Here is a 55,737-nt window from a genome sequence, read left to right as displayed (position 1 = left end):
CCCCGGCTCGACCCGCCCACAGCGCCCCTTGCGCTGGTTGGCACTGGCCTGGGAAATGGCTTCGATGGGCAGGCGCTGGACCTTGGCCCGATAGCTGTAGCGGCTGATGCGCGCGGTTCCGCTGTCGATCACGTAGCGGATGCCCGGCACGGTCAGCGAGGTCTCGGCGACGTTGGTCGCCAGCACCACGCGACGGCCCGGGTGGGACTGGAAGATCCGCTGCTGCTCAGCCGGTGACAGTCGCGCATACAGCGGCAGGATCTCGGTGTGCTTGAGCTGGGCCTTGCGCAGCATCTCCGCGGCGTCGCGAATCTCCCGCTCGCCCGGCAGGAACACCAGCACGTCCCCAGGGCTGCGGCGCTCGCTGCGCTCGTAGGCGGCGATTTCATCAAGGGTGGCGAGGATCGCCTGGTCGACAGTCAAGTCATCCTCGACCCGGTTGCCCTCTTCGTCCTGCTCCAGGGTCAGCGGGCGATACCAGGTTTCCACCGGGAAGGTGCGGCCCGAGACTTCCACGATCGGCGCATCATCGAAATGCTTGGAGAAGCGCTCCAGGTCAATGGTCGCCGAGGTAATGATGACTTTCAGGTCCGGGCGGCGTGGCAGCAGGGTCTTGAGGTAGCCGAGCAGGAAATCGATGTTCAGGCTGCGCTCGTGGGCTTCGTCGACGATGATCGTGTCGTAGCGCTCGAGGTAGCGATCGTTCTGGGTCTCGGCCAGCAGGATGCCGTCGGTCATCAGCTTGATCAGGGTGTTGGCGTCGCTCTGGTCCTCGAAGCGCACCTGATAACCCACCAGCGCCCCCAACGGCGTAGCCAGTTCTTCGGCGACACGGCTTGCGACGCTGCGGGCGGCGATCCGGCGCGGTTGGGTGTGGCCGATCAAACCGTGCTGGCCGCGACCGATTTCCAGGCAGATCTTGGGCAACTGCGTGGTTTTCCCCGAACCGGTTTCGCCGGCAATGATCAGCACCTGGTGCTTGAGCAGCGCGTCCTTGATTTCGTCACGCTTGGCGGCAATCGGCAAATTATCATCGTAGCGGATCACCGGCAGACTCGCCTTGCGCGCCAGCACCTGATCGCACGACGCCTGCATGCGCGCCACCCACTGGGCCAGCTTGGCCTCGTCGGGTTTCTTGCGCAACTCGAGCAACTGGCGCCGCAACCGGTGACGGTCGGCGAGCATGGCGTGGTCGAGGTTTTTCAGCAGCTTGTCGATAGCGGGGGCTTGGTCAGTCATCAGGTACGCAAGGGTCGTCGGTTTATGCAGGGGCGGATTGTCGCAGATTTTTCGCATGGGACTACGAATACCACCACTTTTGTGGCGAGGGGATTTATCCCCGTTTGGGCGCGCCGCGGCCACAAAGATAGCTAGGCCGTATCAGATGAATTTCATTGCCCTGCAGTGGGCTGCTTCGCAGCCCAGCGGGGATAAATCCCCTCGCCACAGGTAACCATGTCCCCGGTCCAAACAGGGTCTTGGTTTACCTGCCGGGTTATTCGCTGTCCAGGTCCTTGCGCCGATACGGGAACACGTCGATCACCTTCCCCGCCCGGATTGCCTCTTGCAGGCCTTTCCAATAGTCGGCGTTGTACAACTCGCCGTGCAACTGGTCGAACAGCTTGCGCTGCCCCGCGTCGGCGAACAGGAAGGGTGGGAACTCCTCGGGAAACACGTCCAGCGGCCCGATGGAATACCAGGGCTCGGAGGCCATTTCGTCTTCCGGTGTACGGGGCTGGGGAATGTGGCGGAAGTTGGCTTCGGTCAGGAAGCAGATTTCATCGTAGTCGTAGAACACCACGCGGCCGTGGCGGGTCACGCCGAAGTTCTTGAGCAGCATGTCGCCGGGAAAGATATTGGCCGCCGCCAGTTGCTTGATGGCCAGGCCATAGTCTTCCAGTGCCTCGCGCACCTGGTCCTGGTTGGCGTTTTCCAAATACAGGTTCAGCGGTGTCATGCGGCGCTCGGTCCAGCAGTGACGAATCAGCACCGTGTCGCCTTCCACCGATACCGTGGACGGCGCCACCTCCAACAGTTCCTCCAGGCACGCCGGCTCGAACTTGCCCAGGGGAAAACGGAAATCGGCGAACTCTTGGGTATCGGCCATGCGCCCGACCCGGTCGACGCTCTTCACCAAGCGGTACTTCTCGATCACCGTGGCCCGGTCAACGTTTTTCGACGGCGAGAAGCGGTCCTTGATGATCTTGAATACGGTGTTGAAGCCCGGCAGGGTGAACACGCTCATGACCATGCCACGCACACCCGGGGCCATGATGAACTGGTCGTCGGTGTTCGCCAGATGGTTGATCAACGCTCGGTAGAACTCGGACTTGCCGTGCTTGTAGAAACCGATGGAGGTGTACAACTCGGCGATGTGCTTGCCCGGCAGGATGCGCTTGAGAAAGCCGATGAATTCCGCCGGCACCGGCACGTCCACCATGAAGTACGAGCGGGTGAACGAGAAGATGATCGACACCTGCGCCTCGTCGGTAATCAACGCATCGATCTGGATACCCCGGCCCTCGCGGTGCAGTAGCGGGATCACCAGCGGCCATTGGTCATCGCGGGTGAAGATCCGACCCACCAGGTAGGCACCCTTGTTGCGGTAAAGCACCGAGGAAAACAACTCCACCGTCAGCTCCGGGTCCTTGCAGACCCAGTCCGGCAGGTTCTCGCGCAACTGCGCTTCGAGGCGCTGCAGGTCGCCTGTTAGATCGGCGTAGTCCTCGCTGAAACGGTAATCGGCGAACACGCTCGCCAGCATCCGGTCCAACTGCCCCTGGGGTTTGTAGGTGCGGGTCTGGGCGGCACGGGCGCGGCGCAGGCTGGGCCGGGTGGTGTGGATGAACATGGTGCCATCACTGATCAGGTCGTGGCTGAACAGCCCGCAAAAGATCGAGTTGTACCAGGTTTCCGACAGCTCATCGTCGAAGCGCAGGTCGATCAGGCTGATGTAGGCGCTCTTGACCAGCGGCCAGCAGCTCACGTCCATCAGGGTTTCGTCATCGAAGGCCTTGTGCAGCTTGGCAACGGTTTCGAAGACTTTTTCTTCATACAAGTTGATGCGCGCCGCCGAAGCCGCTTGCGCCTCCAGCCACAGCGCCTGCTCGAACCGGGCGCGGGCGCCGTCGGTGATCTGCCGGAAATGCTCACGATAATCGTCGAAGCCGTCGAGGATCGAACGGGCGATTTCGATGGCGGGCCATGGCTGCGGCATAGGGTAAACCTCGGCGGGTCATGCTTGTTATTGGCGACTGAGCTTAGAGGCCAATCACGCGGCAACGCAACCATTGCCATCGCTATTCAGGGCGGCGACACTTGCCGCCCAATCAAGGAAGGAATGACTCGTGAACCTCGTCGATATCCTGCGTTTACTGTCACTGGCCGCTATCTGGGGCGCCAGTTTCCTGTTCATGCGCATTATCGCCCCTGTCATTGGCACAATCCCCACTGCCTTTTTTCGCGTGTCCATCGCCTTCGTCGGGCTGCTGGTGATCCTGGCCCTGATGCGCATCGACTGGAATTTTCGCGGCAAGCTCAAAGTCGTGATGGGGCTGGGCCTGATCAACTCGGGCATTCCGGCCACCTTCTATTCGTTGGCCGCCCAGGTGCTGCCGGCCGGTTATTCGGCGATCTTCAACGCCACCACGCCGTTGATGGGGGTGCTGATCGGCGGCTTGTTCTTCAGCGAAAAACTCACCCCAGCCAAGGTCAGCGGTGTCTGCCTGGGGTTGTTCGGCGTCGGCATCCTGACCCGCGCCGGCCCGGTGGCGTTCGACCTGCAATTGCTGATGGGCGCCCTCGCCTGCCTGCTGGCCACGACCTGCTATGGCTTTGCCGGTTTCCTCACCCGTCGCTGGCTCGATCAGCAAGGTGGCTTGGACAGCCGTCTCTCGGCCCTGGGCAGCATGTTCGGCGCCACGGTGTTCTTGCTGCCGCTGTTTGGCTACAGCGTCATCAGCCAACCACCGGCCAGCTGGGGTGGCTGGAGCGTCTGGTTGTCACTGTTGGGGCTGGGCCTGGTGTGTACCGCGCTGGCGTACATCCTTTATTTCCGCCTGCTCAGTTCCATCGGCCCGGTCAAATCCATGACCGTGACCTTCCTGATCCCGCCGTTCGGCGTGTTGTGGGGGGCGTTGCTGCTGGATGAGCCGTTGGGGATGGCGCATTTGTATGGCGGGGTGTTGATTGCGGCGGCGTTGTGGTTGGTGCTCAAGCCTGGGGTGGTGAAACCGGCTGAGGTGTCTGCCCGGTAGTTCATCGGCGCGGCCAAAAACGCCATCGCGAGCAAGCTCGCTCCCACAAGGCCTGTACATAACCTGTGGGAGCGGGCTTGCCCGCGAAAGCAATGGTGCAGTCACTAAATATCTAAGGGCTAACGGCTTTTACGAAACACAAACACCAACCCCACGATGATCAGCACCATCCCCAACAAGCTCAACAACGCCAGCCGGTTGCCAAACACCAGGTAGTCCATGATCGCCGTCACCGCCGGCACCAGGTAGAACAGGCTGGTGACATTCACCAGATTGCCCCGGGCGATCAGTCGGTACAGCAGCAACGTCGCCAGCACCGACACCACCAGCCCCATCCACAACACTGGTAAGAAGAACCCTGTGCTGTACTCGAAGTGAAACGGCTGAAACGGCACGAACACCGCGCACAGTACGAGCCCGGCGAGGTACTGCACCGGCAGCGTGCCCAGTGGGTTGTCGGTGATGCGCTTCTGCATGATGGAACCGGCCGTCATGCTCACCAGCGCCAGCAAACCGCAAAGCATCCCGGCCAGGGACATGCCGGCCAGGCCGATGCCCTGGTACACCACCATGACCAACCCGACCAACCCCAGCGCCAGGCCGAACAGCCGCGACCAGGAACGCTGGCGCTCCATGAGCACCACGGTCAGGATCGGTTGCACACCCATGAGCGTCGCCATCACCCCGGGGGTGACGTTCATTTGCAGCGCCAGCAGATAAAAAATCTGATAGGCGCCCAGCAGCACGAGCCCGGTGGTCGCCGCGTATAGCATCGGCTTGCCGGTCTTGGGCAGCTTGAACTTGAGCAACGGAATCAACAGCACCAGCGCCGACAGGGCGATGGCAAAACGGATCAGCAAAAAGGCGAAGGGGGAAGCATGGGCCAGGCCCAGCTTGGAAAAGATCGCCCCACTGCTCCACAGCAAAACGAACAGGCTCGTGGAAGCCGCTGCCAACAAGGCGTTTTTGGAAAGGGAAAACATGAATACCACCTGTAGTCAGGCAAAAAGCCAACTCAGCCGAAGCTGAAATCCAGTAGTTTTTTCAGGCGGGCACAGGGGATGGCAACCGTTGCCGATCAGCCCTGAACGCCAACACCCGGCGGTGATACGACGGCGTACACCGGTGGGCTACTGACAGGTGGAGGGTATTGACCGATCTGCGCAGGCTGCTGACTCCCACACGGCACGACGCCAGCGTTGAACGCTGGAACCACGACCGCGATGACAGGGGATGCAGGCATGAGCCGATCTCTTGAAGGGTGGGTTCGAAAACCCGAAGAGCGCTGACTATAACCAGCGCTCGATGGACTGCGCAATGTTTAAACGAACAACCAGTAGCCAAGCGCCGTCAGCACCACCACTGCCAACACGGGCCGCATCACCCGGTAGGCCTTGGGATGCTTGCGCTTGAATTGCTTGACCCGGCCACTGATGCCGTCGCTGAACGATTTGCTCCAGGCATAGGCCCGGTTGATGCCGCCGACGTGTTCATCCTCCAGGTTCTGCGGCGCGGTGGCGCGGCCGAGAAACGCGCTGATGCTGCGGTTGAGGCGGGTCATCAGCCGGCTTTTCAGGGGCCGCTCGACATCGCAGAACAGGATTACGCGGGTCTGTGGGGTTTCGTTCTTGACCCAGTGCACATAGGTTTCATCGAACATGACGTCTTCGCCGTCGCGCCAGGCGTAGATCTGACCGTCGACGAAAATCCGGCAGTCGTCGGAATTGGGGGTGGACAAGCCCAGGTGATAACGCAACGAACCGGCGAAAGGGTCTCGGTGGGGATTGAGATGGCTGTCACCCGGCAGCAGGGCAAACATCGCGCCCCGGACATTGGGAATCTGGCTGACCAGCGCGACCGTCCTGGGGCACAACAGCTCAGCCGACGGCAGCGGCTTGTCGTACCACTTGAGGTAAAAACGCTTCCAGCCCTTTTTGAAGAACGAGCCGAAACCCGCGTCGTTGTTCTTCTCGGCAGCGCGAATGTAGCCCTCGTCGAACAGGTGCATGGCCTCGTCGCGGATGACTTGCCAATTGTCCTTGAGCACATCCAGTTCGGGGAACTTGCTGCGGTCCAGGTAAGGTCTCGAGGGCACGCCGGAGAACAGGTACATCAAGGTGTTATAAGGGGCGAACAGCGCCGAGTGGTTGACGAACTGGCGCAATACCGGCAAACGCGCCTTACCACGCAGGTGCACGTACAGCGTGCTGCCCAGGAACAGCAGCAACACCGAGGCCTTGGCGACAAACGAAACGGTCATTTATAACTCCTTGTCCAAAACAACTACGCAACGCCATCAGCCCGACGCAGCGGCCGGCCATGTTATAGATCGCTGCCGGACTCGAAAACTGCCCGGCGCAACATTCACTGTTGAGGATTACGCAACAATGCCCTTCTTAACATGCGTGGCCTGAACCCTGGCTGACGCTGATCAACTTCCTGTTCCCCCTGTGGCGAGGGGATTTATCCCCGTTGGACTGCGCAGCAGTCCCCAACAACTCGCCCGGCTCGATGGGCTGGGCCGTCAGGCCTCAGGGTCGCTTCGCAACCCAACGGGGATAAATCCCCTCGCCACAACAAGGCCCCTCTACCATCAAGGTCTCTCCAACCTCGCAGTCCACTCACCGTTACTGCTGAATCTCCTGCTCGGTAAACAAATCACTGAACAACATGCTCGACAAGTACCGCTCGCCCGAATCCGGCAGGATCACGACGATAGTCTTGCCCTGCATCTCCGGTTTTTCCGCCAGGCGCACGGCCACGGCCATCGCCGCGCCACAAGAGATCCCGCAGAGGATGCCCTCCTCCTGCATCAAGCGCAGGGCCATGGCCTTGGACTCGTCGTCAGATACCCGCTCGACCAGGTCAACGATCGACAGGTCAAGGTTCTTCGGCACGAACCCGGCGCCGATCCCCTGGATCTTGTGGGGGCTGGGCTTGATCTCCTGGCCCGCCATCGCCTGGGTAATCACCGGCGAAACCTCGGGCTCGACCGCCACCGACAAAATCGGTTTGCCGCAGGTGTTCTTGATGTACCGCGAAACGCCGGTGATGGTCCCGCCGGTGCCCACACCCGCCACCAGCACGTCCACAGCGCCGTCGGTGTCGTTCCAGATTTCCGGGCCGGTGGTTTTTTCGTGAATCGCCGGGTTCGCCGGATTATCGAACTGCTGCGGCATGAAGTACTTGGCTGGATCGCCGGCCATGATCTCGGCGGCTTTGTCGATGGCCCCTTTCATGCCCTTCGCCGGTTCTGTGAGCACCAGTTCCGCGCCGAGGGCCTTGAGCACCTTGCGGCGCTCGATACTCATGGAGGCCGGCATGGTCAGCATCAGCTTGTAGCCACGAGCGGCGGCGACGAACGCCAGGCCGATCCCGGTGTTGCCCGAAGTCGGTTCGACGATGGTCATGCCCGGCTTGAGTCTGCCCGAGCTTTCAGCGTCCCAGATCATGTTCGCGCCGATCCGACACTTGACCGAATACCCTGGGTTACGCCCCTCGATCTTGGCCAGGATAGTCACACCGCGCGGCGCAATGCGGTTGATCTGCACCAGTGGCGTATTGCCGATGGAATGGGCGTTGTCAGCGAATATACGGCTCATGGCTGGGTCCTTGATGCGGCGAGAATTTAAGCCTTTAAAGGTATGCCTGTTGCCCACGGGCGTCCAGTTGCACCGAACGTTCCCATTGTTGCGACAGTCAATGGCATTAGGAGGCGCTCCCCCAACAAACGCTGGAGACTGACTGACATGAAGCGTCGATATCGCTGGCCACTGTGGGTGTTCGCCACCCTCGTCGCGGTGCTGGTGGCCCTGCATTTCGCCCTGCCTTACCTGGTACGCGACTACCTGAACGACAAACTGGCCAACATGGGCGATTATCGCGGCCAGATCACCGACGTGGACCTGGCCCTGTGGCGCGGTGCCTACCGGATCAACGGCCTGGAAATCGTCAAGGTCGACGGCAAGGTCCCGGTGCCGTTCGTCACCGCACCGCGGGTGGACCTATCTGTGAGCTGGCACTCGCTGTGGTATGACCATGCGGTGGTCTCCGAGGTGGAATTCGCCCGCCCGGAAGTGAACTTCGTCGACGGCGGCGCCAACCGCCAGAACTCCCAGACCGGCCGGGGCACCAACTGGCGCGAGCAACTGAGCAAACTGCTGCCCATCACCTTCAACGAAGTGCGCATCCGCGATGGCAAGGTCACCTTCCGCAATTTCAACTCCAAGCCACCGGTCAACCTGCGGGCCACCGACGTCAACGCCAACTTCTATAACCTGACCAACGTGGTCGACACCAAAGGCAAGCGCGACGCCCGTTTCGAGGGCAAGGCCCTGGTGGCCGAACACGCGCCATTGGAAATGCAGGCCACCTTCGACCCGTTGAGCAAGTTCGAGGATTTCGATTTCCGCCTGCGGGCCAGGAACATCGAGCTCAAGCGCCTGAACGATTTCGCCGCCGCTTATGGCAAATTCGATTTCAATGCCGGTCACGGCGACCTGGTGATCGAGGCCGAAGCCGACAACGCCAAGCTCAGCGGCTACATCAAGCCATTGCTGCGCGATGTCGATGTGTTCGACTGGCAGCAGGACGTGGAAAACCAGGACAAGAACATCTTCCGCTCGGTCTGGGAAGCGCTGGTCGGCACGGGCGAAACGGCCCTCAAGAACCAGCGCAAGAATCAGTTCGCCACCCGAGTGGAACTCAGCGGCAATGTCCACCAGCAGGATATCAGCGCCTTCGAGGCCTTCCTGCAGATCCTGCGCAACGGTTTCGTTCAGGCCTTCAACGCCCGTTATGAACAGCCACCGCCTTCGACCGACTAGGCCTGTGGCGAGGGGATTTATCCCCGCTGGGCTGCGAAGCAGCCCTAAAACAGTGAATTCAATCTTCCTGGCACACCGAGTTGCCTTGTTGGGGCTGCTGCGCAGCCCAGCGGGGATAAATCCCCTCGCCACAAGAGTGGGTAGTCCCCATCGAAATACGCCGAGACTGAGTCAACATGTGACGCTCCATTCAGAGACTGAATACAGCGTCTGCGTTCACAGTCGGCGGGGCCTCGCGGTATAGTCGGGCACGCTATTTATTTTCGCGCGCCCCGCCTCGCCAGGCCGGCGACATCGTTCGAGGAATTGCAGATGAAGTTCGAAGGCACCAGCGCCTACGTGGCCACCGATGACCTGAAACTGGCCGTGAACGCCGCCATCACCCTGGAGCGGCCGCTGCTGGTCAAGGGCGAACCGGGCACCGGCAAGACCATGCTCGCCGAGCAACTGGCCGAGTCCTTCGGCGCGCGCTTGATCACCTGGCACATCAAGTCCACCACCAAGGCCCACCAGGGCCTGTACGAGTACGATGCGGTCAGCCGCCTGCGGGACTCGCAATTGGGCGTGGACAAGGTCCATGACGTGCGCAACTACCTGAAGAAGGGCAAGCTCTGGGAAGCGTTCGAATCCGAGGAGCGGGTGATCCTGCTGATCGACGAAATCGACAAGGCCGACATCGAGTTCCCCAACGACCTGTTGCAGGAACTCGACAAGATGGAGTTCTACGTCTACGAGACCGACGAAACCATCAAGGCCAAGCAACGGCCGATCATCATCATTACCTCCAACAACGAAAAGGAACTGCCGGACGCGTTCCTGCGCCGCTGTTTCTTCCACTACATCGCCTTCCCCGACCGCGTCACCCTGCAGAAAATCGTCGACGTGCATTACCCGGACATCAAGAAAGACCTGGTCAGCGAAGCGCTGGACGTATTCTTCGATGTGCGCAAGGTGCCGGGGCTGAAGAAAAAGCCTTCCACTTCCGAACTGGTGGACTGGCTCAAGCTGCTGATGGCCGACAACATCGGCGAAGCGGTACTGCGCGAACGTGATCCGACCAAGGCCATCCCGCCGCTGGCCGGCGCCCTGGTCAAGAACGAACAGGACGTGCAATTGCTCGAGCGCCTGGCGTTCATGAGCCGTCGCGGCACCCGCTGATCCTCTTCGTCCAACAAGAGCGAGGGCGATTGCCATGCTGCTTAACCTGTTCAATGAGATGCGCGCCGCCAAAGTGCCCGTGTCGGTGCGCGAACTGCTGGACCTGATCAACGCGTTGAAACAGCGGGTGATCTTCGCCGACATGGACGAGTTCTATTACCTGTCACGGGCGATCCTGGTGAAGGACGAACGGCATTTCGACAAGTTCGACCGGGCGTTCGCTGCCTACTTCAACGGCCTGGAAAAACTCGACGATCACCTCCAGGCGCTGATTCCCGAGGACTGGCTGCGCAAGGAATTCGAGCGTTCGCTGACCGACGAAGAGCGGGCGCAGATCCAGTCCCTGGGAGGCCTGGACAAGCTGATCGAAGAATTCAAGAAACGCCTGGAAGAACAGAAGGAACGCCATGCCGGCGGCAACAAGTGGATCGGCACCGGCGGTACCAGCCCGTTCGGCTCCGGCGGCTTCAACCCCGAAGGCATCCGGGTCGGCGACGCCGGCAAGCGCCAGGGCAAGGCTGTGAAGGTCTGGGACCAGCGCGAGTACAAGAACCTCGACGACCAGGTGGAACTGGGCACCCGCAACATCAAGATCGCCCTGCGCCGGCTGCGCAAGTTTGCCCGCCAGGGTGCGGCCGAAGAGCTGGACATCGACGGCACCATCGACCACACCGCCCGGGACGCCGGCCTCTTGAACATCCAGATGCGCCCGGAGCGACGCAACACCGTCAAGTTGTTGCTGCTGTTCGACATCGGCGGCTCGATGGATGCCCACGTGAAGATCTGCGAAGAACTGTTCTCGGCCTGCAAGACCGAGTTCAAGCACCTGGAATACTTCTACTTCCACAACTTCGTCTACGAGTCGGTGTGGAAAAACAACCTGCGTCGCACTTCCGAGCGCACCTCGACCCAGGATTTGCTGCATAAGTACGGCGCCGACTACAAAGTGATCTTCATCGGTGATGCCGCCATGGCGCCCTATGAAATCACCCAGGCCGGCGGCAGCGTCGAACACTGGAACGAAGAAGCCGGTTATGTGTGGATGCAGCGCTTCATGGAGAAGTACAAGAAGCTCATCTGGATCAATCCGTACCCCAAGGACACCTGGGGCTATACCGCCTCGACCAACATCGTACGCGAGTTGGTGGAAGACCGGATGTATCCGCTGACCTTGCGGGGGTTGGAGGAAGGGATGCGGTTTCTGTCCAAGTAAGATTTTTGGTTGCCTGTACAGGCCTCATCGCGAGCGAGCTCCCACACTGGATCCTCGTCGTACAAAGATCCCTGTGCGAGCTTGCTCGCGATGCTTCTAGCCTTTCAAAAACACCTGCAGACACTCCACCTGCTGGCGATGCGCAACCTCCTGCACCACCGGTCGCAACCGTACCTGCGCCCCCGGCAGGCATTGCGCCAACCGGGCCAGGGACAACGGCGTCAAGGCCCCCAGGCGTGGATAGCCACCGATGGTTTGCCGGTCGTTGAGCAGCACAATCGGTTGGCCATCCGGCGGCACCTGCACGGCACCGAGCGCAATGCCCTCGGAAATCATCGCCGGCCCCTGATACGCCAACGCCGTGCCCAGCAAGCGGATGCCCATGCGGTCGGCGCGACTGTCCAGTGTCCACGGGGTGTTGAACGCGTCGAACAGACTCTGCCCGCTAAATGCGCCATTCTGCGCCCCCAGGATCAGGTCCAGCGGCTGCGTTTGCTGGAAATCCGGAATCCGCGTGTGTGGCATGGGCCGAGGCGTCGCCGCGCCTGAATAGCTCAGGCGCTCGCCACGACTCAGCGCTCGCCCTCGCCCGTCCAGGCCACCCAGTTCCTCGCGCACTACCGTCGCCCGGCTGCCCAGTACCGCGGGCGCATTGAAACCGCCTGGGGCCGCCAGATAGGCCCGGGCACCGAGCACGGGCTGGGTGAGCGCCAGCACCTGGCCCTTGCGCAGACTGAAGAAACGCCACGATGCCACGCCCTGGCCGTCTATTCGCGCGCCCAGGTCCGCCCCGGCCAGCGCCAGCACGCAATCCTCCTCGGCCACCACGGTAAAGCCGCCGAGGGTAATCTCCACCACCGCCGCGTCCAGGCCATTGCCGAGCATCCAATTGGCCCAGGCCATCGACAGCCAGTCCGCCGCCCCGCCCTGGGTCACACCCAGGTGCCTCACGCCGAAACGACCGGTGTCCTGCAACAGGCACAGCGGGGTGCTGGCCTCGATCAACAAGCGGCTCATGCCTGGGTCTCCAGCGGTGTGTCGTCGCCACCCAGCGCGATGAATTCGGCATGGTCCACGGGGGCGAAACGCACCGTGTCCCCCGGCTGCATCAGGCTGTAGCCATCGCGCTCGCGATCAAACAGTTTGGTCGGAGTGCGACCGATCAGGTTCCAGCCACCGGGCGACACCACCGGATACGCCGCGGTCTGGCGCTCGGCGATCCCGACACTGCCTGCCGCCACGCGCTTGCGCGGCGTGTCGAGGCGCGGTGAAGCCAATTCTTCATCCACCAGCCCCATGAAGGCGAAACCGGGAGCGAAGCCCAAGGCAAACACCTGGTACTCGCGTTCACTGTGGCGACGGATCACCTGGGCGACCGTCAGCCCGCTGCGGCTCGCCAGCCGCTCCAGCTCCGGCCCGACACTGAGGTCGTACCACACCGGCAGCACGTGGCATTGGCCGGCGGACCGGGCATCCGGTGAAAGGTTGTTCAACGCCTCATCGATCAATTCACGAGCCTGCACCGGGTTCAGGGCGAGCAAATCGTAGTGCACCATCAACGTGGTATAGGACGGCACCAAGTCAATCAGGTGCTCGGCAAACACCGCTCGCAGGCGCTCGCTGGCGGCGAGCATCCAGGGCATGTTGGCCTCGGCGATCTCATCGAACAGGCGCACCATCAAGCAGTCCACCGCCACCACTTCCAAGCGTGGTCTCATGGTGCACTCTGCCGGTCCAGGGCTTCGCGGATGCGTTGCACGGCCGCCACGGAGCTGGCGTTGTCGCCGTGTACGCACAAGGTGTTGGCAACAAGGTGCAAGGCGCTGCCGTCACTGGCGGTCAACGCATCGCCACGGGCGATAGTCAGGGCCTGCCCGACAATCACCTCGGGATCGTGGTGCACCGCACCCGGCGCTTGCCGCGAAACCAGGCGACCGGCACTGTCGTAGGCGCGGTCGGCAAAGGCTTCAAACCACAGGGTCAGGCCGTACTCATCGCCCAGGGCCTGGGCGGCGCTGTTGTCCCGGGTCGCCATGAGCATCAGCGGCAGTTGCCGATCATAGGCCGCAACGGCCTGGATCACCGCGCGCAGTTGTGCCGGGTTGGCCATCATGTCGTTGTACATCGCGCCATGGGGCTTGACGTAGCTGACCCGTCCGCCTTGCGCCCGGCAGATGCCATCGAGGGCACCGATCTGGTAATGCAGCAGGTCCTGCAATTCCTGGGCGCCGTAAGTCATGGAACGCCGGCCGAAGCCGGCCAGGTCCTGATAGGCCGGGTGCGCGCCGATTCGCACGCCATGGCTCAGGGCCAGGCTGACGGTCTTGCGCATGATGCTCGGGTCGCCGGCATGAAAGCCGCAGGCGATGTTGGCGCAATCGATGAAGGGCATCACCTCGGCGTCCAGACCCATGGTCCAGCTGCCAAAGCTTTCGCCAATGTCGCAGTTCAATAGCAGGCGGCTCACGGTGAACGCTCCTGTAGGTTCTTTCTTCGTTTAACTGTGGGACGTGTGCCCGCAGGTTATCAGTTACTCAGCTTCCAACTGCTTGCCTTGGGTTTCCGGCAGGCTCAACGCCGCGAGGATCACCACGCCATAAGACACCGCCGCAAACGCCCCGATACCCACGCTTAGCGGCACTTTCTGGCTCAGCAGGCCGATCAGTAGCGGGAACGTCGCCGCCAACGCCCGACCGACGTTGTAGCAAAAACCCTGGCCCGAACCGCGAATGCGGGTCGGGAACAGCTCGGTGAGGAACGAGCCCATGCCGCTGAACATACCCGAAGCGAAAAACCCCAGGGGGAAGCCCAGCCAAAGCATCACGTTATTGCTCACGTGCAGTTGGGTATACAGCAGCACGATGGTGAAGGAGCCAACGGCGTACAGGACGAAGTTCTTTTTCCGACCCAGGATATCCGACAGATACGCGCTGACGACGTAACCAACGTAGGAACCGACGATCACCATCGCCAGGTAGCCACCGGTGCTCAACACGCTCAAGCCACGCTCATTCTTGAGGAACGTCGGCAACCAGGAGGTGATGGCGTAGTAACCGCCCAAGGCACCGGTGGTCAGCAACGAGGCACGAAGGGTGGTGAAGAGTATGCCGGGGGCGAAAATCTCATAGAACTTCGCCGGATTGCTGGGTGTTTGGCGGGCCTTGGCCTGGTTATAGACTTCCGGGTCCTTGACCAGCCGCCGGACGAATATCACAAACACCGCCGGGACGATGCCCAGGATGAACAAGGCGCGCCAGGCGTCTTCCGGCGGCAGCACCGAAAACAGCAGCGCATACAGGATCGCCGTCATGCCCCAGCCCAGGGCCCAACCCGACTGCACCATGCCCACGGCCTTGCCGCGATCCTTGGCGCGAATCACTTCACCCATCAACACGGCGCCGGCGGTCCATTCGCCGCCAAAACCGAAGCCCATCAATGTGCGGGCGATCAGCAGTTGTTCATAGTTCTGGGCAAAGCCGCACAAGAAGGTGAAGAAGGCGAACCACAGCACCGTCAGTTGCAGGGTGCGCACCCGACCGATGCGGTCCGAGAGAATGCCCGCCACCCAGCCGCCAATGGCCGAAGCGATCAAGGTGCTGGTGTGGATCAGGCCTGCCTGGCCGGTGGTGATGCCCCACATCGCGATCAGGGTCGGCACCACGAAACTGAGCATCTGCGTGTCCATGCCGTCCAGGGCGTAGCCGATCTTGCAGCTCCAGAAGGTGCGACGTTCCTGCTGGTTGATGTTGCGATACCAGTCGAATGGGCCGGAACGAGCCTGGGGTTGGGGGACGCCGAGCGTGTCGGGTGCACTCATGGTGGTTCTCCGCAGTTTTATTGTTGTAAGTCTCGACGACGCTGACGTGGAGACCGATGCGTCGATTCTTGAGCGCGCGGCCGATCCCGTCCAACGAATAAAACCTCGGTTGGGTCATAAGAAAAAGTTGATTGGGTAACACGCAGGGCCTGGCTGAACACCGTTGTGGCGAGGGGATTTATCCCCGTTGGGCTGAAGCAGCCCCCCAATGCAGCAATAGAAATGATCCGTCTGACACATGTGGTGGCCTTGTAAGGGGCCGCTTCGCGCCCCAGCGGGGATAAATCCCCTCGCCACAGAAGCCGGCGGCGGTTTTACAACCCCCGCAAATCCCGCTCTTCAATCGGCCGGCTCTGGCGCAGGCGCTTGCCGCCCAGCACCACCCAGTCGATCAGGCGGAACAGGCATTCCAGGCCGAACGACAGCAACAACGCACCGCTGATGCCCCAGATCATGGCCTCGGGAGTCAACAGGATCTGGTAGCTATAGCCATTCCAGGTTTCCTTGCGGATGTCCGGATCGGCGGCCAGCGCCACTTGCAGCAAGCGGATGTACCACGGGCCTTGCATCGCCTGGAATTGCTTGTCCAGGGCCTGCTGGCGCACGAGCAAGGTGTTCAGGCTGTCGGCGTCGCTGCGAAAGATCGGGTCTTCGCTGGCGCGGTAATGGGCCACCAGGGCTTGCATGTCGCCCTTGAAGAACTGGTTGGCGGTGCCCTGGAACCCTTGCAGACCGGTCTGGGCCTCGATCAGGTGGGCCTCGACCCGCTTGGCGTAATCATTGATGAAGCCCGGCACCTGGACCCCAACCAACAGGCCCACCGCGAACAACACCAGCCGTAGATAACTGAGCAACATAACGTGACGTCCTTATTCGGTTCGGCCGTGGCTGGCGCATTCGCCGCGTCGCCACAGGCTCCATTGGCCCGGTTCGTAGCGGGTCCAGGTTTCGTTTTCGGTCAAGGGTTCAGTGGCGATCACCGTGACCACGTCGTTGGGCGTGGTTTCAGCCTGGAAATCGACTATCACATCTACATCCTTGAGCCGAGCCGGGCCGAACGGCGCGCGACGGGTGATCTGGGCCAGTTTGGTCGAGCAATAGCAGAACAGCCAGTCGCCATCGCTGAGCAAGCAGTTGAACACGCCTTTGCTGCGGTATTCGGCGCAGGCCTCGATCAGCGACGGTAGCAATTGTTCCACCTCCACCGGTTCGGGGAAGGCCTGGCGCACACGGTTGAGCAGATCGCAGAACGCCGCTTCGCTGTCGGTATCGCCCACCGGGCGGTAGAAGCTCACGCCCGGCTGGAAATCGGCGAGTTGGCCGTTGTGGGCAAAACACCAGTTGCGGCCCCACAACTCACGCACGAACGGGTGCGTATTGGACAGGCAGACCTTGCCGACGTTGGCTTGGCGAATATGCCCGATCACCACTTCGCTCTTGATCGGATAACGCTGCACCAGGTTCGCCACTTCCGATTCGCTGCTGGCGGCAGGGTCCTGGAACAGGCGCAGGCCACGGCCCTCGTAGAAGGCGATGCCCCAGCCGTCCCGATGCGGCCCGGTCTTGCCGCCGCGCTGCATCAGCCCGGTGAAGCTGAACACGATGTCGGTCGGCACATTGGCGCTCATGCCCAATAACTCACACATGCTCGAACTCTCGCTTCAAGGGGCAGGCCCGGTTACAGGCGCGGTTCGATACGCGAACGCTGGGGGTTGCTCGGTACGGGCGGGCGACCGTAACGGTCATCTCCGGCCACGCCAAACGGTGGCTCGTCCTCCGGCTCATCGACCGCAGCGGCGGCTTTTGCGGCGGCGGCCCGTTCCTTGCGAGCGTTGGCGGCCCGCTCGATGGGAAAGCGGATCAGCACCAAAATGAAGTAGAGACCGAAGGCGATCATGCCGTACATGAGCAGATCGGAAGCCGCCCGCCAGACGTTGTTGCCGACTTTGAACAGCACGTCCAGGGCAACAATAGCCAGGGCCGGGGCGACCTTGTCCTTCACCGGATCTACGATGGTAGGGCTAAACAGCAGCACCGCCAGCAGCAACCGCAGCGGTTCGCGCAACCAGCGCCACATCCAGCGGGTCATGCGCATCCATACCAGCAGGCAGCCCAGGGCGGCGAAGGCGTAGAGGCCCCAGGCGATCAGATAGTCATTCTCGGTCATGGTGTCCATGGCAAGGCAGGCAAAGAGGCGCTTATAGTAACGGCTTTTCGCGCGTCAGGCTGCCCCGGCGTCTGGCGAATGGCCTGTGTGGTTGGTTCTGTCCAGGCCATGTGTCCCTTTTCGTACAACGTTCGAGAGCCTTTCATGTCCCTATCTGCCCACGTTTCCAACGCCCCGATTGCCCGCAGGGACCCCGGTGTTGACCCATACGCCTGGCTGCAGGAACGCGACACCGACGCCGTGCTCGACTACCTCAAGGCGGAAAACAGCTACCAGGAGGCGCAACTCGCCGACCAGGCCGAACTGCGCGAAACCCTGTTCCAGGAGATCAAGGGTCGGATTCTCGAGACCGACCTGTCACTGCCCTCGCCCTGGGGCCCGTACCTGTACTACACCCGTACCACGGCCGGTGACGAATACCCGCGTCACTACCGCTGCCCGCGTCCGGCCGATGACAGCCTGAACGTGGATGAAAGCCGTGAACAACTGCTGCTGGACCCGAACGTTCTGGCCGGCGGCGGCTTCTTTTCCCTGGGCGCTTTCAGCATCAGCCCTGACCACCAGCGCCTGGCCTACAGCCTGGACACCACGGGCGATGAGATCTACACCCTGTTCGTGAAGGAATTGTCCAACGACAAGGTCAGCGAACTGTCCTTCGAAAATTGCGACGGCAGCATGACCTGGGCCAACGACAGCCTGACGCTGTTTTTCGGCGAGTTGGACGACACCCATCGCCCCCACAAACTCTGGCGCTATCGCCTGGACGGCACCGCCGCCGAAGAGGTGTTCCACGAGCCGGACGGGCGTTTCTTCCTGCATTGCTATCGTTCAAGTTCGGAAAAGCAGTTGATCCTGTCCCTGGGCAGCAAGACCACCAGCGAAGTCTGGGTACTGGACGCTGCGCAACCGCAGCGCCCCTTTACCTGCCTGGCGCCCCGCGTGGAAAACCATGAATACGACGTCGACCACGGCCTGCTCGATGGCCAATGGACCTGGTTGATCCGCAGCAACCGCGACGGCATCAACTTCGCCCTGTACCAGGCCGCCGACACAGGCGTGGCGCCGACCGAGGCCGACTGGCAGAACCTGATCCCCCACAGCGACACAGTGATGATCGACGGCCTGAGCCTGAACGCCGGGGCCATGACCTTGAGCCTGCGCGAAGGCGGCCTGCCGATCATCGAGGTGCACCCGCAAGGCTTGCCGGCCTATCGGGTGCAACTGCCGGACGCGGCCTACAGCCTGCATGTGCAAAACAGCCTGGAGTTCGTCAGCGAGCGCATTCGCCTGCGCTACGAGGCCCTGAACCGTCCGGCGCAGATCCGCCAGTTGGACCTGGCCAGCGGCGCACAGGTCGTGCTCAAGCAAACCCCGGTACTGGGCCCGTTCGACGCCGATGCCTACGTCAGCCAACGGCTGTGGGCCACGGCGCCAGACGGCACACAAGTGCCCATCAGCCTGGTGGTCAAGCGCGAAGCCCTCGGCCGACCGGTACCGCTGTACCTGTACGGCTACGGTGCCTATGGCGAAAGCCTCGACCCGTGGTTTTCCCATTCGCGGCTGAGCCTGCTTGACCGCGGCGTAGCGTTTGCCATCGCCCATGTGCGCGGCGGCGGCGAGCTGGGGGAAGCCTGGTATCGCGCCGGCAAGCAGGAACACAAGCACAACACGTTCGGCGATTTCATCGCCTGCGCCGAGCATTTGATCAGCAACGGTTTCACCACCGCCGAGCAACTGGCGATCAGCGGCGGCAGCGCCGGTGGCCTGCTGATCGGCGCGGTGCTCAATCAACGCCCGGAGCTGTTCAAGGTTGCGATTGCCGAGGTGCCGTTCGTCGACGTGCTCAACACCATGCTCGACCCGGACTTGCCGCTGACCGTCACCGAGTACGACGAATGGGGCAATCCAGAGGAGCCGGACGTTTATGATCGGATCCGAGCCTATGCCCCGTACGAAAACGTCAGCGCCCAGGCGTACCCGGCGTTGCTGGTGATCGCCGGTTACAACGACAGCCGTGTGCAGTACTGGGAAGCGGCCAAGTGGGTGGCGAAACTGCGCGCCACCAAGACCGACGACAACCCCCTGCTGCTCAAGACCGAACTGGGCGCCGGCCACGGCGGAATGAGCGGGCGTTACCAGGGATTGCGTGACGTAGCGCTCGAATATGCATTTGTCTTGAAGGTTTTAGGGGTGGTCTGAGGAACTCTGTGGGATGGCCGGGTCTTAGCTCCATGCGCCGGGCATCCCGGATCAAATAACGGTGGGAGCGAGCTTGCTCGCGATGGCGTCGGATCAGTCAGTTTTGATGTTGACTGACACTTCGCTATCGCGAGCAAGCTCGCTCCCACAAGGGTTCCTCTTCAATCCAAACCCGTAGCAAACACAAGAAAAAGACCGTGCCAACATGTCAGAACCGACCTTACTGAACAAAGAAATCCGCGACTGGCTGATGGACTGCGGTCTGTTCGACCAGTTGCTGCCTGTGGACTTCGCCGCGGCGTCGGGCTATTTCAGCATCAGCGCCATCGCCCAGGGCGAAGCGATTTTCCACGAGGGCGATGCCGGCAGTTTCATGTGCATCATCCACACCGGCCAGGTGGCCGTGCAGAAAACCGGTCCCGACGGCCAACCCGTGACCATCGCCACGCTGCGCAGCGGTCGGGCCTTCGGTGAAATGGCCGTGCTCGACGGCGAACGGCGCTCGGCCAGTTGCATCGCCGCCAGTGATTGCCAGTTGCTGAACCTGGGCAAGGACTCCCTGGAAAAAATGCTCAACGACGCCCCCAAGATCGCCGCCAAGATCATCCGCGCCCTCGCCGTCTCCCTGTCCAAGCGCCTGCGCATGGCCGATGGGCAGTTGTTGTCGCAGCAGGTCTGACAACAACACATAAACCCTGTGTGCGAGCTTGCTCGCGATGGCCGCGGATCAGCCAGCATTGAAGCCGACGGACACACCGCTATCGCGAGCAAGCTCTCGCAGGTTAATGCGTCGTCTTGTCGATTTATCCTCCCGGCGACTTGGCCTTCACTGGCTTGGGCTCCATGCCCGGTATCGGCTGGTCCTTGGGGGGCTTGGGCATTTCGATGGGGGGCAGCAAGGGCGGTCCGCCGCTTCCGGGGCCCGCCTTGGGCACCCCGTTGGGCGTGACCGGCGGATAGGGCATGGGAGTGGCGGTACCAGGCGATCCGGGGATGCTGGGCGGGTTGACTGGAATCGTCGGTTGTTGAGCCTGGGCGCAACTTATTGAGAGCGCCGCCAGGGCAATGGCCGTTAGAATGATGCACTTCATCAATGGCTCCGTGGCTATTGTCTGCTTTAAGGCTAGTCGTTACCGCGCGGTTTGCCCTCCTACGAGATATCCATGAAACGTTTCGTTCTGCTCGACACCACGCCCATCCCTGATAACGGCGGTGCCCTGTGCCTATTCGAGTACGGGGAAGACTTCGTCATCAAGATCCAGGGCGGTGACGGCGGGCAGTTGATGAACACCCGCATGCACGGCTCCGAAGATGCCCTGGCAGAGATTCCTTGCCGCAAGGTCGCCGGTCGTCCCGGCTCGCGCGTGCTGATCGGCGGCCTCGGCATGGGGTTCACCCTCGCCTCGGCCCTCAAGCACCTGGGCAAGACCGCCGAAGTGGTGGTGGCCGAACTCGTGCCCGGCGTGGTGGAGTGGAACCGTGGCCCCCTGGGTGAAAAGGCCGGGCGGCCGTTGTCGGATCCACGCACAGTGATCCGCATGGAAGACGTCGCCAAGGTCCTGCAAGCCGAGCCCCAGGGGTTCGACGCGATCATGCTCGATGTCGACAACGGCCCGGAAGGCCTGACCCAGAAAGCCAACAGTTGGCTGTATTCGGCTGGAGGCCTGGCCGCCTGCGCCAAGGCCCTGCGGCCCAAGGGCGTGCTGGCGGTGTGGTCGGCCAGTGCTGACCGGCAGTTTTCCGACAAGCTGAAGAAGGCCGGCTTCAAGGCCGAAGAGGTGCAAGTGTTCGCCCATGGCAACAAAGGCACCCGCCACACCATCTGGATTGCCGAGAAGCTCAAGGGCTGAGCTAAACTCTGTCCAACCGTCATCCGTCTTGTCTACAAAGGTGAACCCATGAGTTCGTCAACGCCACCGTCCAACACCGCCAAGCTGGACCGCATCCTCGCCGATGCCCAGCGCGACCGGGAGATGGGCTACCGCGACAAAGCCCTGAAAATGTACCCCCATGTCTGTGGCCGCTGCGCCCGTGAATTTTCCGGCAAGCGCCTGAGCGAGCTGACCGTTCACCACCGCGACCACAACCACGACAACAACCCGCAGGATGGTTCCAACTGGGAGCTGCTGTGCCTGTACTGCCACGACAACGAACACTCGCGCTACACCGACCAGCAATATTTCGGCGACGGTTCCCTGAGCACCCCGAAAATCGCCAAGGCGACCCACAATCCCTTCGCCGCACTGGCCGGGTTGATGAAGAAAGACGAGTAATTACAGCCATTACGGCGAGCCCCGTTTTGTGGGAGCAAGGCTTGCCCGCGATGAAAGCGATGCGGTCTCTCAGAAACCGAGTCGTCTGGTTCGCGAGCAAGCTTTGCTCCCACAGGATGGTGTGAACCACACATCTCGAACCTGACCACCCTCCCCCATTCCCCGTATAATCGCGCCTTTTCCCCAAAGGCACCCCGCCCGTGGCCAACAAACGCTATAGCTGCATCGGTCTGTTCAACCCCAAGTCACCGGAAAACGTCGGTTCGGTCATGCGTGCCGCCGGCTGCTACGGCGTGGCGTCGGTGTTCTACACCGGCAAGCGCTATGAGCGAGCCGCCGACTTCGTCACCGACACCAAGAAAGTCCACTACGACATTCCGCTGATCGGTATCGACGACCTGAAGAAAATCCTGCCCCTGGGCTGTGTGCCGGTGGCCGTGGAACTGGTGGAAGGCGCTCGCCCACTGCCCGAATACACTCACCCGGACCGAGCGCTGTACATTTTTGGCCCGGAAGACGGCTCGCTGGACAAGGACATTCGCGATTGGTGTGAGGATGTGGTGTACATCCCCACCACCGGCTGCATGAACCTGGCCGCTACCGTCAACGTCGTGCTGTATGACCGCATGGCCAAAGGCAACAACACCCGTTCGGGGCCGCAATTCCGCTGATCGGTGCAACATTCGATTGAACAAGGCAATCGCTCGGGCAGTCAGCTTTATACCAATCCCCATACTGGAGACAGATCATGAGCGATAACAATCCGTTCGAGCCGATTGAGACCACCCCTTTCCAATCCCATCCGCCACAAAACGTGCATGGCTGGGAACGCATTGGCTCACTGGCCGGCGGTGTGCTGATGATGGGCAAGGGCTTGCGCCGTGGCGGTGTGCTCGGCCTGGCTCAACTGGCGATCGGCGGCATGGCGCTGGCACGGGGGATCACCGGGCATTGCTCGGCCAAGGCCTTGTTGGAAAAGAACCGGCAGAGCCTCAGTAATGCTCGTGCTCGCATCGAACAGGCCGGCGATGAGCTGAGCCGCCTGAAAGCCAATGCCGAGGCGGCGACTGGCACGGCTACGGTGACGGGGAATGATTCGTTGGATTCGCCGAAAGTCGGGCTCTGATTTTTGTGGAGAGGCTGATGGCCCCTTCGCGAGCAAGCTCGCTCCCACACTGGATCATCAGTGCACAGATTATTTGTGCATGACTCGATCAATGTGGAAGCGAGCTTGCTCGCGATAGCGGTATTACTGAATTAACTTGGTATCCAGCACAGTAGAGCGCCCATCCAGGACACTTTCGCTGAGCTGAACGAACGCCTTGGTATCCACTGTCTCCAGCCGCATCGCCCCCTGCAACACATCATCCAGCGAACGCTTGTTACGGGTTTTCAGGCGAATCTCGCGGTCCAGTTCCTGCAATAGCAACACCGCCTTGGCCACCGTCGCGGGGCTGATCTGTTCGCCGCGCAAGGTGGTGACGCCCTTGCTGTCGCGGGCGAGCCGGTCGTTCAAGGTCTGATAGCGCTCATCACTCAGGCCGCCGGCGCGGCGCAGCAGTTCGATGGCGTAGTACTCGGTCAGCCCTTCGCTGATCCAATCGCTGCGATCATGATCGTTGACCCGGGCGAGCGCCTGCACCAACTCCCGCAGCAATGGGCTACTGCCCCGCTCGCTGACCAGCGGCGGACGGCTGTGCAGGTAGATCGAGTCATGACCGGCCTGGGCGCCACGCCACAACGGATCGCCGGCGCCGACAATCAGCAACTTGGCCGGATGGCGCGGCACCAGTGCTTGTACCTGCGGCCAGACGAATGTCAGCAGCGTCAGCACATCCATCCGGCGCATGCCCTGGCCCTGGGGCGAGGCGACCGTCACCTCAGTTTCGCCCAGGCGGGTGCGGCGGCTACCCAGTTTGCCGGCGAGCATCCAGCCCGTAGGGCGGTCGAACAGGCGCGAGGGGTTGTCGATGCGAAAGCGTTGCTTGCCGATGCGCGGCCAGGGCGTCTCGATGCTTTTCCAGCCATTGGGTAATTCAACTTCAAGACGGGCCACCAGTTCGACGCCGTCCTGCTGGTCGAGCCTGGCCGCCGGCACCAGGTCGTCGCCGCGCAGCAACGCCCACGTCGGGGTCATGCGGGTTTCGAAGGTGGCGTTCTTGCGCGCATGGCTGATGCGCACGCGGTAGCTCAGGCTCGCCTTGTCCGCTGCCGGCCGCCAGACACCGCGCGCCTCTTTGCCGGAAGTGAGTTGCCATTGGCCATCGGCCTTGAAATCGCTGTAGCGACTGCCGTCGCCGAGGTCGAAATCCAGGCTACGCACCGCCGCCCCCCGGGCCAGGGTCAGACGCACCTCGGCCTGATCGCTCAGGGGCAACAGGTGCACGTGATAATCCAGATCGACTTTCTGCGCCGCCCACAGCGGCCCGCACATCGCCAGCAGCCCGGCGGCCAGCATCCGTTTCAATCCTGCAGCCATGGGTTCTCCCTGGGGCGCGCCGCCCGACGGCTCAGCCGGCGCGGAAAATCAGATGATCTTCCCAATCGTCTTCCGGCACGCTGCCTTCGGCCAGCATACGCCCGGACTGGGAAATGCGTTCGTGGTGCACCGCATCGCGATCACCGCAGACCAGGTGGTGCCACAACGGCAAGTCCTTGCCCTCGCTGACCAGCCGATAACCGCAGGTCGGCGGCAGCCATTTGAACTCATCGGCCTTGCCCGGCGTGAGCTGGATGCAATCGGGGACAAAGTCGCGGCGGTTGGGATAGTCGGTGCACTGGCAGGTTTTCAGGTCCAGCAGTTTGCAGGCGATGCGCGTGTAGTAGACGCTGTTGTCGTCTTCGTCTTCGAGTTTTTGCAGGCAGCACAGGCCACAGCCGTCGCACAGCGATTCCCATTCCTGCAGATCGAGCTGATCGAGGGTTTTGCGTTTCCAGAACGGTTCGACTTTGGCGGCCATGGCTCAAGCATCAACATCAGGTGGTGAAAAGGCCGACAGTCTAGTGCCCGGGCCTCTTCAGGCCAAGCATTGGCGACTGTCGGTAGGCCGGGACTTGTCAGCCCGGGCGGCGGGACGTAGGTTGTTTCATTGACTTTCCAAACCCCAGCCAGGTAAGCCCATGAGTGCCAATCCCCGCATTGCCGATTACGCGATTCACCCTCAATTCATCGAGCGCTGGTCGCCCCGTGCCTTTACCGGCGAGACCATTGCCGAAGAAACCCTGCTGGGCTTCTTCGAAGCTGCACGCTGGGCGCCGTCGGCGTACAACTCCCAGCCATGGCGTTTCCTGTATGCGCGCCGCGACACGCCGAATTGGGAGCGTTTCCTGGGCCTGCTCAATGAATTCAACCGCAGTTGGGCCCAACACGCCTCGGCACTGGTGATCATTGTTTCGAAAACCACCTTCGCCGTTCCCGGAGCCACCGAAGAAACCCCTGCGCAGTCCCACACCTTCGATACGGGTGCGGCCTGGGGCCACCTGGCGCTGCAAGCCAGCCTCAGCGGCTGGCACACCCATGGCATGGCCGGTTTCGACCAGGCGTTGACCCGCAAGGAACTGAAGATCCCGGAAGGCTACGCCCTGCACGCCGCCGTGGCGATTGGCAAGCTGGGGGACAAATCGACACTGGCCGAATACCTCCAGGCCCGCGAAACCCCAAGCCCGCGCCGGCCGTTGAGCGAACTGGTGGCTGAGGGCGACTTCACCCTGTAACCCCATTTTATGACCGCTGAAGACCCATTGTGGGAGCGAGCTTGCTCGCGATGGCGTCAGGTCAGCCACTTTGATGTCGACTGACACTCCGCCATCGCGAGCAAGCTCGCTCCCACATTTTGATCTGTGGCGAACACATTTTTTGTGACCACTGAATCACACTGAACCCAGGCTTCAGTAACCCCGGTTGAAATCCACTTCCCCGCGTAGCGCCTCACCGGCCTGATAGGCCCGCAGGTTTTCCAGGAACAACTGCACCATCATCGGTGGCGAGGTGGGTGCCGAGCTGTGGCCGGTCAGCAGCAGGCCCCAGGCAGTCCAGAACGGATGGCGCTGTGGCAATGGCTCCTGGCGGCAGACGTCGATCACCGCACCGGCCAGGTGCCCTTCCTTCAGGGCTTGCACCAGGTCCGCATCCACCACCGCCACGCCGCGGCCGACGTTGATGAACAACCCGGTCGGCTTGAATTGCTTGAACAGCGCCGCGTCGTACACATCATGGGTATCGGGTGTGTTGGGCAGCAAATTGATCACGTAATCCGCCTCACCCACCAAGCGCGGCAGATCCTTCAGCGCCCCGACCTCGATGAACGGCGCCAACGCCCGTGCTTCCCTGGCCACACCATACAGTTGCACACCAAACGGCACGAGGAACTGCGCCACCCGCTGACCGATATCACCGGTCCCGACGATCAACACCTTGCGCCCGGCCAGGCCTTGCCCCTGCCGGTTATCCCACTTGCGCTCGACCTGGCTGACCAGCCGTGCCAGTACCTCGCGCTCGTGGCCGAGCATGTAGGTCAGCACGTATTCGGCCATCACCTGGCCGAAAATGCCCACCGCACGGGTCAGGCGGTAGTTGCGCGTCAAGCCTTCGGCCAACAACGGCGTGATACCCGCCCAGGTCGATTGCAGCCAGCTGGGTCTATGGCCCTGACGCAACAAGGTGGCCAGCAGATCAGGCTGGCCGAGCCAGACCGGGCAATCGGTGGCCAGTCGCGACAATTCGGCGGAGTCGCCGCTGGTCAGGACTTCAATATCGGGTGCCGCCTGACGCAAAAGCTGGGCGTACACCGGGTGGTCGTGTTCGGCAATCAGAACGCGCATGAATCAAACCTTTCAAAAACAGTGCAGACAACCGCCGATAGAGTGTCGCTCCATCCATACGATCGTCGTCAATAACCTTCCAGTGTTTTTCCAGAGGCACCCAGAACAGGTGCCTCAGAGACCGTCAGACCGGGTCGTTGCGGCGCAACAACTCTTCGGGCAAATGCTCGATGTACTCGTCTTCGGCCGGCGGCATTTGCAAGTGATAGCCCTGGGTGTCGAGGTTTTCCAGCACTTTGTTGATGTCCTCCCGTGACAGCGCCCGCTCGGGGCTCAGGACCAGGTCGAAGGCATGGATCGCCTTGCCAAAGGCGGCCATCAACGGCTCAGGCACGCGCTCCAAGGCATCGCTCTTGAGCACATACAGGTACATCTCGTTTTTCTTCGAGCTTCGATAGATGGAGCAGATACGCTTCAAGGCTGTTCTCCGGCAGTGGCCAGGCTGTCGAGCAGCGCCTGGCCCATCAATTCGCGGCGCCAGCCACGCAGCGAATCGGGCAATTGGTAAGGGCCCTCGGGGAAGCCGCTCTTGATCAGCGCTTCGAGGGTTTTCTTGCGCAGCATCAGCTCCGGGGCGATTTCCAGGCGCTCGGCTTCAGCCTGCCCCAACGCCCGCAGACGCTTGACCAGCGCCGAGGCCTCGATGGGCAGTGGCTCGGCCACGGCCGGCGGCCATTGCTCGGGCGGCACGCTGGCGGCGCGCTGGATCAGGTCCAGCAGAAACTGGCCGTCCTGGCGCACGGTGCGCGGATGCATGTCTTCGATTTTCGCCAACGCGCCGAGGTTATCCGGCTGGGTACGGGCCAGGGGCCACAGCGAATGCTCGCGAATGATGCGATTGCGCGGCAGGTCACGGGCCCGCGCCTCACGTTCGCGCCAGGCGCACAGCTCGCGCAGCACGGCCAATTGGGCGCGGGACAGTTTCCAGGCGAGCTTGGCCTCGCGGTAGACCTCGTACGGGTCGACCTCGCGACGCAGGTTGGCCACCAGTTCGGCGCCGTCTTCAAGGACCCAACGGTACTTTTCGTCGGAAAGCTTCGGGCGTAGCAGTACGAACACTTCTGCCAGGTGCACGGCATCCTCTGCCGCGTAGCTGATCTGTGTCTCGGACAGGGGCCGTTGCAGCCAGTCGGAACGGGTCTCGCCCTTGGGCAACTCGATACCCAGCACCTCCTGCACCAGCCGCGAATAGCCCATGGAGAAACCCAGGTTCAGGTAGGCGGCGGCCAATTGCGTATCGAACAGCGGCACAGGCAGGCTGCCGGTCAGGCGCAGCAGCACTTCAAGGTCTTCGCTGCAGGCGTGCAACACCTTGAGCACCGCCGGGTTTTCCAGTAGCGCGGCCAAGGGTTGCCAATTGTCGATGGTCAAGGGGTCGATCAGGTAGGCACGCTTGCCGTCGCCGATCTGCAATAAACCAGCAATAGGGTAAAAAGTGTCGACCCGCATGAATTCGGTGTCGAGGGCGACGAATGGCAACTGCTGCCATTCGGCGCAAAACTGACCGAGGCTATCGTTGTCGCGAATCCAGTGAATATCGATGGCCACACGGCTCTCCCTTGAAGAATGGCGCGCAGTATATATCGCCGCCGGCGATTGCGAGCATCCATAGAGCAGCAGCCTAAGAGAAATCGCCTGCGAAAAAGCAAGAATAGTCCTACATCAGGACTTAACCGGTCTTACGCAATACATAAACACGCGTCAGCGCGAAACCGGGCAGGAAATCCTGATACCAAAGCACGCTGAAACCGGCCTGGCGAAACTCGGCTTCGAGATTGGCCTTGTCGGCCAGGCTCCGTTGCGGCGCCTGGCCGATCTTGAGGCGGCCTTCGATTTGCACCGAAACGATCACCGTGTCGCGACTGACCCGATGAAATTCGCGCAACAGCGCCAGGCGATGCTCGCTGGCGCTGACGTGGCGAAACAGTTGCAGACAACAAATACAATCCACCGCGTTGGCCGACAGCCCGATGGTGAACGCTGAACTCGGGAAGGTCTTGACCCGTTGGAGCAACGCGCCGCCATGGTGAGTGAGCGCATGTTCGAGCATGTCCGGCGACGGGTCCGCCGCCAGGATCACCCGGTTGGCGTGCTCGGCCAGCACCGGCCAGAACCGTCCCGCGCCACAGGCCACATCCAGCACCAACCCGGGCTCGCCCGCGACTTTCAGGGCATTGCGTACCATGTGCTCGTCGCGCCAGAACGCCAGGCGCAATCGTCGAGGCGTCGGCCCACAGCAGACCTGAGCATGCTCCTGGTCATGCTGCCTGGCGAACTCAAGCTCGACGGTGGATGGGGGTCGCCCGGACATACGAACAGCTCTTGGAAAAGATTGAGTGACAGGTTAACCAACACCGCGTGAAAAAAAGGTCCAGGCCATCACTCTCGCGCCAGGACACCGTCAATCACCGCGCCGCGACAGTTGGCGAACAGGTCCAGGTCCCGGTTGTAGACCTGGCTGTTGACTTCCAGCAGCCCGAGCATCGAATGAAACAGGTTGTCCTGGCTCAAGGGCTTTTGCCGACTCAGTTGCAGGCAATGGGTGTCGACCGCGAAAGACTTCTGATAGCTGTCGGAAAACCAGGCAAGCATTGCCACGTGTTTCTGTTGCTCCGGGGCGAGCATGTAGGGCGTGCCATGGAGAAACAGGTTGTATTCGCCCAGGGACTCGCCATGATCCGACAGGTACAGCATGGCCGTGTCGACCTTGTCCTGGTTGGCCCGCAACAGATCGATCAGGGTCGAGAGCACATGATCGGTGTACACCAGCGTGTTGTCGTAGCCGTTGACGATGCTCTCGCGGCTGCAATTGTTCAGCGCGTTGCTTTCGCACACCGGGGTGAAATGCTCGTATTCCTTGGGATAGCGCTTGAAGTATTCCGGCCCGTGGCTGCCCATCTGGTGCAGCACCAGCACCGTGTCCTTGTCGAGCGTGTCGATGAAATGCTGCAAACCCTGGAGCAGGATTTCATCACGGCACTCACTGTTGGCGCACAGGGCCGGGTCCTTGAGATTGCTGACATCCTGCAGCGTGACCCGATCACAGGTGCCCTTGCAGCCCGATTGGTTGTCCCGCCAGATCACCTCCAGCCCGGCGCGCTTGAGCACGTCCAGCAAACCCTCTTCATTCTTGGCCTTGCTGGCGTCATAGTTCTTGCGCCCCATGTTGGAAAACATACAGGGCACCGACACGGCGGTTTCCGTGCCGCAGGAATGCACATCGGTAAAGGCGATCAGGCCGGCCTCTTTGTCCAGTGTCGGTGTGGTATCGCGGTTATAGCCGAGGATGCCGAAGTTCTCGGCCCGGGCACTCTCGCCCACCACCAGTACGGTCAGGGATTTGCGGCCGTGGGATTGCCAGGCCGGGTTGCGGCTCGCGTCCTCGCCCAGGGTGATGAACGGCTGCTTGGCCGACGCAACCTGCTCGCGCAAGTAGCCGAGCGACGCACCGATGTAGTTGCTCGGCACGACCATCAAACGCAACTCGTGGTGGTTGCGAAACAACGAAGACAGACCTTGGTAGTTGGCCAGGGCGACCATGCCGATCACCGCGGTCGACGCCACGCCGACCAGCAACTTACTTAATAATTCTTTGGGCAAGCTACGGTAGCTGATCGGGGTCTTGAATAATAACCAGCCAGGCAACACCCCCAATAACCCGAGGTAGATAAACAACTTCAGCGACAACAGATCACGAACTTCCGTGGCATTGGTTTCAGCAAAGTTGCGCAACATGCCCGCATCGATCAATACGCCGTATTGGGCCATGAAATAGGCCACGCCAGCACTGATCAGGAACAAAAGCATCAGCACGGGCTTGAGCAGCGGACGGAAGGCCACGAGCGTCAACACCAGGTTGAACGCGCAGAAAATCATCAGGCCAAACGCCACGCACATCAGCAGGCCACGAGCGTCAGCCGTGGTGATCGCCAGCAAGTGTTGCCAGAGAACGAGGTTGAAACCCACTAACAAAAAGGCACTGGCGGCCAGTGTCACCCACTCGGGGCGCACGGCTTTAATGGTCAGCATGATGGTTGACGATTTCCTGAAAGTTGCTCTTTGAAAAAGAAGTGCCGCAGGAAAATGTGAAAAATTCATTTCCTACGGCAGCACAAACTTTAGGTAGCCCACCATCAATTTTTCGTGAAAAAGTTGCTACTAAATAATTATTTAAGAAACCGCTGGCCAGCCGGTTTCACGCCTGATTGAGATACCAGCGCCAGTCCTGCTCCCCGACTTCCCCCATGAACTGACGGTATTCGGCGCGCTTGACCGCCAGATAAACGCCAAGAAACTCATCGCCAAACGCTTCCCGCGCCCAGGCCGATGCCTCAAGGGCGCGCAGGGTGGTGAGCCAGTCGGTGGGCAGCAACTCAGCCGCCTGGGCGTAGCCGTTGCCTTCGACAGGTTTCCCGGGATCGCACTGTTCACGTAGACCGCGATGAATGCCGGCCAATATCGCCGCCGCAGCCAGGTAAGGGTTGGCATCGGCGCCGCAGATACGATGCTCGATGTGCCGCGAGAATGCCGGGCCGCCCGGCACCCTCAGGCTCACGGTGCGGTTGTCCACGCCCCAGGTCGCCGCCAGCGGTGCGTAGCTGTGGCTTTGGAATCGCCGGTAGGAGTTGGCGTTCGGACAAAACATCAACAGCGAATCGAGCAAGGTGTCGAGCATCCCACCCACCGCATGGCGCAACAGCGGCGTGCCGTCGGCGGCTTCACTGGCAAACAGATTGTGGCCATCGCGGTCCGCCAGGCTCACATGCATGTGCATGCCGGAGCCCGCCAAGTGATCGAACGGCTTGGCCATGAAGCAGGCCTGCATGCCGTGCTTGTGGGCCACGCCCTTGACCAGTCGCTTGTAGCGCACCGCTTCATCCATGGCTTGCAAGGCATCGCTGCGGTGTTCAAGGGTGATCTCCACTTGTCCCGGTGCGTATTCGGAAATGGCGGTCCGGGCCGCAATGCCTTGCAGCTTGCACGCAGCGTACAGGTCGGCCAGGAACGGCTCGATCTGCTCCAACTCGCGCAGACCGTAGACCTGGGTGGCACGCGGTCGGCCACCGTCGGCGTCCCGCGCTGGCTGTGGCCGGCCTTGGCTGTCGCGTTGCGCGTCCAGCAGATAAAACTCCAGCTCCGCCGCCATCACCGGGTAATAGCCGTCGGCCTGTAAAGCCTCGATCACCTGGCTGAGCAGATAACGCGGATCGGCGATGGTCGCCGGTATGCCTTCCTGGGGATGCATGCTGACCTGCACGGCTGCCGTGGGAATCAATCGCCACGGCATGCGTTGCAAGCTGCCGCTGAGGGGGTAGGCACGGCAATCGATGTCACCGACGTCCCACACCAGTCCGGAATTTTCCACATCATCGCCATTGACGGTGAGCCCGAGAATCGTACTGGGCAGTGGCCGGCCACTTTCGAAAACCGCCAGCAACTCGTCCCGATGCAACAACTTGCCCCGGGGCACGCCGTTGTTGTCGAGGATGAACAGCTCGAACAGTTCAATATCAGGGTTCTGCGCAAGGAACGCCTCGGCGTGTTGCACGGGAGCGAAAGAAATCTTGGCAAGGCTCATGAGAAGGCTCTTATTTCCATGTCGGACGGGCGACAAGGCACCGTCAGTCTGTGCTCGCCATCGAGCGAGCACTGCGAATGATCAACAGGTAATACGAGTATCTGGAGGACGGGCGTGACGGCAATGCCAGAGCGCCCAAAAGGCCAGCTCGGAGGGCAACGCACTGAGGGTTGGTGCCATGGCAGGCGTGAACCGGCCGACCGGATCGACCGCGGCAGATGAAGGGTATTGGAATGCCAGGGGCCAACCGTCCATGAGCGCATCACAGGAAACACATCGGACAAGCGTCCCACGCGCCCCTGGGAGGTTAAACCTGGATTTGATGGAGCTTGGATCGCAGTCAACTAAACATAGGCAAACCAAACAGTCGTTGATCGACACGTCGTGTTCCCTACATTATCTGTCCCGTTCCCGACCATGAAAGCGCCTGCCCGGCATTCTCTTGGCACGATCGTTCCGTTAGGATCATCAGCCTGGTTTGCGCAAAATCCGCGCAAGGAGCACAGCGAGAGACAGAACGGATGCTGAACAGTAACTCCCTCAGAAAGCTCGACATGCAAGACCTCATGGTGTTTAGCGCCGTGTACGAGCAAAGCAGTGTCACCGGCGTGTCCGAGGCATTGTGCGTCAGTCAGTCAACCGTCAGTTACTGCCTCAAGAAACTGCGAACCTGTTTCGAAGACGAGCTATTCATCAACACCCGCACCGGCATGCGCCCCACCTATAAGGCCGAGGGCATGTACGAGCATGTGCGCGCCATTTTGCAAAGCATCAACCTGTGCCATGCCGGTACACCCACCTTCGATCCGACCCGGCAAGCCATTACCTTCAATATTTGCGCACCGGAATATTTCGAACAGTTGATCCTGCCGCAACTGCTGCAAGAGTTCGATTACGCCAATCTGCCGGTGGTGGTGAACGTGCACAAGCTCGAAGCCGACATCCCCGCCGAAGAGTTGCGCGACGGCAGCCTGGACCTGGTGATCTGCTTCGGCCCGAACTTCCACAGCAACCATGCCGATTTCAAATCCCGGCAGTTGCTGGAGGAGGACCTGGTTTGTGTCGTGGATAAACGGGCGACGCCACTTGAACCGCAACTGAGCCTTCAGTCTTTCGTACGGCGCCGACACGTGTTTCCGACGCCCTGGTCGTCAGCGACCAACATGGTGGACGGCTGGCTGTCGCAGCAGGCGCAACAACGCCAGATTGCCGCCCGCGCCAACAGCTACAGTGCAGCACTGAAAATGATCACCGGCACCGACTTCATCCTGACCCTGCCCCGCCGCATCCAGAAATTGCTGGCCAACGAGGCAATCTTCAATCATCACGAAGCGCCCCAGGGCCTGCCGGGGTTCACCCTGAACATGCAGTGGAGCCTGGCCGTCGATCAGGACAGTGCCAACGCCTGGCTGCGCGAACAGATCATCAACGCTTGCGCCGCCCGCGACACCTGAGCCTCATTGACCGATCAAGGCCTTGGCATACGGGCCTCGATCGATGTCGAGGATTTCCACGCACAGTTGCACGCTAACGTCGGCCGGCCATGGCCCCAGTTCCTGGATCACGGCCAGCAGGCTATCGGCCAGTTGCTTCTTGATTTCCGTCGAGCGACCGCTTAGCAAGGCCAGCTTCACATGCACGAAACCTCGCTCGCCCAGCCCCGTGCCTACCCGGAACGTCTCGAGCTTCACGGCCCGGCTCTTGATGTCCAGCTCGGCAGCGAATTGACCAGAGGCCACCAGCGCATTGTTCAGGCGCAGCAATGCAACATCGGCCTTCAGCTCGGGCAGGTTGGCGGTGTACTCCATGTGCAGGTGAGGCATGTGTTCGACTCCGATTCGAAAATATGACAAGGGGGTTTCAGCCGTCACAACCTTACCCCGACTTTAAACGTTGGGGCAGTTTTTGTTTCGCTGCGGGCCGGTGTCAGGGTTGTACCGAGAGCTCACGCTCGCCCATGAAGGCCTCCAACCGGGACCGCAACCAGCGCTCGGCCGGGTCACTGTCGACATGGCTGAGCCAGACCATGGACAAATCCAGGGTCGGGGTCTTGAAAGGAAAGGGTTCGTTGAACAGTTGCCCCGAAGCCGCCATGGCGGCGGCGGTATAGTCCGGCAAGCTGGCGATCAGGTCAGTGCCGGCCAGCAATGCCGGCAACGCGCTGTATTGCGGCACCGACAGCACAACCTGGCGCGTGCGTCCGATCTCGGCCAGCCATTCATCGACAAACCCGGCGACGTTCGCGGTATGGGACACCAGCACATGAGGTCGCGCGCAATACTGGTCCAGGGTCAGCGGCGTGTCCGACGCATCGGCGCGCAACACGCGGGGCTGGATGTGTCGCAACAATTTGCGCTTGGCGTTGGCCGGCAGGCCGCGAGTCTGGCTGATGCCCACGGTGATGTCGCCCGATGCCAGCAAATCGGGGATGCGCCAGTAATCGACGTGCTGGACCACGAACACAATTTTCGGCGCCTCTTGCCGCAGGCTGCTCAACAGGGGCGGCAAGAGGCCGAACTCGACGTCGTCCGACAGGCCGATGCGAAACGTCATGGTGCTGCTGGTGGGGTCGAAATCGTGGGTCAGGCTCAAGGCCACCGACAGCGAATCGAGCGCCGGAGACAGGTGCCGGATGATTTCTTCAGCCCGGGCCGTCGGCTCCATGCGGTGACCGACGCGAATGAACAATGGGTCGTTGAACATTTTGCGCAACCGATTGAGAGCCGAGCTGATGGTCGGTTGGCCCAGGAACAGTTTTTCCGCCACCCGTGTCACGTTACGCTCAAGCATCAGCGTTTCGAAAACCACCATCAGGTTGATGTCGGCCTTGCGCAATTCGTTGCGGTTCATCCACTGCCCTCCATCCCTTGGTTGGCTGCAGTGTAGAAACGCCTGGGGTTGTGCGTCTATGCGCAAAAAGGTTAAGCGCCTGTGTAATACCGTCAAGGAAATTGGGAGAGGCACCCTGCTTTTGTGGCGATGGAGCTTGCTCCCGCTGGGCTGCGAAGCGGCCCCAAGATTTTGCGGTTGCTGCGCAACCGAGCGGGAGCAAGCTCCCTCGCCACAATGAAAAAGCCCTACCTCACGATCAGCGATTTCAGCCCCAGCGCCATGACTCGCTCATCACCTCCCAGCCCCAGCGCCTTGGGGCTGATGGCATCGGGTAAATGGAAATGCACGCGCAACGACCCATTCGTGCCCATCGTTTCACGAATAGCCGGTGTCAGGGGCAGTTCAAGGGTGTTGTCTTGCAGGCGCGTGAACTGCGTCGACAACGCCGCCACACCGTTGATCGAGACGTCCACTCGCTGGCGCGTATGCAGGGGGGGCTGCACGAACGCCGCCGCGTCTATCGAGAGGACGCGCGCTTCTGGCGCAATGCGCAAGACAATCTCAGCCTCGGTCCCTTCCGACCAGATGCCCCAATCCTCGACGCGCCCCCAGCCACTGGCCAACATCGGGTTGATTCGGCTGAACACCTGGCGCTCGCCGATCTTCACCTGCACGTCCAGCGTCTCATCGGCAAACGATGGGCATTGGGCACATGACTTCCAACCCGGCGCCAGCACCACGAGGCCATCGATACGGGTCAACAGGTCGGTCTGGCGATTGACGGTCTTCGCCGCCTGGAGCGCGGCGCCAGGGTCGAGGATGTACAGCGAATCCGCTGCATACTCGCCGCTGGCAAGCATCTGCGCGGCGCGTCGCTGGGCTTGTTCGATCTCCCGGGTGCCCATGCGCCCCAGGTACACGCCATCGGTTTCCAATCCATGCTTCAGGGCGTATTGGCTGGTCAGCAGCCAGTTGTCCGGCTGGTTCTGCGGCAGCAGCAGCCGGACTTTCGAATAGTGGCTGGCCGCACTGGCCCAGAATGGATCATTCATGGAGGTGGACCAACTGGAGGCGGCCGGCATCATCCGGCTCTGGCGCAGGCCTGCCCATCCAGCGCGGGTATCCAGGACTTGCACCAGCAGGGCGATGGCCAACAGACACGCCGCCGCCCGTGGTTTGTTGCCGCGGATCACCAGGAAAATGACGGCAAATACGATGGCGTAGAACACCGGCCAGAACATCCGGCCAGACGCGCGAAAGACATTCGCCAGCTTCTCCAGGCTTCCGGGCAGCCAGTAATGCACATCCAGCACGCCGATACCGAGGGTGTTGGTCAGCGAAAACAGCGTCAACCCGAACAGCGCCCACAGCAACAACCATCTGTGGCGCACGGCACTCACCAGACCGGTATTGCCTTGCAGCAGTGCCGCAGCGGCACAGATCGCCAGGATCAGGACTCCCAGTCCCAGGTAATTGAACCCTTCATAGTCCCCGGGCCCCTCGGGCAGGTCCCGCACGATGTAGGACCAGCCACTGGGGTCTACCAGCGACAGCACATTCAAGCGGTACAGGCCATAACCACCCGATACGGTCCCGCCACCCACACTGAAATAACCGGCCTGCCAGCAACAGAACGCAACCAGCAAAAACAAACCGCTCAGCTCGATCAAGGCATCGCGTCGGAATAAGCGCCCCTTGATGGCCTGGTTGGCAAGGTCGGCCAGCCAGATCAACGCCACCATGGCCAACAAGTAGGCATGCACCAAGGCTGTCGCAGCCAATAGCACGCCCCAGGCCAGCCGTCGCTTCTGCAAACCCGGACGCAGCGCCAGGTACAAGGCCGCCAGAATCAGGAAATGCCCGGACAACGACAGATGCGCCCCCATGCGCAGAAACATCGGCGGCGAAAACACAAACAACCCGGCGCCCAACAGCCTGATCCACAGTGACGGCGTCAGCAGGCCGAGCAGTTTCCAGGCGAACCAGGCTTGCAGGATGAAACAGGCCAGCAACCACAGGCCAAAATACTGGAACGTCTCGGGCAGCCAGCCGCTGAAGGGCTTGAACAGGAACGCCAGCAACGGATTGGAATCGGAAAAAATGATGCCGTTGCCCAACTCCAAACCATAGGAAGGGTTCATGCCCAACGGAAAGGTCCAGGGTGAACTGCGGAAAAACGCCCAGCCCAAGTAATGGGTTGTCGTATCGCCCTCCCCCAGCCAGGCGATGTTCGTGGGGTCCAATACCCGCGGGCCGATCACCAGCAGGAATGCCAGCGCGCCCAACAGGATGGGCAACAAGCAGCCCCAGTAACGCTCACCACGAACGGTCATCGATACGTCCAGAAATTATGCAGGATGAAGGTGAACACCGGGATAATCAGCGCCACGGCTGCGATGCCCGCCAGGTAATCCAGGCCGACGCGCTGGGCCCCCCAGGCCACCAGCATCGCCAGCCCGAACCCGCCGATCGATACCACCACGAAACGGCCAAGGGTACGGCCATGCAAGCGGCTAGAAAAGCTCCATAGGGTGTTGACCAGGTACGACACCACAGTCGCCACGACAAAGGCGAAACCATTGGCCAGTGGCGGGTTGGCCAGGATCAGGTGCACAAACAGCACGGCAGCCACCACATGGACTACGGTGACAACCAAGCCCGTCATGGCAAAGCGCAAGGCACGGCGCAGCAACGGCGAGTGCGTCCAGGTCACGGCTTCTGCGCCAGGCAGAACACCGTCAGGCCGACCATACGATTGGCGCCCATGAACGGACGCTCCAGGCTGCACAGTGACCTCAACACGCCATTGACCAGCGGATGATGACGCGCAAGCTGCGACTTGGCCGGGGCTCCGGACGCCTTGCGCTGTAACAGGCGCAGGGCGGCGGCAATGGGAAATACCAGGCCGAAGTAATACGCACCTTGCTGGACCTGCAAACCCGCCTGCGCCACGACATTTTCCAGCTGTTTGAGGGTGTAGCGGCGCTTGTGCTCGAGAAAATCATCATGCCCGCTCCAGAGAAACTGGAACGCCGGCACGGTGATCAGGAAGCGGCTGCCCGACGGCACTTTGTCGACGTAGGCCTTGAGCAGCCCCACGTCATCATCCACATGCTCCAGCACGTCCATCAGCAACACCAGGTCAGCGTCCAGCGTGTCGATGGCACGGCGGTAGCGGACCGGTTTACCGGCGGTACTGGCGTCGGAGTCGGCCGGATAACTGATGTCCACGCACCAGGCCTGGGCCGTTGCGGTATGGGTCAGCAGGTGATGGGAAAAAAAGCCCGACCCGGCCCCCACGTCCAGCAGCGTACTGGCCGAGGTGCCCTTGAGCATGTGCAGCATGGCGCGCGCTTTCGACCGGTAGTACCAATGCTGCTCGATATCGGGACCGAGGATATCGGTTTCCTTGAGGTCCATGGTCAGTCCTTGGCGTCATAGAGGCGCCGCACCAGAAAAATCGGTCGGCGCTTGGATTCGATGTAGGTGCGGCCCAGGTACTCACCCAGCACGCCGATGCCGATCAGTTGCAACCCACCCAGGAACGTGACCGCCACCATCAGCGAAGCATAGCCCGGCAGGTCCACCCCGGAAATCAGGGTTCGCAGTACGATGAAGATGGCGAACGCAAAAGACACCAGCGAGACGCAAAGCCCCAGGTACGTCCAGATACGCAGCGGTTCGGTGCTGAAGCTGGTGATGCCTTCAAGAGCAAAATTCCACAGGCGCCAGCCATTGAACTTGCTTTCACCGGCGGCCCGTTCAGGCCTGACGTAATCCACATAGGTGGTGCGGAATCCTACCCAGGCAAACAGCCCTTTCATGAAGCGGCGAGATTCAGGCAGGGTTTGCAGGGCATCGACCACGCAGCGATCCATCAAGCGAAAATCGCCGACATTCTCCGGCAGCTTGTGGTCGGCGATTTTATTGTGCAGCCGGTAGAACCCGTTGGCGGAAACCTGCTTGGCCCAGGAGTCGGAGTCGCGGTTGATCCGATGGCCCAGCACCACTTCGGCACCGTTGCGCCAGTGGGCAATCATTTCCAGGATGACTTCGGGAGGGTCTTGCAAATCGACATCGATCGGCACCACCGCCTGGCCACGAGCGGCTTGCAGGCCGGCACTCAACGCCGCCTCCTTGCCGAAGTTACGACTCAGGTCGACGACTCGGATGCGCGGATCGGTCTTCTGCCGTTCCAGCAGCAGCACCAATGTGTCGTCCACGCTGCCGTCGTTGACGAACACCAGCTCCAGGCTCACCAGCGATTCATGGGCAAAGACCTGGTCGATCCTGGCCATGAACACATCGATGGACTGGACTTCGTTGTAGACCGGAATGACAAGCGAAAGCGCTAGACGACCTTGCAGATCCGTTCCTGGATATTCAGTCACTTGATAGCTCTTTTTCTTATAGTGTTTTCAGTCCCATCGGCTTGCGGCCCTAGGCGTCGAAACGTATTAAGCAGGACCTAGCAGGGCAACGCAAGGATCAAACAAGAACTTCATCGGACTGTGTGTTCGCAACATGACTTTTTTCCTACAGAAAGTCGAACCTCTTTCCAGGCTCATGCCCAGCAATATTTAATAACCAATGGAAACGAATTTCCCGTAGCCAAAACCCGCCACTTGGCTAGGCTGGCAGCCACATGTCCAACGCATGTCTTGACTGAATGAATCGCAGGGAGCGAACCGATGTATTTTGAAATCTATCGACAGACCCGAGGCACCCCGAGCACTGGAAAAGGCCAATGGCGCTGGCGCTTGAGAGCCGGCAACCACGAAACGATCGCCAGCGGCGAATCCTATGTGAACAAGAGTGACTGCCTTCACGTCATCAGGCTGATCAAGAATGTCCAGGGCGAAACGCCTGTGAAGGAGATCTGAACCGAATCATTGTGGCGAGGGAGCTGGCCCCCGCTGGGCTGCGAAGCGGCCCTATGATTTTGCGGTGGCTGCGCAACCGAGCGGGAGCAAGCTCCCTCGCCACGGGTTCAATCGCCTCAAGTGAGCAGTTTGCAGCCTGAGCTTTTTTTGCTGTAACGAAGGTTTTCAGGCAGGTAGGGTATGCGGACAAAAGCAGGAGGCTGGTGCAATGACTCGATCAATCCATAATCGCGACTGGCTGGTGCGGGCGCCCGAATCGAGGAAAATGGAACGCATCGAGGCCTATTTCAGCGGGCATGGCTACACCACCCATCGCCACGACACCTACGCCATCGGAATCACACTTTCCGGCGTGCAGAGCTTCAACTATCGCCACAGCAAACGCCACAGCCAGCCCGGCGGCACCATCGTCCTGCATCCGGACGAGGTGCACGATGGCGAAGCCGGGACGAGCGAGGGTTTTCGCTACCGGATGTTCTACATAGAACCGTCGGTGATCCAGCAAGTGCTAGGGGGCAAGCCATTGCCCTTCATCGAAGGAGGATTGTCCAACGACCCTCGCCTCAACATCGCGACCCGTCGACTATTGATCGGCCTGGATCATCCCCTCGATCCGCTGGAGGAGGAAGACGCCATCTACGATGTGGCCCAGGCACTCGACATCGCGGCCGGCAGCCGACGTGGGCGGCGGCTGATCGACTACCCGGCGGCGGAGCGTGCCCGCCTGTTCATCCATGATGCCCTCCACCAGACGATCACCCTGGATGACCTGGTGCAGGCCAGCGGCCGGGATCGATGGAGCCTGTCCCGGGATTTCCGGGCACTGTATGGCACCAGCCCCTATCGTTACATCACCCAGCGCCGCTTGAACGAAGCCCGGCGCCTGGTATTCCATGGCATGCCGCTGAGCGAAGTAGCCCTGGCCTGTGGTTTTTTCGATCAGAGCCACATGACCCGACTGCACACCCAGGCCTTCGGTATTTCACCGGCACGCTGGCTGAAAATGCTGCGCTGAAGGCACAGGCTGCGCAAGACAAAAAGCTGCACGATCATCCAATACGCACCCAGGCTCCGACAGTAAGGTACAGCTCACCACCCACCTGAGGAGCATGCCTCGATGACCCACTACGCCCCCATCAACTTCGCTCAGAAATACGCACTGTTCCACGAACAATGGGCACCGAAAGTCGTGGCCGAAATGAACGACTACCAATTCAAGATCGCCCGGCTCGAAGGCGAATTCATCTGGCACACCCACGCCGACACCGATGAAACCTTCATCGTGCTGGAGGGCCAGTTGCATATCGACTTTCGCGACGGTGCGGTGACCATAGGGCCGGGCGAAATGTACGTGGTCAAAAAAGGTGTCGAGCACAAGCCCAGCGCCGCACACGAAGTGAAACTGCTGCTGATCGAACCACGTGGTGTCCTCAATACCGGTGAACAGACCAATGAGCGAACGGCAGTCAATGATGTGTGGATCTGACTGAGCCAGGCTCAATCGTATTCAGCTTCCTGGTGATCGCCCAACAACCGCCGCTGACGAGGCGTCGCGGCGACCAAGACCACAGGATTGAACTGCCAATGCAAATAAGGTGAGAACTTCTGCGCGACCATCCGCCGACCATAGTGCACCTGAAGCATGTAACGCGTGCGGTCGGCGGTCCGGTTATCGCTACCGGCGTGCCATAGCTCACTGCGCAGTATCAGCACATCGCCCGCCCGGCACAGCACGGGCTGCGCGGGGCGCCCTTGCCACTGCGTTTCGCCCTTCACTGGGGCCCGGCCGGCTTTGTGGCTGCCCGGAATGACCTGGGTCGGGCTCAAGTCGGCGTCGATGTCATCCAGGTAAAACTGCGCGGTAAAAACCTGCATCGGCAGTTCAAAGGCAGGGTCGGCCAACAGCCCTGGCGGCAATTGCATCGCCAGATAATCCAGGTGCAACGGCGCCCCGGTAAAACCGGGATGGCAGCGCCAGGCCGTTTGGCCGATGACATGGCAATCATCGCCCAGGGCCGCTTCGGCCAGCTCGATCACCCCGGCCACATCCAGGAATGGCAGCCAGAACGGATCGCGATTGAACACACATTTGTAATGATCGATGACACCGCTGTAGTCCCAATGCTGGGGCTTCAACTGGTCGATGGCATTGCGCAGGTCGGCGATCTGTCGGGCATCCAGCACGCCGGGCATCAGGACAAAACCGTCCTGATGCAGCGCGCGGAGCTGATCGTCAGTGGACACGACACCCACTGCTTCAGGTGCGGAAGCGGCCGGTCAGTTCTGCCAGGTTTCTCGACAGGCTGGAAAGCTGTTGGCTGGCCTGCATGCTCTGGGCAGAGTTCGCTGCCGCTTCGTTGGACAAGTCGCGGATGTCGGAGATGTTGCGGGCGATCTCTTCGGTGACGCTGCTTTGCTCCTCACAGGCGTTGGCGATCTGCGCAGCCATGTCGTTGATCCGCAGAATCGAGCCGCTGGTGCCACTAAGCACCTGATCGACCCCCGCGGCACGCTCGACACTGTCACGGGCCTTGCTGCTACCGATCTGCATGGCTTGCACGGCCTTGGCGACACCGCTTTGCAACCGTTCGATACGCACCTGAATATCCTTGGTCGAATCCTGGGTACGCGCCGCCAGGGCCCTGACTTCATCGGCCACAACAGCAAAACCGCGGCCTTGCTCGCCCGCCCGGGCCGCCTCGATGGCAGCGTTCAGCGCGAGCAGGTTAGTCTGTTCTGCAATGCCCCGGATGACCTCGAGCACGGCACCGATGCTGGAGGTTTCCTGGGCCAATGCCTCGATGGTGCCCGAAGCGCTCTCCACTTCCTGGGCCAACTGGCGGATCGACTCGATGGTGCTGTTGACAACCGCGGTGCCGTCGCGAGACTGACTGCTGGCTTGCTGGGCGGCGTCCGACGCGTTCACGGCATTGTGTGCCACCTCATGCACCGCGGCGCTCATCTGGGTCGCCGCGGTACTGACCTGGTCGAGCGCCGCGTGTTCGCTGCTGATCAACTTATCATTGGTCGCGGCCATATTGGCCATGGCCCGCGCGGCGGCGTCCACCTCTCCGGTCACGCGTCCCACTTCGGCAATCAACGGCTGCAGCTTATCGAGGAAACGGTTGAACGCACTGCCAAGCTGGCCCAACTCGTCAGCCGAACGCACCTCAAGACGGCCCTTCAGATCGCCACCGCCCTCGGCGATCTGTTCGACACGGTGCAGCAGACGACGCATTGGACGCAGCACGACCATTGGCAAGGCCACAATCAGCAGGATGCAACCCAGCAGACCCACCAACAAGATACCGCCCTGCTGCACCCCAACAGCCTGGCCATGGTCAATCGCCGCTTGCCCCTCCCGCAGAGACGCCTCGTCTTCCAGTTCACCCAGCTTGTCGATGGCATCGCGCATGGTGTCGAACATACTTTCACCGTCACCAAAACTCAGCGCACTGGCCGCCTGCGGATTGCTCGCGGCCTGCTCGACCACCTGCCGCGAAACCTGCGACCACTGCGCAAAACGGTCATTGAACTGATTGACCAGCGCCAACGCCTCGGCACTCGGTTGCATCGCGGCATATTTCTGCACGCGATCATAAGCTTGCTTCAGATTGTCCCGATGACTGGCACGCAGTGCCTCGGAATGACTGCCCGCATTGCCCCCAAGCAGGCTGCGCTCGGCAACAAAGGCCTGGTAGAGATCACGATCGGCGTTGAGCAACAGGCTGATGGCCGGCAGGTAGCGCTTGGTCAATTGCGTGCTGGACTCCGTCACCTGACCGATGCCACGCATGCCCGACCACCCCATCAGCACCAACAGCAGTGCCAGGAACCCAATGGGCAGGGTGATTTTCCAGCGAAAGCCCAGATCGGCAAAAAACCGTGGCATGGGGTGACACTCCTTTCATGGGGATTAACTTGCCTATCGGCAGCCATGCCTTGAGCTATAGACCATTTGTCTAATTGTTACAAAGCCTTGGGTCTGGCAAACACCGGGGTTATGCAGGTCGCTGAGGGGGTTAGCTGCGGGGAGTTTTCTGACGTTTTCCGCCCACATAATTTAGGGAATGTTCTTACGCATCATCTGATTGATGATTTTTACAGAAGGACTTTATAGTCCAATTGTCGTTCGTAAGAGCGGCTTGGGTTTGGCGACCCATGACAAATATGCAGGAACCTCTCGCGGATTGCGGAACGCTTCCGTGCGCAATATGCTGCTTTTCGGTAGCTGTGCGTGGGAGATCTTCGGATCTGCCGGTTTTTCCATTTGTCCCGGTTCGCCAACCCGCGTACAGCTACCACCTTATTCGTTTGGCGACGACTAAGAAGGTCCTCAATCAAATGGAGTTTAAAAAATGAATAGATACATGGCTCTTACCAGTAATGCCGATGATCAACCCCTCTTCGTTGATACCTCCGCGCCCTTGCACATCCTGCTTGATACGGCAGGCTATAGAATTCGCGCGGTCACCCAGCTGTTAGAGAACCTCGCCATGCGAGGAGACATCCCGAGTGATTCAGTGGTCCTCCAAGATTTTGCGCAGCTGTGCTGCATTCCTTTGAGGGATGGCTGTGACGTACTCGATGTCATCGCCCGCCGTTTGGACGCAGAGCCGGGCTAGTTCAAAGGGCCTCTCACGAGGCCCATTTCGTCGAGACGAGCATGGTTCGATGGCACCAAAACCCTCCGGTTTGCCCGGATTCGATTAATCACATAAGCTGATCAGCATGAATACACATACCTCGGAGGCTCCGATGGCCACCACGAAAAAAATCGACAAACCGCACAAAAAGGTCGTTCACAATGAGCTGACATTTCTTGATGTTCGGCAAGCCGCACGTGATGGTCAGAAGGCATTCGATAAATTTGTAATCACTGGCAAGCTTCCTATTACAAAGTAGGCTTGGATGCCAGCCGTTAAAATCTCCGCACTTTTTGAAGAAATACAAAACTGGGAAAACTTCGCTGCGCACTTCTATAACTACAAAGTGTGCGGCGAGGTCCCGACTATCTTTGGCAGAGATGAAAAGCTCGATCTGAGCGATATATATCATATCCATTTGGCGAGCACTGCAGAGACACAAGCTCGCTGGGCCCAAATCGGCCGCCAGTACTATCGCACAGCCCTAATGGAAGACCCTGACAACGACTTCTGGCTTATTTATGCCTATGATTATTTCAAAGATGCGTACCTACTGCTGACGATCATTGGACCAGACGCTCACAACCGTACGGAGTGGGGATCATTTTTACGTACGATTCATAACGACATTGTGCAGCCTTGGATTGTAGGAAAAATCATTTTTCCTGAGCTAGATGACTGACGCCATCTAACTCTAAGCAAACATTCGTACTCTCCGCTTCGAAGACCTGTATCGATATTAATTGTGCTTTTCTGCCACGCTTAGTCTTCTTGGAGCTCGCGACGACGATTGGCTTCTGCCTGGTTGCGAATAACTTGAATTCGCTGCAACAGGCCACGAGAGACAGGCTGGACACTCTCAGGATTGTCCTTGATGTCCCTATTGAGCAGGTCGACAAACTCTACGCCTGCCTGAGTCTTCACATTTCTTTCGGTATTATCTTTAGACACAACTTCTCTCGGACACAGAACTCTCCCGCAATATTACACATCATGACGATATTGCACCGCTCTTGCATAGTTTCTTTTACACAGTTCCACCAGTGGTTTGCTATGGAACGGCAAGACTCTGAAGGAAACGGGAGACAGGCCAAGATTTTGAGTTCACTTGTAATCACCCCACTTCATAATCGTGGTCTGTCCCCGCGTCCCCGTCCAAAAAGCACCTTACGGATACAGACCGTCACATGCACGCTTGATCAGGATGTAAGCAATACGGCTGGCCGTCTTTTTTCCAGCATCGAGCGTGCATTCATCTGCGGTTTTGTACCCGAAAAAATCGCTCTCCAACTTTTTTGCATAGTAGGGATATTGTTGGCAGTCCTGATCTATTGTTCGAGCGGAAAAATCGTTCTGTGCGTCCGGTACATTCTTTATAACGCACCGTTGGTAAGACCAGCCGGAGTGCGAAGGGCTGTTCCGACGCATTGCCTGTAACGCTTGCTCGGTCTCCATCCTTTGCTTTCCTGCCTGCCCCGCGTTCACTGTTGACTGGTTTCGAAAAACACAATCGAGGAATTCTTTTGAAAGACTGGTCTGTGCTGAGGAGTACGGTTTGCAGTCTTCAAGTTGAGTCGATTGCCCCCTCGCTTGGCGAGCATCCCTTTCGCTCATAGCGTTGACAGCACGATCAGCCTCCTCCTGCGTTAAGGCTTGAGCCGAGGGCATGATGGCGCCCCCGATGCTAAATATGAGCACTGCAATCATGATCTGAGTGTTCATGGCGAACGTCCCTGTGTGATTCGCACAGGTTAGCCGCAAGCATTGCAACCCGCCATCATTGCCGGAGCACCAGTCCTTAGACGGCGGCAGAGCCAAGACAGACAGGAACGTAGCGAGCGTGTTACAGACGTCTGCCGGGCAGCGACTCAGGCTAAACTGGATCAGAACCACGCAAAAGGAAGTGAATATGAGTGAAGCATGGAACCTGGAAGCGTTGAGGGCACAGGTTAAGATTCGCCAACCAGAGACAAGCAAAAGGCTTGTTCAGATCATCAATTCTCTTGGTCGCTCACGCGATATCTTCACATACCACAAGTGTCTCGCTCGCGATGCCTTCACCGCATTCAACGCTGAAAACGATCCTCACGGAATAAAGTTTGCCCAACGAATACTTGGATGCGATGACGAGGACGGTGCAGTTCATGAAGCTGGCCTAGTCAGCGAGGCCAACCTGATTGCCTGCATTGCAATCACCCGCAATTCATACGACAGCTTTGGGCAGTTGCTGAATGGCCTAGTGGTGCCAGTGCCGCTGAAACGCAATTTCTATATCCAAGATGTGGAAGCCGCCCTTCCCACTGGAGAACTCAAAGATCGCCTGAGCGGCGCTCTCACTTCAGAGTGGTTTGGGTATACGCATGCCTTCATGAACATGGTCAAACATCATCAACTGATCGTTCACAATCCGTCCATTTCATTCATAGATGAGAATAGGGGAGGCAAGGTCGAAGGCTTCAGGCACAGGGAGAAGGACTACCCTGCGTGCTGGGTTCGAGAGGCGTTGGAGGGAACCGTGGAGCTTCAGAATTTGCTACGGGCATGCGGTGTACTGCTCAATCGCATGTACCTTGGGGAAAATCCCGCAAAACCTACCGGGATTAGTAGTACAAACGAGTAGTACAACTCAAAAATAAAAACCCCCGTAACTCATTGAATTACAGGGGTTTTCTGGATATGGCGGAGAGATAGGGATTTGAACCCTAGGTACTGTCGCCAGTACAACGGATTTCGAATCCGTCCCGTTCGGCCACTCCGGCATCTCTCCAGTGGCGCGCATCATACCAGCACATTCGCCGGAAGCGAACCCCCGAGCGAAATTTTTTCCGTGCTATCAGATGCTTGCGTCGATTACAGCGGCACACCCAGACGCTGGGCGACTTCTTCGTAGGCTTCGATGACGTCACCGAGGCCCTGGCGGAAGCGGTCCTTGTCCATCTTCTTCTTGGTGTCCTTGTCCCAGAGGCGGCAGCCGTCCGGGCTGAACTCGTCGCCCAGGACGATGGAGCCGTCGCTGAACACGCCGAACTCAAGCTTGAAGTCCACCAGCAGCAGGCCGGCGTCGTCGAACAGCTTGGTCAGTACTTCGTTGACCTTGAGGGACAATTCCTTCATGCGGGCCAGTTGCTCGGCGGTGCCCCAACCGAATGCCACGACGTGGGATTCGTTGATGAACGGGTCGCCCTTGGCGTCGTCCTTCAGGAACAGCTCGAAGGTGTAGGGGTTGAGCTTCATGCCCTCTTCCACGCCCAGGCGCTTGACCAGGCTGCCGGCGGCGTAGTTACGCACGACGCATTCGACCGGGATCATGTCCAGCTTCTTGACCAGGCATTCGTTGTCGCCCAGCAGCTTGTCGAACTGGGTCGGCACGCCGGCGGCTTCGAGTTTCTGCATGATGAAGGCGTTGAACTTGTTGTTCACCATGCCCTTGCGGTCCAGCTGTTCGATGCGCTTGCCGTCGAACGCCGAGGTGTCGTTGCGAAACAGCAGGATCAAGCGGTCAGCGTCGTCGGTCTTGTAAACCGACTTGGCTTTGCCGCGGTAGAGTTCTTCACGTTTTTCCATGATGGGCTCCGCTTGCTAAGTAGTGGGCTAGGCGATATGTCGCCAGTCGAGCCCTGAATCTTGATCGGCCAGTTGCAGCCAGTCCGGGTCGCACCCGAGGGTGTCGACAAAACATTGCCGGGCCAGCTGCGGCAGGTTGTTCTTGCTGCTCAGATGGGCCAGGACCAGGTGTTGCAGTCCTTGCCAGCCCAACTCGGCCACCAGGAATGCTGCCTGGTGGTTGTTCAAATGCCCGTGTTCCCCGCCTACCCGCTGCTTGAGGAAGTACGGGTAGTAACCACGCGCCAACATGTCGCGGCAGTGGTTGGACTCGATCATCAACGCATCGAGGTCCCGATAACTGTCCATCACCCTGTCGCAATACGACCCCAGGTCGGTCAACAGCCCAAAGCGCCGCTCGCCGTCGCTGAACACATATTGCGTCGGTTCCCGGGCATCGTGCGCCACGCTGACCACGCTGATATCCAGGCAACCGATGCGCAGTTGCTCGCCACCGGCCACGAAGCCGGCCGGCTCGATGGGCTTGCGCAGGCCTGCCAGTGTCCCACGGCTCAGGTACACCGGCAGATTGTAGCGCCGAGACAGCAAACCCACGCCATGCACGTGGTCGGCATGTTCGTGGGTCACGAGTATCGCGCTCAGTTGCGCCGGGTGCACACCCAGGCGCAACAGGCGCTTCTCGGTTTCCCGCAGGGAGAAACCACAATCGACCAACACATACGTGTCGGCGCTGGCTACCAGCGTGCCGTTCCCTTGGCTACCGCTGCCGAGAACGGAAAAACGCATCGGATCAGCCCAGGTTGTCCTGAATCACGCCCAACACCTTGCGGGCCACATCAGCCGGCGCCACGGTATTGATGTTCTTCTCGACGGTGACCTGGACGTTGTCGCCGACCTTGCTCAGGCGAACCTGATAACGCTCGGCGCGCGCCTCGATTTCTTCCTTGTCCGGCTTGCTGCCGAACAGGCCACTGAAGAAGCCAGGCTTCTCGTCTTTCTTCTCGGCCTTTTCAGCGAGGTTGATGTAGTACAGGCCCAAGCTGCGGTTGATGTCTTCAACGCGCCACTCGCCCTGCTCCAGCGCGCGGCCAACGCTCGACCAGGCACGGTCCAGGTCGGAACCGACGTTGAGCACCGGGTTGCCGCTGCCGTCTTCGCTCAGGCTGACGCGACTCGGCGCATCGAACTCCTTGGACGCCAGCATCGAGACCGAACCGCCCTGCTCCGCGTTACGACTCATGCTGGCGAGCATGTCGTCCACCAGCGCAGCGTCGAGGCCGGTGTTGACCGAGCGGTTGGTGAAGGCCACGTCGGCGGTGCTGCCGGCAGGTCGCTCGGCGCTGACCACATAGACCTCACTGGTGTTGCGCTGCACGCCCGGCTCGATACGCACCCGCACGCGGGTTTCGCTGTCGGCCGCGACACCGGCGGCGCTCATGCGCTTGGCCATGGCAGCAGACAGTTCATCGGAGCGCTGCCAGGTGGTGGTGAATTCGCCAGTTTGTGGGCGCTGTTCGTCCAGGCGGAAACCGTTGTCCTGGAAGAACTGGATCGCCACCGGCCAGACTTCGGCCGGTGGATGCTGGCCCATGACCCAGCTGGAGTCGCCGCTCTTCTGCAGGGTGTAGTCGCTGGCATCGGCCACGGCCGACAGCGGCTGTGGACGTGGGACGATGTATTCGCCCTTGACGCTGTCGTCGGCGACGTTGCGCGGGATCGGCAGCAGCGGATCGAGGCGCTTGGCAACGTTGACGTCTTGCGGCAGTTGCATCGGTGCAGTCTGTTGCGCCTGCAGGTAATCGCTACCACGGTCGCGGAAGTAACCTTCCGGTCCCCAGATCCATCCGCAGCCGCTGGTGCTGGAGATAATCAAGGCAAGTGCGGAAAGTCCGGCCATTCGCTTCATGCGTTGTACTTCCTCAATTAAACCAGGACGCCGGACTGGCGCATGGCCTGCCGCAGCGGTTCGTGACAGGGGGTGCTCAGCCAGGTCAGTGGCAGGCGGATGCCTTCGTGCATCAGGCCCATTTCAACCAAGGCCCACTTCACCGGAATCGGGTTGGCCTCGATGAACAGGTCCTTGTGCAACGGCATCAGTTTTTCGTTGATTGCCCGCGCAGTCTCGGCGTCGCCCTTGAGCGCGGCCTCGCACAGGTCGGCCATTTCGCGCGGAGCAACGTTGGCGGTGACGGAAATGTTGCCCTTGCCACCCAGCAGGATCAGCTCGACCGCTGTCGGATCATCACCGGACAGCACGATGAAGTCCTTGCTCACGCCATCGAGGATGGCCTTGGCGCGCTTCATGTCGCCGGTGGCTTCCTTAATGCCAATGATGTTCGGCACGGTGGACAGGCGGATCACGGTCTCGGCCTGCATGTCGCAGGAGGTGCGGCCGGGAACGTTATAGAGGATCTGCGGGATGTCGACGGCTTCGGCAATGTGCTTGAAGTGCTGGTACAAGCCTTCCTGGGTCGGCTTGTTGTAGTACGGAACGACCAGCAGGCAAGCGTCGGCACCGGCTTCCTTGGCGTTGCGGGTCAGCTCGACGGCTTCACGGGTCGAGTTGGCGCCGGTACCGGCGATGACCGGAATGCTACCGTTGACCTGCTTGACCACAGCCCGGATGACCTCGATGTGCTCGTTGACATCGAGGGTTGCCGACTCGCCGGTGGTACCGACAGCGACAATGGCATGGGTGCCGTTCTCAAGGTGGAAGTCCACGAGTTTGCTGAGGCTGGCCCAGTCAAGATGCCCTTGTGCATCCATGGGTGTGACCAGTGCCACCATACTGCCCGCAATCATGAAACCGCTCCTGCCGGAAAAAGAGAGCGGTAATGGTACTGGCGCCAAGATGCTTGTACAAGCGAACTACCATTCCCCTTGGCGATGGTTTTCGCTACCCTTCAGGCTTTGATCGGTACCGACAAGCTCATATGCCGGTTTCCAGCCTCCGTTTTCGTCGCCGCAAGCCCCGATCCCGGGTTTGTCCCGGTGCGTTCCAGCTGTCGTGGAATGCAGCGCAACCCCGGGCACAAGGCTTGAGCCGTTCGTTTTTCCGGGCCTGGCGCTGTATCGAGCGGCAAAAGTACCGACCGCTCATCGCTTTAGGAATGCTGCATGTCCACCCCCACAGTCCGCGAACAATTCCTTGTTATCAGTGCCCTTGGCGCCAACCCCATGGAGCTGACTAACGTCCTGTGCCGCGCCAGCCATGAAAATCGCTGCGCCGTCGTGACCTCACGCCTGACCCGTCACGGCGAATGCAGTGCGCTCGTGCTCGAGATCTCCGGCAGCTGGGACGCCCTGGCTCGCCTGGAAGGCAGCCTGCCGGTGCTGGCCAAGAAGCATGCCTTCACCGTCAACGTGGTGCGTAGCGCCGCGCTGGAGAACCGTCCCCAGGCCCTGCCCTACGTGGCCTATGTGAGCTCGGCCTACCGTCCGGACATCATCAACGAGCTGTGCCAGTTCTTCATGGACCATCACGTCGAGCTGGAAAACCTGACCTGCGACACCTACCAGGCACCGCAGACCGGCGGCACCATGCTCAATGCCACGTTCACCGTGACCCTGCCGGCCGGCACCCAGATCAGTTGGCTGCGCGATCAGTTCCTGGATTTCGCCGATGCGATGAACCTGGACGCGCTGATCGAACCGTGGCGCCCACAAAACCCAATGTAAGGAAGCGTTCATGGCCGTTGCAGTCGACCAGCCGGTTACCGATTTCCAGGCACCCGCCACCAGCGGGCAGACCATCAGCCTCGCCGCCCTCAAGGGCAAGCAGGTGGTGATCTACTTCTACCCCAAGGACAGCACCCCGGGCTGCACCACCGAAGGCCAGGGTTTTCGGGACCAGTATGCGCAGTTCCAGGCCGCCAACACCGAAGTGTTCGGCGTCTCCCGGGACAGCCTCAAGTCCCACGAGAACTTCAAGTGCAAACAGGAATTTCCGTTCGAGCTGATCAGCGACAAGGACGAGGCCGTCTGCCAGCTGTTCGACGTGATCAAGCTGAAAAAACTCTATGGCAAGGAATACCTGGGCGTTGATCGCAGCACCTTCCTGATCGACAAGAACGGCGTGCTGCGCCAGGAATGGCGTGGCGTGAAGGTGCCAGGGCATGTGGATGCGGTGTTGGCGGCGGCTCAGGCCCTCAACAAGGGCTGAAATTCTCGCTGCCTGTACTGGCGCCATCGCGAGCAAGCTCGCTCCCACATGGGATCTGTGATGTTCAATAGAACCCTGTGGGAGCGAACTTGCTCGCGATGAGGCCATCACCCCCAACCGATGAATCAGCTACAACAACGGCGCGACAACCGGCTCCTTGCTCGGCCACGCATCCAGCACCGCCTTGAACAGGGTCGCCAGGGGGATCGCGAAGAACACACCCCAGAACCCCCACAGCCCGCCAAACAACAGCACCGCACAGATGATCGCCACCGGGTGCAGGTTCACCGCCTCGGAGAACAGCAGCGGGACCAGCACGTTGCCGTCCAGCGTCTGGATAATCCCGTAGACCGCCATCAGGTAGATGAACTGATCGCTCCAGCCCCACTGGAACAGCGCAATCAAGGCCACCGGCACGGTCACCACCACGGTGCCGACGTAAGGCACCACCACTGAAATGCCCACCAGCAGCGCCAGCAGGGCGGCGTAATTGAGCCCCATGGTCACGAAACCGATATAGGTCACGCCGCCGCAGATGAAAATCTCGATGACTTTTCCGCGAATGTAATTGGCGATCTGCCGATTCATCTCCTGAGCCACTCGGGTAATCAGCGCCCGCTCACGCGGCAGGTAGCCTCGGACCCAGCGGCCGATCATTTCCCGGTCCTTGAGGAAGAAGAACACCAGGATCGGCACCAGCACCAGGTAGATCATGATGTTGACCAGAAGCGGCAGGCTGGACAGCGAAAACGTCAGCGCCCACTGACCGAACTTGCCGATCTGGCCGCGCACGACTTCAATGGCTTGCAACACCTGCTCGTCGGACACCAGATGCGGATAACGCTCGGGCAACAGCAACAGCACGGACTGCCATTTGGCAAGCATCCCCGGCAACTCGTTGAAGAGCGTCACCAACTGGTGCCAGAGCAGCGGCACGATCACAACTATGAACACCAACAACAAGCCCATGAACAGGGCAAACACCGAGCCCACCGCCACCGCACCCGGCAACCGCAAGCGCTCCAAAGTCGTGACCAACCCTTGCATCAGGTACGCCAGCACCATCCCCGCCAGCACCGGCGCGAGCATGCCGCCCAGGGTGAGCACGGCGGCAAAGGCCAGGAACAGCAGCACCGCCAGGACCACAGCTTCTTCATCGGAGAAGTAGCGCTGGATCCAGTCGCGTAACACTTTGAACATTAAAAATCCTTAAGAGACGCTGTGGGTTTTCAGGCCTTTTTCAGCCAGTAACGGTAGACGCCGTTTTCGTCTTCTTCACGCAGCAGCGTGTGACCGGCCAATCGGGCGAAGGTGCGGAAATCACGTTGCGAGCCCGCATCCGTGGCGATCACCTTGAGTACACTGCCGCTGGCCAGGCGATTGAGTTCCAGCTTGGCCTTGAGCAACGGCAACGGACAGTTCAGGCCGCTGGCGTCCAGTTCGGCATCGTGGGCTACAGCATCGGTCATGGGTTCACTCCGCGGCAGATCGTTGAGCGGCCTAGAATATCTGGTCCCGAGCCCGGTGTCCGGCTACAGTAAGGTCTTTGTCGACTAAGGCTTCGTGCATGACATTTCTGCGCCCCACCCTGCTGACGCTCGCTTGCCTGCTTGCCTCACCGGGCTTCGCCGACGACCTGCCGTCACTTGGCGATGCCAGTTCTGCCATCGTCTCGCCAGAACAGGAGCACCAACTGGGCCGCGCCTGGCTGGCCCTGCTGCGCAGCCAGGTTTCACAGCTCAACGATCCACAGCTCAAGGACTACGTCGAATCCAGCGTCTATAAACTGGTGGAAACCAGCCAGGTGAACGACCGACGCCTGGAGTTCATCCTGATCAACAGCCCGCAGCTCAACGCCTTCGCCGCACCTGGCGGAATCGTCGGGGTCAACGGCGGCCTGTTCCTCAATGCGCAGACCGAAGGCGAATACGCCTCGGTCATGGCCCACGAACTGGCGCACTTGTCACAACGCCACTTCGCCCGCGGCGTCGAAGCCCAGCAGCGCATGCAAGTGCCAATGATGGCCGCACTGCTGGCTGGCATCGTGATTGCCGCCGCCGGTGGCGGTGACGCCGGGATCGCGGCCATCGCCGGGACCCAGGCCGCGGCCATCCAGGAACAACGGCGTTTCTCGCGCCAGAACGAACAGGAAGCCGACCGCATCGGCATCCAGAATCTGGAAAAGGCCGGCTACGACCCGCGGTCCATGCCGACCATGTTCGAGCGCCTGATGCGCCAGTACCGGTTCGACGCCAGGCCCCCGGAATTCCTGCTGACTCACCCGGTGACCGAATCCCGGATCGCCGACACCCGCAACCGCGCCGAACAGGCCAAGCCGGGCGGTATCGAGGACAGTGTGCGCTATCAACTGATTCGCGCACGGGTCCAGTTGATCTATGAAGAAACCCCGGGCCTGGGCGCCAAGCGCTTCCGGGCGCAGCTGGATGAGAACCCGAAGAACGACGTGGCGCGCTATGGCCTGGCGATCGCGCAGATCAAGGGTGGCCAGTTGAATGAAGCACGGGAGAACCTCAAGCCGTTGCTGGCCAAATCGCCCAACGAGATCATCTACAACCTCGCCCAGGTGGACCTGGACATCACCAGCAACAAACTGGCCGACGCTCAATCCCGCGTCGACCGGATGCTGAGCCAATACCCGGGCAACTATCCGCTCAACCAGGTACGCGTCGACCTGCTGCTCAAGCAGAACCGCCCCGCCGATGCCGAGAAGGCCCTGGAGTCCTTGCTCAAGACCCGCCCGGACGACCCGGATGTCTGGTACATGGTGGCCGAGACCCGCGGGCTGTCGGGCAACATCATCGGCCTGCATCAGGCTCGTGCCGAGTACTTCGCACTGGTGGGCGACTACCGTCAGGCCATTCAGCAATTGGACTTCGCCAAACGGCGCGCCGGCACCAATTTCCCCCTGTCGTCACGCATCGATGCCCGCCAGCGGGAACTCATGGAGCAGGAACGCATGGTCAAGGACATGATGGGCTGAGCATTTGCCAGAATCGAGTAGGAGGCGGCCTCACGGCCGCCGTCCTCTCACACCACCGTACGTACGGTTCCGTATACGGCGGTTCCTGCCTACTGATAAACAGCTTCAGCGAGCTTGGTTCCGTTGATGTGTCGCCTGTGGTATCTAAGCGCCCAGACCGGCCCTCGGAGCTTCCGGCTCCTACCTCCTGATGGTCTCGACCCCCGCTGCGCGGAGTTTCTGCTTTACGCTCCAACAGAGATCACACCCGACTGTCCACTCATGGCAGGTTCAGCCCTTCGTCACTCCGGCTTCGAGCAACTACTACGGCCTCGGCTGACTTCTGTTCGCCCATCCCGTCA

General features: G+C 60.6%; 59 protein-coding genes, 1 tRNA gene and 1 pseudogene (1 of these 61 only partly in view). 22 read left to right on the top strand and 39 right to left on the bottom strand.

What is annotated here, in order from left to right:
* Window positions 1–1,239: the beginning of an ATP-dependent RNA helicase HrpA gene (gene hrpA, locus BT116_RS06625; protein ID WP_072341684.1), read on the bottom strand. It extends 2,673 nt beyond the left edge of the window; 1,239 of the gene's 3,912 nt are visible here — the first part of the coding sequence; the start codon lies at window positions 1,237–1,239; its stop codon lies beyond the left edge, outside the window.
* Between the two features lie 256 nt (window positions 1,240–1,495).
* Window positions 1,496–3,217 (bottom strand): bifunctional isocitrate dehydrogenase kinase/phosphatase, encoded by a 1,722-nt coding sequence (gene aceK / locus BT116_RS06620; RefSeq protein WP_072341384.1) that lies wholly within the window; start codon window positions 3,215–3,217, stop codon window positions 1,496–1,498.
* 130 nt (window positions 3,218–3,347) lie between these two features.
* On the opposite strand from aceK, the gene BT116_RS06615 reads away from it, so the two are divergent.
* Window positions 3,348–4,256 carry a DMT family transporter gene (locus BT116_RS06615; protein WP_072341381.1) on the top strand — a complete coding sequence of 303 codons (909 nt, stop codon included), beginning with the start codon at window positions 3,348–3,350 and terminating at the stop codon, window positions 4,254–4,256.
* A 119-nt stretch (window positions 4,257–4,375) separates the two neighbouring features.
* Here BT116_RS06615 and BT116_RS06610 read toward each other — a convergent pair whose 3' ends face one another.
* The 3 genes from BT116_RS06610 to cysK form a co-directional block, all read right to left on the bottom strand.
* On the bottom strand, window positions 4,376–5,239 hold the full coding sequence (locus tag BT116_RS06610) for a DMT family transporter (RefSeq protein ID WP_072341378.1): 864 nt from the start codon (window positions 5,237–5,239) through the stop codon (window positions 4,376–4,378).
* A gap of 338 nt (window positions 5,240–5,577) precedes the next feature.
* The gene (locus BT116_RS06605; protein WP_072341375.1) at window positions 5,578–6,516 is read right to left on the bottom strand and encodes an aspartyl/asparaginyl beta-hydroxylase domain-containing protein; all 939 of its coding nucleotides are present in this window, start codon (window positions 6,514–6,516) and stop codon (window positions 5,578–5,580) included.
* A 367-nt stretch (window positions 6,517–6,883) separates the two neighbouring features.
* Window positions 6,884–7,858 (bottom strand): cysteine synthase A, encoded by a 975-nt coding sequence (cysK, locus tag BT116_RS06600; protein ID WP_072341372.1) that lies wholly within the window; start codon window positions 7,856–7,858, stop codon window positions 6,884–6,886.
* 147 nt (window positions 7,859–8,005) lie between these two features.
* On the opposite strand from cysK, the gene BT116_RS06595 reads away from it, so the two are divergent.
* The 3 genes from BT116_RS06595 to BT116_RS06585 all read left to right on the top strand — a co-directional run bounded on the left by BT116_RS06595 (window position 8,006) and on the right by BT116_RS06585 (window position 11,453).
* Window positions 8,006–9,082, top strand: coding sequence for a DUF748 domain-containing protein (locus BT116_RS06595; protein WP_072341369.1), 1,077 nt, complete (start codon window positions 8,006–8,008; stop codon window positions 9,080–9,082).
* A 312-nt stretch (window positions 9,083–9,394) separates the two neighbouring features.
* Window positions 9,395–10,240 carry an AAA family ATPase gene (locus tag BT116_RS06590; protein ID WP_003184225.1) on the top strand — a complete coding sequence of 282 codons (846 nt, stop codon included), beginning with the start codon at window positions 9,395–9,397 and terminating at the stop codon, window positions 10,238–10,240.
* Between the two features lie 34 nt (window positions 10,241–10,274).
* Window positions 10,275–11,453, top strand: coding sequence for a vWA domain-containing protein (locus BT116_RS06585; protein WP_003198888.1), 1,179 nt, complete (start codon window positions 10,275–10,277; stop codon window positions 11,451–11,453).
* Between the two features lie 96 nt (window positions 11,454–11,549).
* Here the strand turns inward: BT116_RS06585 and BT116_RS06580 are convergent, their stop codons facing one another.
* From BT116_RS06580 to BT116_RS06550, 7 genes are all read right to left on the bottom strand, one after another.
* Window positions 11,550–12,470, bottom strand: coding sequence for a 5-oxoprolinase subunit C family protein (locus BT116_RS06580; protein WP_072341366.1), 921 nt, complete (start codon window positions 12,468–12,470; stop codon window positions 11,550–11,552).
* Window positions 12,467–13,171 carry a 5-oxoprolinase subunit PxpB gene (pxpB, locus tag BT116_RS06575; protein ID WP_072341363.1) on the bottom strand — a complete coding sequence of 235 codons (705 nt, stop codon included), beginning with the start codon at window positions 13,169–13,171 and terminating at the stop codon, window positions 12,467–12,469. The genes BT116_RS06580 and pxpB overlap by 4 nt, the downstream gene beginning before the upstream one ends.
* A complete protein-coding gene (locus BT116_RS06570) occupies window positions 13,168–13,920 on the bottom strand; it encodes a 5-oxoprolinase subunit PxpA (RefSeq protein ID WP_072341360.1) in 753 nt (250 codons plus the stop codon). Before BT116_RS06570 ends, pxpB begins: the two co-directional genes overlap by 4 nt.
* 63 nt (window positions 13,921–13,983) lie before the next feature.
* Window positions 13,984–15,270, bottom strand: coding sequence for an MFS transporter (locus BT116_RS06565; protein ID WP_072341357.1), 1,287 nt, complete (start codon window positions 15,268–15,270; stop codon window positions 13,984–13,986).
* Window positions 15,271–15,584: 314 nt separating this feature from the next.
* Window positions 15,585–16,127 (bottom strand): DUF2937 family protein, encoded by a 543-nt coding sequence (locus BT116_RS06560; RefSeq protein WP_063322493.1) that lies wholly within the window; start codon window positions 16,125–16,127, stop codon window positions 15,585–15,587.
* Window positions 16,128–16,139: 12 nt separating this feature from the next.
* The gene (locus BT116_RS06555; protein WP_072341354.1) at window positions 16,140–16,916 is read right to left on the bottom strand and encodes a class II glutamine amidotransferase; all 777 of its coding nucleotides are present in this window, start codon (window positions 16,914–16,916) and stop codon (window positions 16,140–16,142) included.
* A 32-nt stretch (window positions 16,917–16,948) separates the two neighbouring features.
* A complete protein-coding gene (locus BT116_RS06550) occupies window positions 16,949–17,446 on the bottom strand; it encodes an MFS transporter (protein ID WP_072341351.1) in 498 nt (165 codons plus the stop codon).
* Between the two features lie 135 nt (window positions 17,447–17,581).
* On the opposite strand from BT116_RS06550, the gene BT116_RS06545 reads away from it, so the two are divergent.
* The gene (locus tag BT116_RS06545) at window positions 17,582–19,636 is read left to right on the top strand and encodes a S9 family peptidase (protein WP_072341348.1); all 2,055 of its coding nucleotides are present in this window, start codon (window positions 17,582–17,584) and stop codon (window positions 19,634–19,636) included.
* A 205-nt stretch (window positions 19,637–19,841) separates the two neighbouring features.
* Entirely contained in the window at window positions 19,842–20,315 is a 474-nt protein-coding gene (locus tag BT116_RS06540) for a cyclic nucleotide-binding domain-containing protein (RefSeq protein WP_063325148.1), read from the top strand.
* 124 nt (window positions 20,316–20,439) lie between these two features.
* Here BT116_RS06540 and BT116_RS06535 read toward each other — a convergent pair whose 3' ends face one another.
* The gene (locus BT116_RS06535; RefSeq protein WP_072341345.1) at window positions 20,440–20,727 is read right to left on the bottom strand and encodes a hypothetical protein; all 288 of its coding nucleotides are present in this window, start codon (window positions 20,725–20,727) and stop codon (window positions 20,440–20,442) included.
* A 72-nt stretch (window positions 20,728–20,799) separates the two neighbouring features.
* Here BT116_RS06535 and BT116_RS06530 point away from each other — a divergent pair, with 72 nt between their 5' ends.
* From BT116_RS06530 to BT116_RS06515, 4 genes are all read left to right on the top strand, one after another.
* On the top strand, window positions 20,800–21,486 hold the full coding sequence (locus BT116_RS06530; RefSeq protein WP_003184244.1) for a spermidine synthase: 687 nt from the start codon (window positions 20,800–20,802) through the stop codon (window positions 21,484–21,486).
* Between the two features lie 48 nt (window positions 21,487–21,534).
* A complete protein-coding gene (locus BT116_RS06525) occupies window positions 21,535–21,909 on the top strand; it encodes a YajD family HNH nuclease (RefSeq protein WP_003184246.1) in 375 nt (124 codons plus the stop codon).
* A gap of 200 nt (window positions 21,910–22,109) precedes the next feature.
* Entirely contained in the window at window positions 22,110–22,580 is a 471-nt protein-coding gene (locus BT116_RS06520; protein ID WP_003198862.1) for an RNA methyltransferase, read from the top strand.
* Window positions 22,581–22,657: 77 nt separating this feature from the next.
* Window positions 22,658–23,035: a YgaP family membrane protein gene (locus tag BT116_RS06515; RefSeq protein ID WP_072341342.1), complete on the top strand. Its 378-nt coding sequence runs from the start codon at window positions 22,658–22,660 to the stop codon at window positions 23,033–23,035.
* Between the two features lie 123 nt (window positions 23,036–23,158).
* Here the strand turns inward: BT116_RS06515 and BT116_RS06510 are convergent, their stop codons facing one another.
* On the bottom strand, window positions 23,159–24,388 hold the full coding sequence (locus BT116_RS06510) for a hypothetical protein (protein ID WP_072341339.1): 1,230 nt from the start codon (window positions 24,386–24,388) through the stop codon (window positions 23,159–23,161).
* 31 nt (window positions 24,389–24,419) lie between these two features.
* Window positions 24,420–24,869, bottom strand: coding sequence for a YcgN family cysteine cluster protein (locus BT116_RS06505; RefSeq protein ID WP_018607524.1), 450 nt, complete (start codon window positions 24,867–24,869; stop codon window positions 24,420–24,422).
* A gap of 160 nt (window positions 24,870–25,029) precedes the next feature.
* On the opposite strand from BT116_RS06505, the gene BT116_RS06500 reads away from it, so the two are divergent.
* The gene (locus tag BT116_RS06500) at window positions 25,030–25,623 is read left to right on the top strand and encodes a nitroreductase family protein (protein WP_063322505.1); all 594 of its coding nucleotides are present in this window, start codon (window positions 25,030–25,032) and stop codon (window positions 25,621–25,623) included.
* 174 nt (window positions 25,624–25,797) lie between these two features.
* Here the strand turns inward: BT116_RS06500 and BT116_RS06495 are convergent, their stop codons facing one another.
* From BT116_RS06495 to BT116_RS06470, 6 genes are all read right to left on the bottom strand, one after another.
* Window positions 25,798–26,730 carry a D-2-hydroxyacid dehydrogenase gene (locus tag BT116_RS06495; RefSeq protein ID WP_072341336.1) on the bottom strand — a complete coding sequence of 311 codons (933 nt, stop codon included), beginning with the start codon at window positions 26,728–26,730 and terminating at the stop codon, window positions 25,798–25,800.
* A gap of 124 nt (window positions 26,731–26,854) precedes the next feature.
* A complete protein-coding gene (locus tag BT116_RS06490) occupies window positions 26,855–27,148 on the bottom strand; it encodes a YcgL domain-containing protein (protein WP_003198853.1) in 294 nt (97 codons plus the stop codon).
* The gene (rnd, locus tag BT116_RS06485; protein WP_072341333.1) at window positions 27,145–28,278 is read right to left on the bottom strand and encodes a ribonuclease D; all 1,134 of its coding nucleotides are present in this window, start codon (window positions 28,276–28,278) and stop codon (window positions 27,145–27,147) included. The genes BT116_RS06490 and rnd overlap by 4 nt, the downstream gene beginning before the upstream one ends.
* A 121-nt stretch (window positions 28,279–28,399) precedes the next feature.
* Window positions 28,400–29,041, bottom strand: coding sequence for a class I SAM-dependent methyltransferase (locus BT116_RS06480; protein WP_072341331.1), 642 nt, complete (start codon window positions 29,039–29,041; stop codon window positions 28,400–28,402).
* Window positions 29,042–29,109: 68 nt separating this feature from the next.
* Complete coding sequence (locus BT116_RS06475; RefSeq protein WP_072341328.1) at window positions 29,110–30,759, bottom strand: phosphoethanolamine transferase; 1,650 nt, start codon at window positions 30,757–30,759, stop codon at window positions 29,110–29,112.
* Window positions 30,760–30,925: 166 nt separating this feature from the next.
* A complete protein-coding gene (locus BT116_RS06470) occupies window positions 30,926–32,293 on the bottom strand; it encodes a glutamine synthetase family protein (protein ID WP_170845959.1) in 1,368 nt (455 codons plus the stop codon).
* A gap of 536 nt (window positions 32,294–32,829) precedes the next feature.
* Between BT116_RS06470 and BT116_RS06465 the strand changes: the two genes are divergently transcribed.
* Window positions 32,830–33,762 carry a LysR family transcriptional regulator gene (locus BT116_RS06465; RefSeq protein WP_072341322.1) on the top strand — a complete coding sequence of 311 codons (933 nt, stop codon included), beginning with the start codon at window positions 32,830–32,832 and terminating at the stop codon, window positions 33,760–33,762.
* A gap of 3 nt (window positions 33,763–33,765) precedes the next feature.
* On the opposite strand, the gene BT116_RS06460 is transcribed toward BT116_RS06465, so the two are convergent.
* From BT116_RS06460 to BT116_RS06435, 6 genes are all read right to left on the bottom strand, one after another.
* Entirely contained in the window at window positions 33,766–34,131 is a 366-nt protein-coding gene (locus BT116_RS06460; protein ID WP_063322511.1) for a 5-carboxymethyl-2-hydroxymuconate Delta-isomerase, read from the bottom strand.
* A 103-nt stretch (window positions 34,132–34,234) separates the two neighbouring features.
* Window positions 34,235–35,158, bottom strand: a complete 924-nt coding sequence (locus BT116_RS06455) for a LysR family transcriptional regulator (RefSeq protein WP_072341319.1) — start codon at window positions 35,156–35,158, stop codon at window positions 34,235–34,237.
* Window positions 35,159–35,385: 227 nt separating this feature from the next.
* On the bottom strand, window positions 35,386–37,473 hold the full coding sequence (locus tag BT116_RS06450; RefSeq protein ID WP_072341316.1) for a DUF6311 domain-containing protein: 2,088 nt from the start codon (window positions 37,471–37,473) through the stop codon (window positions 35,386–35,388).
* On the bottom strand, window positions 37,470–37,805 hold the full coding sequence (locus tag BT116_RS06445) for a GtrA family protein (protein WP_063325150.1): 336 nt from the start codon (window positions 37,803–37,805) through the stop codon (window positions 37,470–37,472). Before BT116_RS06445 ends, BT116_RS06450 begins: the two co-directional genes overlap by 4 nt.
* A gap of 44 nt (window positions 37,806–37,849) precedes the next feature.
* The gene (locus tag BT116_RS06440; RefSeq protein ID WP_072341313.1) at window positions 37,850–38,560 is read right to left on the bottom strand and encodes a class I SAM-dependent methyltransferase; all 711 of its coding nucleotides are present in this window, start codon (window positions 38,558–38,560) and stop codon (window positions 37,850–37,852) included.
* Window positions 38,561–38,562: 2 nt separating this feature from the next.
* Window positions 38,563–39,531 carry a glycosyltransferase family 2 protein gene (locus tag BT116_RS06435; protein ID WP_063322515.1) on the bottom strand — a complete coding sequence of 323 codons (969 nt, stop codon included), beginning with the start codon at window positions 39,529–39,531 and terminating at the stop codon, window positions 38,563–38,565.
* Window positions 39,532–39,831: 300 nt separating this feature from the next.
* Between BT116_RS06435 and BT116_RS06430 the strand changes: the two genes are divergently transcribed.
* The 3 genes from BT116_RS06430 to BT116_RS06420 all read left to right on the top strand — a co-directional run bounded on the left by BT116_RS06430 (window position 39,832) and on the right by BT116_RS06420 (window position 41,509).
* Window positions 39,832–40,023, top strand: a complete 192-nt coding sequence (locus BT116_RS06430; RefSeq protein ID WP_063322516.1) for a YegP family protein — start codon at window positions 39,832–39,834, stop codon at window positions 40,021–40,023.
* Window positions 40,024–40,231: 208 nt separating this feature from the next.
* Complete coding sequence (locus tag BT116_RS06425) at window positions 40,232–41,038, top strand: AraC family transcriptional regulator (protein WP_072341309.1); 807 nt, start codon at window positions 40,232–40,234, stop codon at window positions 41,036–41,038.
* Between the two features lie 102 nt (window positions 41,039–41,140).
* Window positions 41,141–41,509, top strand: coding sequence for a cupin domain-containing protein (locus tag BT116_RS06420; protein WP_072341306.1), 369 nt, complete (start codon window positions 41,141–41,143; stop codon window positions 41,507–41,509).
* 11 nt (window positions 41,510–41,520) lie between these two features.
* Here the strand turns inward: BT116_RS06420 and BT116_RS06415 are convergent, their stop codons facing one another.
* The 3 genes and pseudogenes from BT116_RS06415 to BT116_RS31765 all read right to left on the bottom strand — a co-directional run.
* Window positions 41,521–42,267, bottom strand: a complete 747-nt coding sequence (locus BT116_RS06415; protein ID WP_072341681.1) for a phytanoyl-CoA dioxygenase family protein — start codon at window positions 42,265–42,267, stop codon at window positions 41,521–41,523.
* 13 nt (window positions 42,268–42,280) lie between these two features.
* Window positions 42,281–43,060 carry a methyl-accepting chemotaxis protein gene (locus BT116_RS31770; protein WP_371856158.1) on the bottom strand — a complete coding sequence of 260 codons (780 nt, stop codon included), beginning with the start codon at window positions 43,058–43,060 and terminating at the stop codon, window positions 42,281–42,283.
* Between the two features lie 78 nt (window positions 43,061–43,138).
* Window positions 43,139–43,915: pseudogene (locus BT116_RS31765) on the bottom strand (MCP four helix bundle domain-containing protein); the annotation flags it as partial.
* Between the two features lie 466 nt (window positions 43,916–44,381).
* On the opposite strand from BT116_RS31765, the gene BT116_RS06405 reads away from it, so the two are divergent.
* The 3 genes from BT116_RS06405 to BT116_RS06400 all read left to right on the top strand — a co-directional run bounded on the left by BT116_RS06405 (window position 44,382) and on the right by BT116_RS06400 (window position 45,351).
* Entirely contained in the window at window positions 44,382–44,648 is a 267-nt protein-coding gene (locus BT116_RS06405; RefSeq protein ID WP_072341298.1) for a short-chain dehydrogenase, read from the top strand.
* A gap of 133 nt (window positions 44,649–44,781) precedes the next feature.
* A complete protein-coding gene (locus tag BT116_RS30995) occupies window positions 44,782–44,928 on the top strand; it encodes a hypothetical protein (RefSeq protein ID WP_170845958.1) in 147 nt (48 codons plus the stop codon).
* 6 nt (window positions 44,929–44,934) lie between these two features.
* Complete coding sequence (locus BT116_RS06400) at window positions 44,935–45,351, top strand: type II toxin-antitoxin system YafO family toxin (RefSeq protein ID WP_072341295.1); 417 nt, start codon at window positions 44,935–44,937, stop codon at window positions 45,349–45,351.
* Window positions 45,352–45,431: 80 nt separating this feature from the next.
* Here BT116_RS06400 and BT116_RS30370 read toward each other — a convergent pair whose 3' ends face one another.
* On the bottom strand, window positions 45,432–45,620 hold the full coding sequence (locus tag BT116_RS30370; protein ID WP_139209457.1) for an AbrB/MazE/SpoVT family DNA-binding domain-containing protein: 189 nt from the start codon (window positions 45,618–45,620) through the stop codon (window positions 45,432–45,434).
* Window positions 45,621–45,836: 216 nt separating this feature from the next.
* Window positions 45,837–46,391: a hypothetical protein gene (locus tag BT116_RS06395; RefSeq protein ID WP_072341292.1), complete on the bottom strand. Its 555-nt coding sequence runs from the start codon at window positions 46,389–46,391 to the stop codon at window positions 45,837–45,839.
* 187 nt (window positions 46,392–46,578) lie between these two features.
* Here BT116_RS06395 and BT116_RS06390 point away from each other — a divergent pair, with 187 nt between their 5' ends.
* Entirely contained in the window at window positions 46,579–47,289 is a 711-nt protein-coding gene (locus BT116_RS06390) for a hypothetical protein (RefSeq protein ID WP_072341289.1), read from the top strand.
* Between the two features lie 57 nt (window positions 47,290–47,346).
* Here the strand turns inward: BT116_RS06390 and BT116_RS06385 are convergent.
* From BT116_RS06385 to dapA, 5 genes are all read right to left on the bottom strand, one after another.
* Window positions 47,347–47,436, bottom strand: a tRNA-Ser gene (locus BT116_RS06385).
* A gap of 83 nt (window positions 47,437–47,519) precedes the next feature.
* The gene (gene purC, locus BT116_RS06380) at window positions 47,520–48,233 is read right to left on the bottom strand and encodes a phosphoribosylaminoimidazolesuccinocarboxamide synthase (RefSeq protein ID WP_025212375.1); all 714 of its coding nucleotides are present in this window, start codon (window positions 48,231–48,233) and stop codon (window positions 47,520–47,522) included.
* A gap of 27 nt (window positions 48,234–48,260) precedes the next feature.
* Window positions 48,261–49,019: an MBL fold metallo-hydrolase gene (locus BT116_RS06375; RefSeq protein ID WP_072341286.1), complete on the bottom strand. Its 759-nt coding sequence runs from the start codon at window positions 49,017–49,019 to the stop codon at window positions 48,261–48,263.
* Window positions 49,020–49,023: 4 nt separating this feature from the next.
* Window positions 49,024–50,139 carry an outer membrane protein assembly factor BamC gene (bamC, locus tag BT116_RS06370; protein ID WP_072341284.1) on the bottom strand — a complete coding sequence of 372 codons (1,116 nt, stop codon included), beginning with the start codon at window positions 50,137–50,139 and terminating at the stop codon, window positions 49,024–49,026.
* Between the two features lie 17 nt (window positions 50,140–50,156).
* On the bottom strand, window positions 50,157–51,035 hold the full coding sequence (gene dapA, locus BT116_RS06365) for a 4-hydroxy-tetrahydrodipicolinate synthase (RefSeq protein ID WP_072341282.1): 879 nt from the start codon (window positions 51,033–51,035) through the stop codon (window positions 50,157–50,159).
* Between the two features lie 315 nt (window positions 51,036–51,350).
* On the opposite strand from dapA, the gene BT116_RS06360 reads away from it, so the two are divergent.
* Together BT116_RS06360 and BT116_RS06355 are read left to right on the top strand one after the other, a co-directional pair.
* Window positions 51,351–51,911, top strand: coding sequence for a glycine cleavage system transcriptional repressor (locus tag BT116_RS06360; protein ID WP_003184325.1), 561 nt, complete (start codon window positions 51,351–51,353; stop codon window positions 51,909–51,911).
* A 10-nt stretch (window positions 51,912–51,921) separates the two neighbouring features.
* Window positions 51,922–52,395, top strand: a complete 474-nt coding sequence (locus BT116_RS06355) for a peroxiredoxin (protein WP_024616115.1) — start codon at window positions 51,922–51,924, stop codon at window positions 52,393–52,395.
* Window positions 52,396–52,524: 129 nt separating this feature from the next.
* Here BT116_RS06355 and BT116_RS06350 read toward each other — a convergent pair whose 3' ends face one another.
* The gene (locus BT116_RS06350) at window positions 52,525–53,595 is read right to left on the bottom strand and encodes an AI-2E family transporter (protein WP_072341279.1); all 1,071 of its coding nucleotides are present in this window, start codon (window positions 53,593–53,595) and stop codon (window positions 52,525–52,527) included.
* A gap of 29 nt (window positions 53,596–53,624) precedes the next feature.
* Entirely contained in the window at window positions 53,625–53,864 is a 240-nt protein-coding gene (locus BT116_RS06345) for a sulfurtransferase TusA family protein (protein ID WP_053120054.1), read from the bottom strand.
* Between the two features lie 98 nt (window positions 53,865–53,962).
* On the opposite strand from BT116_RS06345, the gene BT116_RS06340 reads away from it, so the two are divergent.
* On the top strand, window positions 53,963–55,396 hold the full coding sequence (locus BT116_RS06340; protein ID WP_072341276.1) for a M48 family metalloprotease: 1,434 nt from the start codon (window positions 53,963–53,965) through the stop codon (window positions 55,394–55,396).
* Window positions 55,397–55,737: the final 341 nt, after the last annotated feature.

This window comes from Pseudomonas sp. NFACC16-2, from assembly GCF_900119205.1.
Taxonomy (GTDB): Bacteria; Pseudomonadota; Gammaproteobacteria; order Pseudomonadales; family Pseudomonadaceae; genus Aquipseudomonas; species Aquipseudomonas fluorescens_Q.
This window is presented reverse-complemented; position numbering and strand designations above follow the sequence as displayed.

Bases quoted from the DNA above. Each gene is read 5' to 3' on its own strand.
- BT116_RS06460 (WP_063322511.1), bottom strand. From the start codon at position 34,131: ATGCCTCACCTGCACATGGAGTACACCGCCAACCTGCCCGAGCTGAAG.
- BT116_RS06480 (WP_072341331.1), bottom strand. From the start codon at position 29,041: ATGTCCGGGCGACCCCCATCCACCGTCGAGCTTGAGTTCGCCAGGCAG.
- BT116_RS06440 (WP_072341313.1), bottom strand. From the start codon at position 38,560: ATGGACCTCAAGGAAACCGATATCCTCGGTCCCGATATCGAGCAGCAT.
- pxpB (WP_072341363.1), bottom strand. From the start codon at position 13,171: ATGAGACCACGCTTGGAAGTGGTGGCGGTGGACTGCTTGATGGTGCGC.
- BT116_RS06515 (WP_072341342.1), top strand. From the start codon at position 22,658: ATGAGCGATAACAATCCGTTCGAGCCGATTGAGACCACCCCTTTCCAA.
- BT116_RS06465 (WP_072341322.1), top strand. From the start codon at position 32,830: ATGCTGAACAGTAACTCCCTCAGAAAGCTCGACATGCAAGACCTCATG.
- BT116_RS06495 (WP_072341336.1), bottom strand. From the start codon at position 26,730: ATGCGCGTTCTGATTGCCGAACACGACCACCCGGTGTACGCCCAGCTT.
- BT116_RS06540 (WP_063325148.1), top strand. From the start codon at position 19,842: ATGTCAGAACCGACCTTACTGAACAAAGAAATCCGCGACTGGCTGATG.
- BT116_RS06395 (WP_072341292.1), bottom strand. From the start codon at position 46,391: ATGAACACTCAGATCATGATTGCAGTGCTCATATTTAGCATCGGGGGC.
- BT116_RS06355 (WP_024616115.1), top strand. From the start codon at position 51,922: ATGGCCGTTGCAGTCGACCAGCCGGTTACCGATTTCCAGGCACCCGCC.
- aceK (WP_072341384.1), bottom strand. From the start codon at position 3,217: ATGCCGCAGCCATGGCCCGCCATCGAAATCGCCCGTTCGATCCTCGAC.
- bamC (WP_072341284.1), bottom strand. From the start codon at position 50,139: ATGAAGCGAATGGCCGGACTTTCCGCACTTGCCTTGATTATCTCCAGC.
- cysK (WP_072341372.1), bottom strand. From the start codon at position 7,858: ATGAGCCGTATATTCGCTGACAACGCCCATTCCATCGGCAATACGCCA.
- BT116_RS06545 (WP_072341348.1), top strand. From the start codon at position 17,582: ATGTCCCTATCTGCCCACGTTTCCAACGCCCCGATTGCCCGCAGGGAC.
- BT116_RS06455 (WP_072341319.1), bottom strand. From the start codon at position 35,158: ATGAACCGCAACGAATTGCGCAAGGCCGACATCAACCTGATGGTGGTT.
- purC (WP_025212375.1), bottom strand. From the start codon at position 48,233: ATGGAAAAACGTGAAGAACTCTACCGCGGCAAAGCCAAGTCGGTTTAC.
- BT116_RS06525 (WP_003184246.1), top strand. From the start codon at position 21,535: ATGAGTTCGTCAACGCCACCGTCCAACACCGCCAAGCTGGACCGCATC.
- BT116_RS06390 (WP_072341289.1), top strand. From the start codon at position 46,579: ATGAGTGAAGCATGGAACCTGGAAGCGTTGAGGGCACAGGTTAAGATT.
- BT116_RS06425 (WP_072341309.1), top strand. From the start codon at position 40,232: ATGACTCGATCAATCCATAATCGCGACTGGCTGGTGCGGGCGCCCGAA.
- BT116_RS06535 (WP_072341345.1), bottom strand. From the start codon at position 20,727: ATGAAGTGCATCATTCTAACGGCCATTGCCCTGGCGGCGCTCTCAATA.
- BT116_RS06450 (WP_072341316.1), bottom strand. From the start codon at position 37,473: ATGACCGTTCGTGGTGAGCGTTACTGGGGCTGCTTGTTGCCCATCCTG.
- BT116_RS06430 (WP_063322516.1), top strand. From the start codon at position 39,832: ATGTATTTTGAAATCTATCGACAGACCCGAGGCACCCCGAGCACTGGA.
- BT116_RS06350 (WP_072341279.1), bottom strand. From the start codon at position 53,595: ATGTTCAAAGTGTTACGCGACTGGATCCAGCGCTACTTCTCCGATGAA.
- BT116_RS06530 (WP_003184244.1), top strand. From the start codon at position 20,800: ATGAAACGTTTCGTTCTGCTCGACACCACGCCCATCCCTGATAACGGC.
- BT116_RS06340 (WP_072341276.1), top strand. From the start codon at position 53,963: ATGACATTTCTGCGCCCCACCCTGCTGACGCTCGCTTGCCTGCTTGCC.
- BT116_RS30995 (WP_170845958.1), top strand. From the start codon at position 44,782: ATGGCCACCACGAAAAAAATCGACAAACCGCACAAAAAGGTCGTTCAC.
- BT116_RS06475 (WP_072341328.1), bottom strand. From the start codon at position 30,759: ATGCTGACCATTAAAGCCGTGCGCCCCGAGTGGGTGACACTGGCCGCC.
- BT116_RS06590 (WP_003184225.1), top strand. From the start codon at position 9,395: ATGAAGTTCGAAGGCACCAGCGCCTACGTGGCCACCGATGACCTGAAA.
- BT116_RS06345 (WP_053120054.1), bottom strand. From the start codon at position 53,864: ATGACCGATGCTGTAGCCCACGATGCCGAACTGGACGCCAGCGGCCTG.
- BT116_RS06420 (WP_072341306.1), top strand. From the start codon at position 41,141: ATGACCCACTACGCCCCCATCAACTTCGCTCAGAAATACGCACTGTTC.
- BT116_RS06555 (WP_072341354.1), bottom strand. From the start codon at position 16,916: ATGTGTGAGTTATTGGGCATGAGCGCCAATGTGCCGACCGACATCGTG.
- BT116_RS06565 (WP_072341357.1), bottom strand. From the start codon at position 15,270: ATGAGTGCACCCGACACGCTCGGCGTCCCCCAACCCCAGGCTCGTTCC.
- BT116_RS06585 (WP_003198888.1), top strand. From the start codon at position 10,275: ATGCTGCTTAACCTGTTCAATGAGATGCGCGCCGCCAAAGTGCCCGTG.
- BT116_RS06595 (WP_072341369.1), top strand. From the start codon at position 8,006: ATGAAGCGTCGATATCGCTGGCCACTGTGGGTGTTCGCCACCCTCGTC.
- BT116_RS06560 (WP_063322493.1), bottom strand. From the start codon at position 16,127: ATGTTGCTCAGTTATCTACGGCTGGTGTTGTTCGCGGTGGGCCTGTTG.
- BT116_RS06550 (WP_072341351.1), bottom strand. From the start codon at position 17,446: ATGGACACCATGACCGAGAATGACTATCTGATCGCCTGGGGCCTCTAC.
- BT116_RS06505 (WP_018607524.1), bottom strand. From the start codon at position 24,869: ATGGCCGCCAAAGTCGAACCGTTCTGGAAACGCAAAACCCTCGATCAG.
- BT116_RS06405 (WP_072341298.1), top strand. From the start codon at position 44,382: ATGAATAGATACATGGCTCTTACCAGTAATGCCGATGATCAACCCCTC.
- BT116_RS06445 (WP_063325150.1), bottom strand. From the start codon at position 37,805: ATGACGGGCTTGGTTGTCACCGTAGTCCATGTGGTGGCTGCCGTGCTG.
- BT116_RS06500 (WP_063322505.1), top strand. From the start codon at position 25,030: ATGAGTGCCAATCCCCGCATTGCCGATTACGCGATTCACCCTCAATTC.
- BT116_RS31770 (WP_371856158.1), bottom strand. From the start codon at position 43,060: ATGGCCGCGACCAATGATAAGTTGATCAGCAGCGAACACGCGGCGCTC.
- BT116_RS06360 (WP_003184325.1), top strand. From the start codon at position 51,351: ATGTCCACCCCCACAGTCCGCGAACAATTCCTTGTTATCAGTGCCCTT.
- BT116_RS06605 (WP_072341375.1), bottom strand. From the start codon at position 6,516: ATGACCGTTTCGTTTGTCGCCAAGGCCTCGGTGTTGCTGCTGTTCCTG.
- BT116_RS06375 (WP_072341286.1), bottom strand. From the start codon at position 49,019: ATGCGTTTTTCCGTTCTCGGCAGCGGTAGCCAAGGGAACGGCACGCTG.
- BT116_RS06510 (WP_072341339.1), bottom strand. From the start codon at position 24,388: ATGGCTGCAGGATTGAAACGGATGCTGGCCGCCGGGCTGCTGGCGATG.
- BT116_RS06610 (WP_072341378.1), bottom strand. From the start codon at position 5,239: ATGTTTTCCCTTTCCAAAAACGCCTTGTTGGCAGCGGCTTCCACGAGC.
- dapA (WP_072341282.1), bottom strand. From the start codon at position 51,035: ATGATTGCGGGCAGTATGGTGGCACTGGTCACACCCATGGATGCACAA.
- BT116_RS06400 (WP_072341295.1), top strand. From the start codon at position 44,935: ATGCCAGCCGTTAAAATCTCCGCACTTTTTGAAGAAATACAAAACTGG.
- BT116_RS06580 (WP_072341366.1), bottom strand. From the start codon at position 12,470: ATGAGCCGCTTGTTGATCGAGGCCAGCACCCCGCTGTGCCTGTTGCAG.